Source organism: Paenibacillus baimaensis, assembly GCF_025567575.1.
Window position 1 is genome coordinate 1 of the sequence record NZ_JAOQIO010000065.1, and the last position, 57671, is coordinate 57671.

A 57671-nucleotide genomic window follows, 5' to 3' on the forward strand; every position below is an offset into this window, starting at 1 on the left:
ATAATGCTGCAGCTGGGAAGAACGACGCAGACTGCTTGTCCCTACCTTAGCACCCTGAGGGAGATCATTCAGTTGAAGTGAGCCTTGCGTAATCAAGCAATCTCTCGGGTCCTCTCGCAGCGGGATTGCACCGATCATAAGACCTTCTGGAAGCTCCCAAGGCATATCTTTCATGCTATGAACAGCCAGATCAATTTCACCGTCCATTAGAGCCTGCTCTATCTCCTTCACGAACAAGCCCTTACCGCCCACCTTGGACAGCGTCACATCGAGGATACGATCACCTTTGGTAATAATTTTTTTGATTTCAAATTCACATGGGATGCCGTGCTTTTGACTGATCTCCCGTAGATGCTCAACAACCTGCCCGGTTTGTGTCAGGGCCAACGCGCTCTGTCTTGTTCCCACCACGATCTTACGCATATGTCTCTCCCTCTTTGATGTATTGTTGAATCCAAAGTCCGATTTGCTTCATTCTCGCAATAGTTGGTTCAGCAGATAATCTGTCTATAAGCTCCTGCTTCCAGTATGTATCCGTACCTGAGGAACGGATTAAGGACATAAGCTCCCAATCCAGCATCACTCTAAGCATTTGCAGTCTATCCTCTATATCCTCAACCTGTGATTGAATCAACCAACGAAGCTCCTGCACAAGATCCAGATAAGTTTCATATTCGAACCCGTAGGCTTGCTCCAGCTCTTGTTTGATCTTTCTGGCAATCGTCGGGCTGGCACCTCCAGTGGAGACAGAGATGAGCAGCTTGCCGCGACGGACCATAGCCGGAACGATGAAGCTGCTGCCAGACGTATTATCAGCCACTGTAACCAGCTTGCCCAGTGTTTCTGCTTCCAGACGAACCGCTTCATTAATTTCCGGATTGTCGGTAGCGGCGAATACGAGTATGGATTGTTCAATTTCCCGTGTTCCTGCACAATACAATTCGCGAAGTATCGTCAGAGCTCCCTGCTGCATCCAATCCTCAATCTGTGGACTGCAGTCTGGGCTTATTACGGTTACAGATGCACCTGCTTCTATCAGCGAACCTGCCTTCCGTTCTGCTACGTGGCCTCCACCAACAATCACACAGGGTTTGTTCTTCAAATTAACCAGTACAGGATAATAATCTATATTGTTCATGGTATCACGACCATTGGTGAAACGAAGAATAAAAATTCGCAAACACTACATTGAGTGCCATAATGAAAAAAGCTGCTAAATTCCATAACGCAAGCTTATAGCCCGGTGTCTTCAGCATAACCCTTTGAAATAAATAGAAAACGTAGGCTAGCAAAACAAACCAGGAATTGATGACCTTAGGATCAAAAAATAATGCCGCATTTCCTTCAAGCGCAATCCAAACGAAACCAATGGACAAACCCAACAGCAGCAGAGGGGTTCCGATAATGACAGAAACATACGAATAATGATCTGTTTTGTCAAGACTCGGCAATCTCTGCATCAGCTTTGACCACTTCTTTCTCTTCAACTGCTGGTGCAGCAATAAATACATGCCGGAAAACACTGCTGCCGCTACAAATGCCGTATAGCTTAAGATGGATAAAGAAATATGAATGAATAGCACTTCATCCTTAATATTCCAGGAAGCGAGCGATGGCGATACTTTCGGATTACTAAAAAAATTAAGAGCAAGAACCGCAAACCCCAATACATTCACCATAAACACAAAAAACTCGATTCGGATAAAACGATTTACAACCAACGAAACTGTGACTAACAGCCAGGTCAGCATAAACAGTGTCTCGAACATAGAAAAAGCTTCCGTTGGATCATGATAGACCAAACCGGATATCAAATAGACCGTTTGCAAAACCCATACAAAAGAAAGTAACCCTGTCCCTATCCGTTTTGCACTTCGATTCGGACCAACAAAGTCCGAGAAGTAAAACAGCAGGCTCAGGGCGTAGATATAAATAATAGCATCGTATAACCAACTTTTCGTAACCATTGACCAAGGCACCTCTTCCGATTACGATTTGGACAAGGCCTCAGCAGGCTTTAGGGAAACCTTCGTTAGCAGTTCTTCTTTCCAACGATTCTGTACGTCTTCAAGCTCCAGCTGACGAGCCGCTTGCTCTGCACGTTCCTGCTCTTCCAATTGCTCCTCTAACGCGAATATTTTGGTGAAATAGTCCAGCGCCTCATCACCGTGCCGTTCCGAAGCCATTTCCTTGATACGGTTTACGGGATCTCGCAGCATTTGATTCACGATACTCTTGGTTAATTTACGGATGATCTTCAATTCTCTTTCATCCAAATCAGGAAGCTTCTTCATCAAACTATCCATCGTCTCTTGATGAATAGAGCTTGCTTTGGTCTGTAAAGCTTGAATAACCGGACTGATACCCAACGTCTTGGTCCATTGCTCAAAGGTCTGCAATTCATCTGCAATCATTTGTTCAATCATAACAGCTGTTTCCCGCCGTTCCTGTAAGTGGGTGTTCACAATCGACTGCAAATTATCGATATCATACAAAAAGACGTTAGACAAGCTGCCGATTGCTGGGTCCAGGTCTCTGGGAACTGCGATATCAATCATGAATAACGGACGTGAACGACGCTTTTGAAGGACAGCCGCGACTTGTTCTCGAGTCAATACCAATTCAGCAGCTCCCGTCGAGCTAATGACGATATCAACCTCTTCCAAACAGGCATTCAGCTTGTCCATGGTACAGGCTACACCTTGAAACTTTTCAGCCAGCTCCTGAGCACGTGTTAAGGTCCGATTGGCTACGATAACCTTATCCGCGCCGTTGGCATATAGATGCTTGACCGTTAACTCGCTCATCTTGCCCGCACCAATGATCAATACTTTTTTATGCTCATAGCTGCCAAAAATCCGTTTGCCCAGCTCAACTGCCGCATAGCTGACCGAAACGGGATTATCGCCGATACCTGTTTCTGTATGTGCGCGCTTCGCGAATGTTACCGCCTGCTTAAACAATGTATTGAACATAATCCCGGTCGTTTTGGTTTGTTGAGCCAAAGCAAAGGAATCCTTAACCTGCCCCAGAATTTGAGTCTCACCAATAACCATCGAATCCAAACCACTCGCGACCCTGAATAAATGATCGATCGCTTTGTCATTTTCATAAATATACAAATGACTATTGAATTCGTCTCGCGACACACCAAACCAATTTTCTATAAATCCGCGAATATAATGTCCGCATAAATGCTCACGGTCTACGACAATGTATAGCTCCGTTCGGTTGCAGGTGCCCACTATGACGGATTCCATGACGCTCTTCGTCTCTTTCAGCTGTTTAAGCGCCAAAGGGAGATCTCCTTCGGCAAACGTAAATTTCTCCCGGATCGAAACGGGTGCCGTCCGGTAATTCAAGCCCGCCACAACAATATGCATAGGTGTCACCTGCCTCCCTCCAAATAATCTCTGTTTATTATAGCATATAACATTCTGGTTCTCCGACAAATTTTTTGTATAAACTGTGAAAGCTGCATGAGGTGTAATGTACATTATTTTCAACCATTTCCTTCAGCTTTATACCGCAGTCCGTTAATTAAACAACCTTCATTATTCCTGGAAACGAAAGCTACTGCTGCATTTTTTTGCGAAGCAGCTCGGATATTGCCTGATCAGCCTTGGCCATGATAGCACTTTGCGATGAATTGATATCAAGGCGCGAAGAAAGCAGCTTGCCGTAGGCCTCGAAAAAAATGCTGAATTGCTTGTGCACCTCAACTAATGTTTGTACTTCATCTGATCGCAAGGAACGCTGCCCGCCAACCTGCAGGCGCAGCATGTACTGCATCAGCTCCGGTAACCCGGCTAGAGACGAAAGCGATGGATCACCAAAAGCCAGTACAAGATGATCATGTGTAAAATTAGCCGTATACACCGCCTGTCGCAGCGCATTCAAGCTTTCGGTATCTTTCACTTTATCAACATTTTGTAAGTAGCTGCTTAATAGCTCCATCTGAAACAATGAAACCTGATAAAGCATCTTCCCGGCATCCTGCTTCTCGGATGTCCCTTGCACCATAGCATAGATTTGATACAACGGCCACCCTAGCAAAAAAATCAATAGCACATAGAATACAAGCCTTCTTTTTCTTTTCATGGGGTCCCCCTAAAAGTTTTGTGTAACAAAACTGACTTCGTAAGCATGCTGAGCCTGTCTTGTACAGTGTATGGGGGTTAATGAGCAAAAATAATACCCGCGGATTTCTCCGGGGTACTATTTTTAAGGTTTTTAATTGAAAAACGTACTGCTCTATTTGATTAACTGCATTTGTTTGATTACCGGTGTTTCAACTACGAGCTCACCCATTCCACGAATTAGCTTTTTGGCATGAGTCGTTTCAGGCTTCAAAACGGATACCATATAATCGATAGCCAATTGAGGATCTACCGTCTCACCACAAGTGTAACAATCCAATGCGGCAAAACCTTTCTCAGGATAAGTATGAATGGAGAGATGACTTTCTGACAGCAATACCAATACCGTTGCACCTTGTGGTTCGAATTGTTTGGCCTGTACAGACATCACTGACGCCCCACATGCTTCTGCTGCCTCCACCATTTGCGCTTGTAACCATTCTGCATTATTGAGAAGATCAAAATCAACCCCCCAAGTATCTACAGCAACGTGTCTTCCGAAAGTCGAATATTCCATCTTTCGGTTCCCCCTTCCTAGGAATAAAATGTTTGAAAAATTTCATCCGCTAGGACCTACGTCATTCACTTCTCGAGGGAGTAATCTCTCGCAACAATAATGTCCTGAGTGAATCCTGGTTCCTATTTTGTTTGTTTTCAACGAGATTAAAAGTACCATCTATTGAACGGAAATGCAACACTTTTTTTTCGGGCAAAAAAAATACTTCTGAATCCATGGCGGAATCAGAAGTATTCGTTTACCCAAATATATACTTAAGCCTCGAGTACAAACAATTGATGAGTCAATTTACTTAAACGTTCATCAATCTGTTCACGAACAGCTAATTCACGAATGTCATTTCTCAGATCCAGTAAGTTGTTCACTTGAGATTTAATACGGACAATTTCTTGCTCCACCTCGTCCTTGCGGAATAAGCTTTCCAGCAAGCCTAATGTATCTTTATGCTCATAAATAATCCGCTCAAGCCCATCCTTGCTTTCTACAATTCGGACTACAGAGCCGCGCTCATATTCGTACACCATAATATAAGTTTCATAAATACGATGAACCGTAGCACTGCCTTTAAAATTTGAAACTGCTTTGCGCATCAGATTAACAAGTGTTTTATTGCGGATACGGCAAGAGCCGAGGCATACATAAGTGTCATAATGCAATTCGAACGACAGGACAATTTCTTGACCCGCATCATCCATGAGTACAACTTCCTGATTTCCATTATCGAGAATTTTCACCTGCAGGGTTACTTGCTGATCGACAAACATTTGAATAAACATGGCCATTTCGGCTTCCGTTAATTGTAGGCAGGTTTTGACATATTCAGTCGCTAACCTCATTGCCATAAAAATCCCTCGATTCTTTAATTTCGAGCCCTTTACATACCCTGCTGTAAACAAAAAGCTATAAGTTCATTATTTTATATATAGTATACTACATAAAACATTAATATTCCTGTCATAAATTCATTAAATTCCGTTTTATTTTAGAAAATAACGCCTTTTCCTCGAAGAATTCCAAGCATATATCTGAATCCCTCTGTTTCCCTTACAAAGTTCTGCGGTTCGCTGCAATGTATGCAAAATTAAGCAACCTACCCTGTAGATTACTTAATGAGTTAGACTATGGATTGTGATGAGACACTTTGTTGTTTGCGATTGATCACTTTAAGCGCCTCTCGATGACTTAATGGAGACAACGTATATTGCTGCATAAACGAAATAACAGCTTGCGGATCTGATTTGGACAGCTCTCTTAATGACCAGCCTATAGCCTTACGTATGAAAAATTGATCTGAATCCTTACAGAGCAAAATATATGAAAATAAGCGTTCCTGATCCGTCTGCTGTTTATATGTCAATTGAAATAGAAGGGCTGTACGCTGCAGCCACATATTATCTGATCGTATCCATCTTTCTGTATAAGCTGAAATCAGCTCGGGATAACGCAAAAAAAATGCGCCCACCAAGTGAGAAGCAATCGTATCTACTGTATCCCACCAAGATTTATTGATGATGATTTTTTCTAAAAGATCTACATGTCCAGTGCCTGAGCTTTTCTTGTATTTCTCCAACAACGATAGGGCTGCGTACTGATATTCCCTTTCAGGTAAATCCCACAGCTCCTCAACAGCCTGTATGAGCTGCTCCTCTGTTAAACGCTCAAATTCCTTTAACCATGGCTTCGTAATACTTGTTCTTACAGGGTTCGGAAGCCCAAGAAATGCAAACTGATTGCGCATATACTTTATCATAGGCATAGCGGCATCTGCATCAGCTTGCTCCTTAAACCGCTTGACGATTTCAACGACACATGCTGAATGCATATAACCACCGCATTTCCTTAAAATTAGATTTCTGGTTGAAGTTTAGTTTCCGGTACAGCCTTGGTTTCGACCGTTGGTTTAACTCCCGATTCAAGCTCAGTTTTAGGCTCAGGTGCTGACCAACCAATCTCTTGTTCAATGACCTGCCATAATTCATCCTTACCAACACCAAGCTCAGATGAAAATAAAACCATACGGTCATGCTTTTCCATTTGCAGTGTTTCTCTGATGATCTTTACATGCTTCTGCCAATGGCCCTTAGTTATTTTGTCTGCTTTGGTCGTTACTACAACCAAGGGAACATCATTATGCTTAAGCCAGGCAAACATGGTCTGGTCATCCTTGGATGGCGCATGCCGAATATCAATGATTAATAGCACCAGCTTAAGATGCTCACGGTGCAGCAAATATTGTTCGATAAACTTGCCCCATATCTCACGTTTGGATTTGGAAACTTGTGCATATCCATAACCTGGAAGATCGACAAAATATAAGTCCGCATTCACTTTATAATAATTAAGCTGCTGGGTTTTCCCCGGCTTGGAGCTGGTACGTGCCAAATTTTTGCGCTGGATGAGCCGATTGATCAGTGATGACTTGCCGACATTCGAACGCCCTGCCAGAGCTATCTCGGGCAAGGCGTCGGCAGGATACTGACTCGGACCAACCGCGCTGATAATAAATTCAGCTTGATTGACCTTCATAATAAATTCCACTCTCTCTTTATGGAGCTGTGCTCCTTTACTTAAACGCCTACAGGCCTAACCAAAGCATATTCCAGTACTTCATCGACATGCGCAACCGGAATAAATCTCAGTTCATTTCGCACGCTTTCCGGAATTTCTTCCAAGTCCTTGGCATTATCCTTCGGAATAATGATCGTACGAATACCCGCTCTGTGCGCTGCAAGGCTTTTTTCCTTAAGCCCGCCAATCGGCAGTACACGGCCACGAAGTGTAATCTCACCTGTCATGGCAACTTCTTTGGACACAGGAATGTTCGTAAGCGCTGAAATCAGGGCTGTAGCCATCGTAATCCCAGCAGATGGTCCATCCTTAGGTATAGCGCCTTCCGGGATATGAATGTGTACATCCAGCTTCTCATGAAAATCGGGTGCTATACGAAGCTGTCCGACACGGGAACGTGTATAACTGAACGCAGCCTGCGCAGATTCCTTCATGACATCTCCCAGCTTACCGGTAAGTGTCAACTTCCCGTTGCCTGGCATCACAGTCACCTCGATGACGAGCGTATCGCCACCTACCTCTGTCCATGCAAGCCCTGTAACAGCACCAATCTGATCTGATTCCTCTGCCATACCGTGATGGAATTTGGCCGGGCCGAGAAAATCCTTCACATTGTCTGCATGGATCGTAACTATTTCACCTTGGCCAGACACAAGACGCTTCGCCGACTTACGGCAAATAGCCGCTACCTGCTGCTCCAGATTACGCACTCCTGCTTCTCGGGTATACTCCCTGACAATCTTCATGAGTGCTTGCTCATCGATAATCAGCTGATCTTCCCGCAGTCCATGATCCTTCTGCTGCTTGGGCAGTAAAAAATTGCGAGCAATTTTATATTTCTCAATTTCAGTATAACCGGGAATGTAGAGGACTTCCATACGATCCAACAGCGGCCGCGGAATATTGTGCACCGCATTCGCCGTTGTCACAAACATGACATTGGATAAATCAAACGGAACCTCAATATAGTGATCACTAAAAGTGCTGTTTTGCTCCGGATCCAGCACCTCCAGAAGTGCTGCTGCCGGATCTCCACGGAAATCCATCGCCATTTTATCGATTTCATCCAATAAAAAAACCGGGTTCGTCGTGCCCGCATTTTTCATGCCTTGAATGATTCTTCCCGGCATAGCACCGACATACGTACGCCGATGTCCGCGGATTTCCGCCTCATCACGCACGCCGCCCAGTGAGATTCGGATGAACTGTCGACCCAAGGATCGGGCAATCGAACGGGCGATTGACGTTTTACCGACTCCTGGAGGGCCTACCAGACATAGAATCGGACCCTTCAGCTTCTTGACCAGCTGCTGTACCGCCAAATACTCTAACACGCGCTCCTTCGGCTTTTCCAGTCCGTAATGATCCTCATTCAGTATTTCCTCAGCATGAATAATGTTCAGATCATCCTCGGTGAAATTGGACCAAGGAATGCCAAGCAGCCAATCGATGTAATTACGGATAACACTGCCCTCTGCTGAGGTTGCAGGCAGCTTTTCCAAACGATCAATTTCCTTCTCGATCTTTTCCTTAACTTTGTCGGGCACCTCAGTCTCAGCAAGCTGCGAACGCAGTTCCTCAATCTCGCCTGTCCGTCCCTCTTTATCACCGAGCTCTTTTTGGATAGCCTTCATCTGCTCGCGAAGATAATATTCCTTTTGCGTTTTCTCCATCTGCTTTTTGACGCGTTGGCTGATTTTCCGTTCCAGCTCCAGCACTTCGCGTTCGTTGTTTAAAATACTAAGCAGCTTTTCCAAACGATCCTTTACAGGAACCGTTTCTAGAATATCCTGCTTGTCTTTGATCTTCAAGGATAAATGACTGCAGATGACGTCAGCCAAACGACCAGGCTCATCAATATCGGAAACGGCTGCCAGTGTCTCCGGTGTTACCTTTTTTGACAAATTAATGTAATGCTCGAATTGATGCAGAACTGTTCGCATTAAAGCATCGATCTCGGGATCGCTTGTTTCCTGTTCAGGCAGCTCCCTGACCTGCACCTCATAGTACTCATCATTATTTAAAAATTCGGTAATCTCCGCACGCACTACCCCTTCAACGAGTACACGAATCGTACCGTTAGGAAGCTTTAGCATTTGTCTGACTTTGGCAATCGTACCAATGCGATATATATCTTCGGTGGTAGGTTCTTCAATGTTAATCTCCGACTGCGAGCATAACAGAATCAAGCTGTCGTCCACCATGGACTTCTCAAGCGCTTTTACTGATTTCTCCCTGCCCACATCCAAATGCAGCACCATACTCGGATAAACAAGCAGTCCACGCAAAGGAAGCAATGGCAAACGCCGCACCTTTATTTTATTCGGTCCCATTCTGAAGCACCTCCTGAGAACTTTGCTTTGGGCAAAGTTGACTTCGTAACATTCGCTGACGTTTACATTTTATCAAAATTAAAATCAAAACACCAATCGCCCTCCCACGCTAATTATCATCTCAAAAAAAGAAAAGCCGATGCTGCTATTATTCCAGCGCATCGGCGTGCAGAACCGTAATGGATGCGGCAGGTGCAAAATCTGGTTGTGCTCCATAGGCTTCCGGCAAAAACTTGAATTGTGATCCAAGTGCATAATCCAGGACTTCTTCAATGGATTCCACAGGAATAACCTCTAATCCGTTAAGCCCGCTGAATATTTCCTGCCAATTTTCTTTGGGAATGATGACACGGGTTACACCGGCTTGAAATGCAGCTTCAACCTTCGCCACAACACCACCCACCGGCTTTACTTTACCATGAATGCCAATTTCCCCGGTCAAAGCCAGATGGTTATCGACAGGAGTTTGCAATATCGCCGAGGCGATAGCAACTGCCATGGAAATGCCAGCTGAAGGGCCATCAATGGGAGTTCCGCCCGGGAAGTTGACATGAAGGTCGAACTTGTAAGGATTGATGCCGAGCTTCCTTAAAACCGTCATTACATTTTCCACAGAACCGCGTGCCATACTCTTGCGCCTGATTGTCCGCGAGGATCCTCCCATTTCTTCCTCATCCACAATCCCCGTTATCGTCAAGTTTCCTATCCCACCATGAGTAACCGGAATAGCCGTAACCTCGATCTCCAATACCATCCCCAGATTGGGACCATATACAGCCAGCCCATTCACAAATCCGATCTCCGGTTTGGCTCCGACCTTTTTCTCTGGCCTAGGTGGAATTTGCGAGCTGTTGACTACCCATTCCACATCAGCAGCCGTTACTGCTTTACGAGCATCAGCTAAGGCCATTCCGGCGGCCAACTGAATAATATTGACAGCTTCCCGGCCATTCGTAGCATGTTTCTTTACAACCTCAACCGCGGCAGGATTTACAGGGAAACCGATTTTGATAAACGCTTTTTCAGCAATTTCGCCAATCTCGTTCGGAAGCAGTGGACGGAAAAATATTTCCATACAACGTGAACGAATTGCAGGAGGTAATTCTTGTGGATTCCGTGTTGTCGCACCAACCATTCTAAAATCAGCAGGCAGACCATTTTGAAAAATATCATGGATGTAAGATGGAACATTCGTATCCTCCGAGTTATAATACGCACTTTCGAGAAATACTTTACGATCCTCCAGCACCTTGAGCAGCTTATTCATTTGATGCGGGTGAAGCTCGCCGATCTCGTCTATAAATAAAATACCACCGTGCGCTTTCGTTACAGCACCTGGCTTGGGCTGAGGAATCCCGGCAACGCCCATTGCTCCCGCACCTTGATAAATCGGATCATGTACAGAACCAATCAAAGGGTCCGCTATCCCACGTTCGTCAAACCGTGCCGTCGTCGCGTCCACCTCGGTAAATTGGGCATCTTGGCGAAAAGGGGAGTCTTTGTTGCCTTTGGCTTCCTCCAGAACTACACGTGCAGCAGCTGTTTTCCCTACTCCCGGTGGGCCATAGATGAGCACATGTTGAGGATTGGACCCGCACAAGGCTGCTTTAAGTGCCCTTAAGCCTTCCTTCTGTCCTACAATATCGTTCATCGCAGTTGGTCTTGTTTTTTCGGATAAGGGCTTATTTAATGAGATGGCGCGAAGCTTACGCAATTTTTCCATTTCCTTTTTTGATTCTTTATCGATGGCAGTGCGATTTGTCTGCTGATTGCGCAGCAAATTCCAAAAATACATACCAATCACAACTGCAAAAAACAGCTGGATAATCATCAAAATCACACTAATATTCATTAGGGTCCCTCCTCAGAATTTTTCACAGAAATTTACTTGGGCAGCACAAACTCGTATCTTGACCTCACAAGTATGTACCTTGCATGGTAGTATTCCCCTCTTACAGACACACTAATCCTTACCTGAGAAAGTTTTCAAGCATGTATGATAACAAGGCATAGGAGAACGATAAGGAGTGAAAATGACGGAGGAGGAACCAACTACGTATGCGAATACGAATGATGATCTCAACAATTGTAATTCTGGGTATGACCCTTTCCTGCTCAATCAGCGGTAAGGCAGCATCCAAGCCTTATCCTTATATGATCAATCCTTTTTTAACGAATGTCGACGTGCTGCTGGATGTTGGGCACGGAGGTATAGACAGCGGAACGCTTCACGGAGATGTGTATGAAAAAGATATCAACCTGGAGATGGGGAAAGTTACGTACAGTTTATTGCGGGAAAAAGGGCTTCGTGTTCTGCTCAATCGACTGGATGACTACGCACTCAGTAGTGAAAACCTTTGGTTTCGCAATCGTTCCAGACATTTGAAGGATTTGGCCCAGCGCAGCCATCTTGCGAACGAAATTCATCCCAAAATCGTAATCAGCCTTCATGTCAATTGGGCAACCAATAGTAAAGCACGCGGACCTGTGGTGCTCCATCAAAAAAGTGATGCAAGCAAACAGCTGGCCACCAGCTTGCAGCGATCACTGAATCTTTTGTATGCAACAGAAACAGCACCGGTCTATGGAAAAACCTATTTTTTGCTTAAACACATTCAAGTTCCTGCTGTCATAGTAGAAATGGGCTTCATCTCTAACGCACAGGACCGCGAGCAAATGATGCAGCCGCAGAAGCAGCGCCAGCTTGCTGATGCCATCTGTGCCGGAATATTGGCCTATCTGCAAAAAGAGCCGGCCCACTAAGGGGCCAGCTGTGATATTTTCACAAATTCAGCTATTTGCTTCAAGGCAGGCACCGATTGCTGGATAGCGGCTGCAGTGTATTTACCTGGTGTGCCTACATGACCAATGACAACTGTAGTTTCGTTATCCTTAACGTGTGCCTCAACCTTTCTGGCCTGTTTAAGAATATGCGCACGCGTGTATTGATCATCCATGAAAATGTGGTTTTCCAGCGTTCTGACTCCCAACTCCTTGGCTAAGGACTGCACCACACTTTTGTGCGTTGTTTTGCTATCCAAATAGATCAGATTGTTTTTCTTGCATACTTCCAGAATGATACGCATCACTCTTGGATCTGCAGTCACCTTCGAGCCCATGTGATTATTCATCCCGATTGCAAAGGGCACGTCATTAATCGCCGCCTGTACCCTTGTGCGGATTTCTTCATCGGACAAATCTGTCGTAATTGCTCCAGGCCCCAGCCAGCTTTTTTTGCCACGTACCGGCTCCATCGGCATATGAACCAATACATCGTGACCGAGCTTGTGCGCCCATTCGGCATCACGCCGTGTCGTCGGTAAAAAAGGCATTACCGCTGCAGTAAATGGAATCGTTAAGGCCATCATTTCTTCCGTTCCACGCATGTCGTTACCAAAATCGTCAATAACAATTGCTATTTTCTTGGTAATCGCTGGAGCTTCTTCAGGTGTTGGCTCGGCTTGACTTATACCAGAACCAAGGGATATCAGTACGACTGTGCTGGCAATCAGCCACTTTGCAGCTATGTGCATGGTTAACCTCCTTGTGTATCCGTAGAAAGCGGACTTGTAAGCAAATTGTTTTCCTGCTTTCCTATGTTATTCGTCAATACCGGCCAGCCTATGCAAAAACGCCAAAAAGCAGTGCCCTCATCGTAGAGAGAACACTGCTTTCCTTAAGTTAAGGATTGTAAAGATTTATGAGGTCTGAGTGGAATGATGCTTTCTGCCAGGTATCTCGCCTGTTCTCCCAAAATGCTCCACGATAATATCGATTTCTTTCTTAAGCTCGGCCAACAGCTCGGCTTCCGGAACTTTACGAATCATTTCTCCGTAACGGAACAGCATACCTTCTCCACGGGCTCCGGCTATCCCGATATCAGCTTCTCTGGCTTCTCCTGGACCATTCACAGCGCAGCCAAGGACAGATACCTTGATGGGCACCTTAATCTTGGCAATATAGTCTTCTACCTCATTAGCGATCGAGAACAAATCAATATCCAGCCGTCCGCAGGTCGGGCATGAAACAAGGGTAGCCGCGTTCGTGATCAAACCAAAGGTTTTAAGCAGCTCACGAGCTACTTTAATTTCTTCAACAGGATCTGCGCTGAGGGAAATACGCAAAGTATTGCCCAAACCCATATTCAGCAAGGCGCCAATACCTGCTGCACTTTTCACTGAGCCCGTAAATAAAGTTCCTGCCTCAGTGATACCGAGATGCAGCGGATAACGGAATGCTTCTCCGGCTTTTTGGTAGGCAGCAATGGCCATCGGCACATCGGATGCTTTCAAGGAGACGATGATGTCATGGAAATCAAGCTCTTCGAGAATATTGATATGAAACAGTGCGCTTTCAACCATAGCTTCCGGTGTCGGGTATCCATATTTTTCCAAAAGATGGTTTTCCAAAGAACCTGCGTTTACCCCAATCCGAATCGGGATTCCGCGCTCCTTGCAGGCTTTAACAACCGCTTCTACTTTCTCGCGGCGGCCAATATTGCCCGGGTTGATCCGAACCTTGTCAATACCATTCTCAATCGCCATCAGTGCAAGACGGTGATCAAAATGAATATCAGCGACCAAAGGGATGTGAATTTGTCTCTTGATCTCTTTAATCGCTTCTGCAGCCTCTTTGTTATTAACGGTAACACGCACCAGCTGACATCCGGCTTCTTCCAAACGGTGAATTTCCGCAACCGTTGCTTTGACATCAGCCGTTTTGGTTGTGCACATGCTCTGCATAATGACTTCGTTGCTTCCACCGATTGTCAAATCCCCTACTTTAACGGGAATGGTCTCCGCTCTGTGAAACATAACATATATCTCTCCCATGATACCAAACATCCTCCGCTCCGATTCAAGCCGGATCGGCCAGTAAATGGATTGGAGGCTGCTATGGTTAGTATATACTCAAGCTTAGGCGCTCTCTTCTTTTTTCTTCAACGATGCCTTGCCATCTTTGCTGCCTGCAGTGATTTCGGGAGCGACCTTGGATTGTACAGCTTCCTTGGTTACTACGCAACTTGAGTTTTCAGTATGAGAAGGTGCTTCATACATCACTTCAAGCATGATGCTCTCGATAATGGCTCTTAAGCCGCGGGCACCCGTATTCCGTTTGATCGCTTCACGAGCAATTTCCTCGAGCGCTTCGGGATTGAACTCCAATGTTACGCTGTCCATTTCCAGCAGCTTCTGATACTGCTTAACAAGCGCATTCTTGGGCTCTGTCAGGATACGAACCAGTGCCGGCTCGTCAAGCGGCTCCAATGTTGAGATAACCGGAAGACGTCCAACGAATTCGGGAATCAAACCGAAACGAAGTAAATCCTCTGGCAACACCATGGATAAGTACTCGCCCGGCTTCAAATCAACCTTAACTCCATCAGTACCAAAACCGATCACTTTTTTGCCGAGTCTGCGTTTGATGATTTGTTCCAAACCATCGAAGGCACCACCGCAAATAAACAAGATGTTGGTTGTATCGATCTGAATGAATTCCTGATGTGGATGCTTACGGCCGCCTTGCGGTGGAACCGAAGCTACTGTACCTTCCAGGATTTTCAATAGAGCTTGCTGAACGCCTTCACCGGAAACATCCCGTGTAATGGATGGGTTTTCCGATTTACGTGCTACCTTATCAATTTCATCGATATAGATGATGCCGCGCTCTGCTTTTTCCACATCGTAATCAGCAGCCTGGATCAGCTTTAACAAAATATTTTCAACGTCTTCGCCGACATAACCAGCTTCCGTTAAAGAAGTAGCATCCGCAATAGCAAAAGGCACGTTCAAAATTTTGGCTAATGTTTGAGCAAGCAGCGTTTTACCGCTTCCTGTTGGTCCCAGAAGAACGATATTGCTCTTTTGCAATTCAACCTCTTCTGATTTGCTTTGCTGCGAATTGATCCGCTTGTAGTGATTATAAACCGCTACAGACAACGATTTCTTAGCTTGTTCCTGACCAATGACGTATTGATCCAAAATATTACGAATTTCCTTTGGCTTTGGTACATCCTTCAGATCAAGCTCTTCTTCGTGACCCAATTCTTCCTCAACGATTTCTGTGCAAAGCTCGATACATTCATCGCATATATAAACTCCCGGCCCAGCTACCAGCTTACGTACTTGTTCCTGCGATTTGCCGCAGAATGAGCATTTGAGTTGGCCTTTTTCATCGTTAAATTTAAACATGGGATCACTCCTTATCCATTCAATTCGCTACGAGTGATGACCGCATCAATGAGCCCATAATTCTTGGCTTCTTCTGCACTCATGAAGTTATCACGGTCGGTATCGCGCTCAATTTTTTCATATGGCTGCCCTGTCCGGTCTACATATATCTGATTCAGCTTCTGCTTGGTTTTGATAATCCAATCCGCATGAATCTTAATGTCTGAAGCCTGGCCTCTGACACCGCCCAATGGCTGGTGAATCATGACCTCACTATTAGGCAGTGCAAAACGTTTGCCTGGAGCGCCTGCTGTTAATAACAGAGATCCCATGCTGGCTGCCATGCCTACACAAATAGTTGAAACATCCGGCTTAATAAACTGCATCGTATCATATATACCCAATCCGGCAGTAACAGAACCACCAGGAGAATTGATGTACAAATGAATATCCTTCTCCGCATCACTCGCAGACAAGAATAGCAGCTGAGCAATAACGAGGTTGGCAACATCATCGTCAATGCCGCTACCGATAAAGATGATCCGGTCCTTTAATAGGCGGGAATAAATATCATACGAGCGTTCTCCGCGTCCTTCCTGCTCGACAACCATAGGTATCAGACCCATTGTTCCAACCCCTTTACTTCAAAATGTGGTTCGTTTTTTATTGTATCAGAAAAGAAAACATTACACCAATTCAATACCCTCCCAAACCCTCCCTACAGGGAGGGCCCCAAAGGGCGCCGCCCTCTGGACTCCCTTTATGGGGGAGATACTGTTGTGTTCTCGGGCCGCTTTCGTTCCTACGGAACACGCTTGGATTGTTGTGCGTTGGTGCGTTGAGATTACTGTAGTGTTCTCGGGTCGCTTTGGCCCCTTCGGGACAAGCTTTACTTTGAGTGCAACGTGTTTATGCCACTTTACTTCTTTACTGCTACTTTGCTACTTATTGATTCTTTGCTGCAATTATGTTTGATTGTTTAAGGTGTTCTATGTATTACATTTCTAACATAGGCGTCCCTGCTAAGGGACGCCTATGTTAGACGAACGCGGGTAATTCTACCATATTCGGCCATGACCTTATGTAGTTAACATTTTTAAAAGCAGAAATACATGCAATACCTATAAAGAAAGGCACGCATAGTTATACGTGCCTGACTGCTATAGTTATTTGCTGTTTTCAACAAGGAAAGTAACTGTTTTTCTAACAAGCAAATCATGCTTAAGATCTTCAAGGTTTCCGTTCGCACTCAGAATCGCATGAAGCTCTTCAGGAGTACGTTGGTATGAAGGGGCAAGATTGCTCAATTCAGTTTGGACTTCAGCTTCCGTAACATCCAAACCTTCTGCTTTTGCGATAGCTTCCAGAACCAGGTTGTTGCGAACGCGTTTTTCAGCGTCATCACGCATTTGAACTCTTAGAGCCTCATCGTTTTGACCTGTAAACTGGTAGTACATTTCGATATTCATTCCTTGAGTGCGAAGACGATTTTCGAATTCTTTAACCATTTGCGTGGTTTCGTTGTCGATCATCACAGGAGGAATGTCGATTTGTGCTGACTCAGCCGCTTTTTCAACAACATCAGCTTCTTTTTTGCGCTCGAGTTCGGCTGCTTTACGAACACTCAGGTTGTTTTTAAGATCGGATTTGAACTCTTCCAATGTTTCAAACTCACTGATATCCTTAGCAAACTCGTCATCCAGAACAGGAAGATTTTTGCGTTTGATGTCATGCAATTCGATCTTGAAGATCGCTTCTTTGCCTTGCAAATCTTCGGATTGGTAATTTTCAGGGAAAGTTACAGTAATATCCTTCAAATCACCTTTGTTCAATCCTACAACTTGCTCTTCAAAGCCCGGAATAAAGCTGCCGCTTCCCAGTTCAAGGGAATACTTCTCGGCTTTTCCGCCTTCAAATGCGACTCCATCAACGAATCCTTCGAAATCGATGGAAACTACATCGCCATTCTCAGCTGCACCCTCTTCAAGAGGAACCAGTTCAGCGTGACGCTTTTGCAGTTTGTCCAATTCAGCTGTAATTTCTTCTTCTGTAACTTCAGCTTCGCTAACTTCAAGCTCCAGACCTTTGTATTCGCCCAATTCAACTTCAGGCTTTACAATAACTTTTGCTTTGAATTTGAGGTTTTGGCCTTTAGCAAATTGCTCCACATCAACCTCTGGACGATCAACCGGATGAATCCCGGTTTCTTCAACCGCTTCCACATAAGCCTCGGGAACAACGATATCCAGAGCGTCTTGGTACAAGCTTTCTACGCCGAATTTCGCTTCAAAGATCGAGCGTGGCACTTTCCCTTTACGGAAGCCCGGTACATTTACTTTTTGAACTACTTTTTTGAATGCTTTGTCGAGAGCCGCAGCCACTTGATCTACTTCTACCTCAATATCAAGAACGCCTACGTTCTTCTCTATTTTTTCCCAGCTTGCTTTCATTTTATGCTTTCCCCTCCAAAAATTATCCATTACAAATCGATGTTTCCTTTAAGGTAAACACGAAATGTTGTTCCGGCAATATAACCATTCTATTATAACATATACTTTTCTTTTTTCAAGCAAAGTCCATAAAATCATTTAACAGGCCTTTGTGAAAAAAACTCTGCAGCAAATTGAAGAATGATCCGATAAGACTGTTCCCATTGAAACATCAGATCGTTCGTGATCCCGTAAAGCTCAAACACTTCGTCCTTCGTTCCGCTATTAAACACTTTATCAAGCAATACAAAATGCAGCGCGGCAGCCCAGACATCAACGCCGTCCCGATCTTGTCGAAGAATCTGATTATAGGGAGCCGTTCCATAAATATAAGCAAGAAATTCATTCCAGGTCTCTTGTGCATAATAAAATAAAGCGGGCTGACTGATCTGGCTCATTTCCTGAAAACGTTCCATGATCTCGTTCATGGGGGACGGAAAATCTTCAAAGCTTTTGGGGGTATCCTCCACGTCCACTACAATCTTCTCTCCATGCTTGTCCAGCGTGAGCGGGCCTGTAACTCCACGTAGCTTAAGTGTTTGTAGCCCTTTATATTGAATTAAAGGATGCTGCTCATGAGCCGTCAGCCATTCAGAAATGCTGGTATCGATCGCGGGATGGTCAATGAAGGCCAGTTGATCCAACGCCAAAAGCTGATTTTCTAACGATTGCGGCTGTTGAAGCATAGCGAGCAGTTTCTCAGCGTACCCACTATCCGTCTTCGCTTTAATCGACAAATGCTGCCTGAGCAAATCCGCTTCAGTCAGATCGTCCTCTTCTTCCCCGGTAGCAAAGATTTCTTCCGGAAACATCGTCTGCAGCCACTCCAAGAGCGCCTGCCATTCTTCTTCTATCCTTGTATCCTGATGGTGACAGGTCAATAAAAAGCTCAGCAGCTGAATGGCCTCGCCATAGCGCTCAGTCTCCAGCATTCGGGTAAGCTCGAATTGGTAAAACTCGACGGTTTTAGGAAAAAGAATGACATTCTCGTTCGGCTTCTCGGACAAAAGCCCACCACCTCCTCCTCGGCTTTAATGTTGAGAGCAGTTTAACCGATTGGCCGATGGAATGCAAAATCTGTTGAATGTTTATGAATAAGTATGCCTCATTATGTATGCCATAATTTCATGGCTATGCAGCTTCGTGTCATGTTGTCATTACCCCTTATCGCGTCAATTGAATATCCGACACTAAGAAGCAACAAAAAACAACGGAAGGAATTCCCCCGCTGTCATGGTGTAGCCTTATACAATTTTCATCGCTGCTTGAATCAATTTGGCTTTAATATCGGGATCTCGATCAATAAAAGCATACATTTTGTCTATGGTTTCTTTATTTTGCAAATAATCCTTTTCCGATTGAATCGCTTCATGAGACCATTCCAGCAACAGCTTTTCCGCTGCTCCCAAATCATTCAATGCGGTATGAAGGCTTGTCTCTTCAATGAGCTCTTCAATTTTCTCTTGATTAACTACACCAAGGACTTTGACAACTGCCAGCTTATTTTGAAACGCCTCATTCGCTTTCTCAAAGCGTTCTTTGGCTTCTTTATATTCGCTTTGTGCCTTGGAGAATTTTGTTTTCCTCATAAGTAACCACCTCATCATTCTTGATCGAATCAGTTCGCCCGTTGAGCATGTGCATGTCGGAGCATAAACTGAAAAACCTGTGTAATTGTACTATCCGTCATACGGTTAGAGTGGGATAATTTCACTCGTTCTATTCATGCGGAACGAAACCAATAATAAAGCACTAACGCATAGTTTAAACGGTATTTTGTTTTTTGTCTATCTTTTCCTCTTGCAAGGACAGACATTTTCTGATTTTATACCGCATAACCTTTATCATCTGCTGTCGCTGCCGAATGGCTGGTCATTCGCCAACACAAACACTCTAAGAGAGGATGAAGGCTATGTGCGGAATAACAGGATGGATTGACTGGCAAAAAGATTTAACGCAGTATCCGTCCGTTTTGGAGCAAATGACGTATACACTGCTAAATCGGGGACCCGATGCTTCCGGCACCTGGATCACCCAGCATTGTGCGCTCGGGCACAGACGTCTTAGCGTTATGGACCCAGCCAATGGGGCTCAACCGATGGTGCGCCATTATGGAGAAAACGTGTTTACTATTGTGTACAATGGAGAATTATATAATGCTCCAGAGTTAAAAAAAGAGCTTGAGCTGCGCGGACATGTTTTTCATACGACTTGCGATACGGAAGTGCTGCTTGTTTCGTATATCGAATGGGGCCGCTCCTGCGTGGATCGATTGAATGGAATTTATGCTTTTGGCGTATGGAATTCGCAAGACCAATCGTTATTTCTCGTCCGCGATCGGCTGGGAGTTAAGCCGTTATTTTATTCTTACACGGATGGTCGACTGCTGTTCGGCTCCGAGCCCAAATCGATATTGGCCCATCCCGATTTTCCTGCGCAAATCAGCGGAGAGGGTCTTGCCGAGATCTTCGCTGTGGGTCCAGCACGCACTCCTGGCCACGGTATATACAGCAATATGTCGGAGCTAAAACCAGGTCATTGGCTGAATATGGATCGTAATGGCTTGAGCATACGCCCCTACTGGAAGCTGGAAAGCAAGCCTCATGAGGATGATATCGATACGACTGCACAGCGGATTCATGAATTGCTGCAAGACACCGTACAACGCCAAATGGCCTCTGATGTCCCCATCTGCACATTATTGTCCGGAGGTCTCGATTCAAGCGCTCTAAGCGCATTTGCAGCTAACTATAACAGAGATAATAACTTAGGGCAGCTCCATACGTTCTCGATTGATTATGTGGATAATGCCAAATATTTTAAATCGAATGCATTCCAACCCAACTCTGATGCACCATGGATTAAACGAATGACGGAGTTTCTCGGCAGTGAGCATCATTATCTTGAATTCGATACGCCTGAGTTGGTGGAATCGCTAAAAACCGCCGTTTTTGCTCGTGATTTACCCGGTATGGCCGACGTAGACGGCTCTTTATATTTGTTTTGCCGTGAGATTAAAAAGGCAGCTACCGTGGCCATCTCTGGAGAAGCGGCCGATGAAATCTTTGGGGGCTATCCATGGTTTCATAAGGAAGAAACGCTGAAAGCCAACACGTTTCCATGGTCCCTCGCTACTAAGGATCGGGTCAATCTGCTCTCGCCTGATTTTCTGGAATGGGTTAAGCCTGAACAGTATGTACAGGAGCGTTACCGTCAGGCACTTTCCGAGGTACCGCGGCTATCCGGAGAAAATCATGATCAGAACCGGATGCGCGAAATGTCTTATTTGAATATCACCCGCTTTATGCCGACTTTACTCGATCGTAAGGACCGAATGAGTATGGCTGTAGGGCTGGAGGTACGGGTACCCTTTTGCGACCATCGACTTGTCGAATACGTATGGAATATTCCATGGGAAATGAAATCGGCCGGCGATCGGGAAAAAGGGATTCTGCGCAGAGCGCTTCGCGGCGTCTTGCCGGAGGACGTCTTAACACGTAAAAAAAGCCCTTACCCCAAGACGCACAATCCGAGCTATCTGGAGGCTGTGCGTACTTGGGTACTCGACATTCTGAATGACTCTAACTCTCCGCTGCTCACGTTTATCGATGTCGATAAAATTCGCGCTCTGGCCGAAGGGGATGCCGATCAGTTCAATTTGCCGTGGTTCGGGCAGCTAATGACAGGACCGCAGCTGTTTGCCTATTTGGCACAAGCAGATACATGGTTAAGGCACTATAAGGTATCCATTCGGTAGGTAAAGCGGCTAAGTGAGTGTTTCGTACTAGAGCAGGGACAAAGAAAAATAGGGCAGCAGCCGGTGTTGAATCGGTCTGCTGCCCATTCATTTGATTGGAATCAAATTCATGTAAATTCGGGTTCACTGCTCAAGACTTCGCTTCAATCGCATGACGCAAGGATTGAAGCGCATGGCCGCGGTGGCTGATTCTGTTCTTTTGCTCGCTGGTAAGCTCCGCCATCGTTTGATCGTACTCCGGTATGTAGAACAGCGGATCATAGCCGAAGCCATGATTCCCTCGGGGAGCACTTATGATTTGACCCTCACATTCACCTTGCGCCTGCGCGATGATGTGTCCGGTCGCATCAACAAGGCATAACGCGCATACAAATCGTGCACGACTTAAAATATGGGGGTTATTAACAGGGATCAAAGACGGTTCGGATAATGCCAGCAAAGATTGCAGCAGCTTGTTGTTATTTTGTTCATCCGTTGCTCCCTCACCGGCATAACGAGCCGAGTATACACCTGGGTCGCCATTCAACGCATCCACGCACAATCCGGAATCATCAGCAACTACCGGAACTCCCAAGGACAAGGCTATCGTACGAGCTTTAATATAAGCATTATCAGCAAATGTCGCGCCGTCCTCAACAATCTCGGGTAAGCCGCTAAAATCGCGCAGGCTCTTGATGGCGATATGCTCGTCTGCAAACATGGCTGCCAGCTCTTTCACCTTGCCCTCATTGCTGGTGGCGACTACGATCTCAGTTCCGAGCTGCCGTCGCATGGGAAATCCTCCTGATCCGGGCTGAAATCTCCGGTCCTAGCGCCTCTTCCTGGGCAAGAATCATTTCTTGAATTCCAGACTCTGCAAGTGCCAGCAGCTCATTAAGCTCGTCCCTGGAAAATGGTGATTCCTCGCCGGTTCCCTGAACCTCTACAAACTTACCTTCTCCGGTCATGACAACGTTCATATCCACCTTGGCTTTGGAATCCTCTTCATAGTTCAGATCCAGACAAGACTTCTCATTCACAACTCCAACACTGATAGCCCCCAGAAAATCTCTGATCGGATAGGTTTTGAGATTACGATCCTTGGCGAGCTTGTCGATTGCAAAAGCCATCGCGATAAACGCGCCTGTTATTGAGGTAGTACGCGTACCTCCATCCGCCTGAATCACATCACAATCCAGTGTAATCGAACGCTCTCCAAGCACCTCCAGGCTGACCACAGACCGAAGTGCACGTCCGATCAGACGTTGAATTTCCATCGTGCGTCCGCCAAGCTTGCCTTTAGCCGATTCCCTTTGGTTACGAACCTGGGTTGCTCTTGGGAGCATCGAATATTCCGCCGTGATCCAGCCTTTCCCTTGCCCTTTCATGAAGGGAGGGACTCTTTCCTCAATCGTTGCCGTACAAATGACCTTGGTCTCCCCTACCTCGATAAATACCGATCCTTCGGCATGCTTATTATAATGCGTAGTAATCGCAGTAACTCTTGTCTGGTTATTCTGTCTGCCGTCGTTTCTCATTGTGAACTTGGTTCCTCCTTAAAATACCCTAATTAACCTTACCCATTGTACCAGAGTCCAACAGGCAGTTCCAACAAAATAAGGGAGCCTGAGCTCCCTTATGCTTTGCTTCCTTATAATTTGGATGGGTTGACCTCCGAGGGTCTGCTGACGGGCTTGCTGTAGCTTTGATTATCAGTGGTGCTGACTTTAGCATCTCCATTAACTGTGATTTGAACCTTGGTTGCGACTCCTGCATTTTCCGTTAACGACAATACAACTGCCCTCATCGCATTGCCAGGGGCTTTTTTGTCAGGTCCCAGTACCTTATCGGAAAAATCTACGGTGATCAAATCACCAGCTTTTTGAATATGTTTGAGCTCTGAGCCAGGCGTCATGACAGCAGTGAGTCCTTTCTTCTGATCGGGTCCTACAATGAGTTGCTCAATGACAGACTGAGCTACATTATCTGTACGTTTAATCATTCGTGTAACAGGAACGTAATAGCTGTACAGATCTTTATTTTGCCCCAGAAAATATAGGGTTACCGGTGTAGACTGCCCATACTCCACGCCATCTTGCTTCTCCAGATTAATGCCAAATGCTCTCGTAAGCGGTTCATCGAGCGGTGTTCCGCCCTGTGGCATTTCCTTCAATGCTTTCCCTTCCACTCGCAGCTGTACCTTTTCCACCGAAGGAAACCCGGTTAGTGTCCATACGATGGCTTCTAATATTTTTCTTTCGTCCTGTAGATTATAATCTGTGAAGGCTTTGGACAAATCGACAACCGCCAATTTCTGATCCTTCACAATATTGATACCTTTGACTGTTGTACCCTTAGGCAAAATTCCTATAAAACCGGAAGGCATGTTTTTGGAGGCTGCACTTCCCTCAACCATCGATTCCAATGCGGTTTTGGCCACCTCAACCGATTTTTCAACCTGCAGGGCAATGGGAGCAATAAAACCTTTCTCATCCTTGGCATAGACGGTAATAGCCGCAAGATTCTGGGCAGTTTTGCCGCTGACCGGTTGGGTTATCGTGGGTGCTGCAGCAGGTTCGACACCCGTCGGTGGAGGGTCAATCGGCTGCGATTGTTCCTTCGTACCCAGCAGGGAACAGCCCGATGTCAGCAGTACAATTACGCCCGTCACAGCTGCCAATCGAATCCATGGATATTGTTTCATGATAGTTCCTCCTACGAATATAATTGTTTGTCCAATTCTCTTATTCCCACTATACGAAGGACAGCCTTCTTTTATGACAACCTGTTTTGTGAAATATAAGACCTAACCAAGTATTGTATTGATTTTATGTATTGATTATTTTTATAATAGGTTATGATTATAATGATCTATTTGTACAAATCATTCGTAGTTCCAAAGTAATAAGAGTATGAGTCTCTCCCATAATAACGAGGTGATGACGATGCAGCCGAGCCCTTCTGGACATGACGTGTTTTTCCGTCAGCTATTTGATCAAAGCACAGACCTGATACAAGGCATTACACTTGACTATAATCTCGCCTATATTTCTCCATCCTGCTCAACCTTGCTTAAGCGCTCTCCGGAGGACCTGCTTGGACAGCCCTGCTACAGTCATATATATGAAGACGATCTCATACGATTTCAACAAGCAGTTGAGCAGTTGATTCACGAGCAGATCCCTTTTCATCTCCAATATCGATATGTGCAGGCGAACGGCTCCTTGATTTGGCTGGAAAGCAAAGGTTCACTCATTCAAATCGAACATAACCTGACAGGTGTCGGATTTATCACACGAGATATTAGCGAACACAAGAGCATTGAAGAAAACCTTACCCAGATGGCTTATTATGATTCCTTAACCACACTGCCTAATCGCAGACTGTTTCAGGATCGTTATTACCAGTCTTTGTTGGCTGCCAAAAGGTATCAACGAAAAATGGCCCTGCTCTATTTGGATTTGGATGATTTCAAGCTGATCAATGATCATTATGGTCATGCGGTTGGTGATGATTTGCTCAAGATGGTAGCAGCCCGTTTATCTCACTGTGTTCGCGATCCCGATACAGTTTGCCGTTTGGGTGGTGACGAATTCGTTATTTTGCTGCAGCAGTTTGAACAAAAAGAGGATATCGTGAAGGTCTCCGAAAGAGTGCTGGATGCCATTAGCAGCCGTTTTGTCATCCAACATCATGATATTTTCATCACCTGTAGTATGGGAGCCGCCTACTATCCACATGATGGTAGCGATGGCAATGAACTGCTCGATATCGCGGATGCCGCCATGTATCAAGCCAAAAGAAGCGGTAAAAACGATATAAAGCTATAAATGATGTTCAATACGCGCACAAGAATAGGAGAGATCACCATGACCGTACCCGTTCCCTATAACTTAAATTCAGCCAGTGTGGCCAATGCGGCCAAAAGCTGGTTGATCCAAAGAGGCGTACAAGTCACAGATATGGCAGAGTTAACTTATTTTCTGCAAAAGGACTACTATCCGACCCTGACAATGGAACAATGTATCGAAAGCGTTAATGCCGTCATCGAAAAACGTGAGGTGCAAAATGCGATCCTGACTGGCATTCAATTAGATATGCTTGCCGAGGAAGGCAAGCTCTTGCCTCCTTTGCAGGAGATGATCGAGAACGATGAAGGACTTTATGGATGCGATGAAATTCTTGCCCTTTCCATTGTGAATGTATATGGAAGCATTGGCTTAACAAATTTCGGATATATCGATAAGCTCAAGCCCGGCATCCTAAAGATGCTTAATGATAAACACGGAGAACACAAGCATACCTTTCTCGATGATATCGTAGGTGCTATTGCCTCCGCGGCGAGCAGTCGAATTGCACACCGTAAGCAGGCAGAAAAGGAAATCGATCAACAGGCTGGCAATTAATTTATTCCCCGGATTTAAACATAAGGTACTGGACTTCGTTGTCACTTTCGTTACCGTAACTCAAAAAACACAGGATGCGCCTCCCGATTGGGAGATGCTTCCTGTGTTTGTTTGGGTTGAGCTATTGAACATATGTTAGCTGGTTATGTGCTTCTATTATTGCTGTTGCTGATAATAGCCGCCGTTATCTAATGCTTGCCTAACGCTTTGACAACAAAGCTATAGGCTTCCTCACTCCAGCGCTGCTTACAATCAGCTAGCAGCTCCCGCTTCGCTTCTTCAGCGGAAATCCGTACCGTATTCAGTCCATGCTGGGCGATCCAAACCTCGGACAATACGTAGCAGGTGCTGTTCCAGCCATTTTTGTTGCCCTGCTCGTTCAAACGATCAGAGATTCCCGCAATGACCACCTCTGTTGAGCTCTGAAGCTCAATTAACGTTTTATCGAATTCAGCTTTATCTTCTTTACTCGCCAAACCGACTGCTTTACGCAATGTTTTCACATCAATGCCGGGATTATCACGTATCACCTCGTAGAGTCGTACCGTATGTCGCGACGCCAGTCCATCCTGGTAACGCTCTTCCACGTCCATCGATGACTCCAGTGCACGACACCAAAGTGGAAACAGTCGGGAATCGATCAGCATCGGCTTTTTTTTGAAAAAACGACCGTAGGCCGCAATCCCTTCACCAGCAAAACGATCTCTCCACAGCCACGGATCACTGGCCTCTCCGGTATGCCAGGCAGCTTTCTCTGTTATCGATTCCAAAGAAGGATGCTCCGGAATAAAGCTGGATAACGGCACAATCCCCATTTCCTTTACAACGGATACCGCTTCTTCAAAGGTATGAATCTTTGTCATTAGCTCTGTCACCTCATTATCAGTCCTTATCAGCGAATCGCCTGAAAATGAACGATACCTTCCTGGTCTGAACGCTTCAAATCTCCTGTATCCAGTAAATAAATCAGATGCGCCAACGTTTCAGATAATGCGAAACGCAATTGATGAAGTGTAAGTCTCTCGCCAAAGGTTTCCCGGCAAACTTCGTACGTAGTCCGCGGCTCAGCTATTAAGGCTTGTCGCATCGTTGCAAGTCTTGCTTCGTGATGATCGATCAGCTCCAGTGTCCTGCGGGAAAACGTCTGAAACGGCTCACGATGCCCAGGATAGGCCCAGTCAACGTCATAACTGCTCATATGATGAAGACTCTGCAAAAAACTCCCAAGCGGGTTCTCATCGATCCCTCCAGGCAAATAGCTGATATTCGGAGATATTTGCGGAATCACATGGTCCCCGCACAGCATCTCCTTCGTTTCCTCACGGTAGAAGCACACATGACCTGCAGCATGACCTGGTGTATGTATCGTCTCATAGTCATGGTCTCCGATCCGTATCATCTCTCCTATTGGGATCAGAGTAACCTGCGGCTGCGGTGATACCATAGCAACGAATTCATCCATATGTGCTTTCATAGGCTGCAGAAGCTCGGCAGGCAGCCCATGTGCCTGGAACAAAGTCAGCAGCGAATTCGTCATTGGCTGCCCTTCTCCCCACAACAGTCGTACCTGCTCATAACCGATAGACGACATGCGAACAGGCGCAGCAGAACGCTCCTGAAACCAGCCAGCCAGCCCATAATGGTCCGGATGGTGATGAGTCAGCACAATTTGCTCGATATCGCGATACACGATCCCAAGCCCCTGCAGCACCTGCTCCCAGCATTGCTCAGAGGCTTCAGTATGAAGGCCGGGATCGATCAGCGTAAATCCGTCCTTACCGCGTATAAGATAGCTGTTCACCCACCGAAGCGGGAATGGCAGCGGAACTTTGATTTGGTGTATCGCTTCATTATGTAACGTTATGAGCCCCATGCGTTCCTATCCTTTCCGCCGCCCCACAAATATCATGCGTTTCGATTCAGTCTTATCGTAAGGAGAAGCATCATAAGCACCATACACATGCAGGACCTCAAGCCCAACACGATCCAGCATGGTTAGGAAGGCTTCCTGATGATACAGCTTAACCTGCTCAAGATAGGAGCGATCCTCGGCTCCCGGCTCACTCACCACGATGGTTTTACGAACAAAGCCGTCCTCGATCTTTCGAGTTTCTTCAATAGTGCTGCTTCCTTCTTTTCGTTTTGAAAAAGGGACAAGGTTCCGTTCCACAAATTCCGGGTTCAAAAAGTCGATAATAAACTGGCCTTGACCAGACGGCTTCAGTAAACGATAAATCTCATGCAGCACCTTTTCGTTCTCGGCATCCTCTTCAAAATAGCCGAACGAAGTAAATAAATTAACGACGGCATCGAATTGCTGGTTGATCTGCACATCGCGCATATCCCCTTGAATCCATTGAACTTTCTGCTGTGTATCCAATCGAACAGCTTCCTTCAGCAGGACGCCAGACAAATCAATTCCCGTTACCTTATAACCAAAATCAGTCAGAGCCATCGAATGTCTGCCCATTCCACAGCATAAATCAAGCACTTCAGCGCCTTGATCAAGCTTAAGCCATTCAATCATTCCTTTGACCTCGTTATAGGCACCCTGCATATCCCGGTGTTTATAAACGAGCAAATAGTCATCTCCAAAGCTTTTTTTATACCAATCTGACATGTATATTCTCCTTTGCTGCAAGCTCTCTATGGGAGGTATTCCTCATAATCCTGCTTGACCTTATTCAATCTTACCAAATTTTTATTAGCGAGTCACAACATACTGAAAAAAAGTAAGCTGCAAAGCAAAAATTCGTTCTGTGTATACTTTATTTTAAAATGAAATAAAGAATGCTATACTAACGATGGAAATGTCAGAAAAGCTGTATGTAAATTACTTGGTTGTGGATTCCAATTTGTTGTATACTATAAGCCTATAAATAAGCTTGGGATACTTGGGATTGGATGGGATGATGATGCAGCTTCATGCAATTGAAGAGCGAATTAACGGTCGTAAACATAAGGAAATTTATGATTGGATACGACGACAGGATACGATTTCCAAAATAGATTTATTAGAGCACAGTCAAATGACCGGAAGCACATTAACCCGGACATTGGAGGAGCTGACCGATCAAGGCTGGCTGCTCGAAGCAGGCTTTGGGGAATCCACCGGGGGCCGAAGACCCATCCTCTATCAAACCAATCCAACAGCAGGCTATGTGTTTGGTCTTGATATTTCAAGAATGATTTCCAAATTAGTTCTGTGTGACCTTCATATGAACAAGCTGGATAGCAGCAGCTGGACGATGGATGATACTATGACACCTGAGCTTCTGCTTGATCAAATCGCAAAGACTGCTTCCGCTATGCTGCTTAAACATGGTATTGCTGCAGCCTCTGTACTGGGTATGGGGATTGGGGCTGTTGGTCCGTTGGACCGATTCTCGGGGGTCATTCTCGAAACGCTGTATTTTCCAGCTGAAGGCTGGCAGGATGTGCAGATCAGCAGCTATTTGCAGGCGCAGCTTGGATTTCCTGTCAGGCTGGATAATGGAGCCAACATGGCTATTATCGGGGAATCGTGGTCAGACCGTAATCGGGATTATCGGCATCTGCTGTATGTCCATCTGGGTGTCGGTATTCGATCAGCCATGATGTCTAACGGTAAAGTTGTATACGGCGCTGTTGATATGGAGGGCTCTATCGGCCAAATGATTATTCAGACCGATGGTCCCAGACTGGGTAAGCGTGGGAACTATGGGGCTCTGGAAACCTTTGCTTCCATACATGCCTTGGAGCAGCAAGCACAATCACGTTTAAAGCAAGGTCGGGAAAGCTCATTACGTAGGCTTGAATCAGATCCGGAGGCCATCAGCTTTACTCATTTAGCACAAGCCTTGCAGGAACAGGACCCGTTAACTGTGGAAATATTCACGCAATCAGCGACTTACTTTGGGATTGGCTTGTCCAATCTGCTCAATATTTTGCATCCCGAAAAGGTCATTCTGGGTGGATCGCTGGTCAGCAGTCATCCAAGCTTTTTTCATACGGCAACCCGGGTCGCTATCCAAAATACATATCATTATCCAACGTATCAGGTCGTTTTTAGCCAAGGCCATCTGGGTGAGGAAGCTATCGTTACAGGGGCGGCCATATCTGTGATCAACCAATTGACTGACATCTGATGCAGTAATTGACTACCAAGGAGGACATATCCTATGAATGAACCTAAGAAGCCATCCTGCTGCTCAACCAGCCGATCGGATGGAGAAACAAACTCAGCCTCAAATTCACCTGACCCGCACATCAGCTCGGCAGCCTCCTCCACACAGTCCCAACCGGACAATTCTGAAGCCAGGCATAACAGCCCTGTCGGATTTGAATCCATGGTGTACTTGCCAGGAGGCGAGTTTATGATGGGTACAGACGATCGGGAAGGCTTCCCTGACGATGGAGAGGGCCCTGTACGCGCTGTTACTATTCAGCCCTTCTACATCGATCCCTATGCAGTTACAAACGCTGAGTTCGGCGAATTTATTCGCTCTACCGGCTACAGGACTGAAGCGGAGCAGTTTGGTTGGTCTTTCGTATTTCATTTGTTCGTATCTCCTGAAACCGCTGCTAAAGTGAAGCATGTCGTACAGCGGACACCTTGGTGGTGGAATGTGGAAGGCGCCGATTGGGCGCACCCCGAGGGTCCCGATTCTACTGTTGAAGATCGGCTGGATCATCCAGCGATACATATTTCGTGGAACGATGCGGTCGCCTACTGCCGCTGGGCTGGCAAGCGACTGCCTACCGAAGCGGAGTGGGAGTATGCGGCCCGTGGAGGATTGGTCCAAAAACGTTATCCATGGGGCGATCTGCTGAAGCCTGGAAGTGAGCATCTGTGCAATATTTGGCAGGGTAAATTCCCGGACAAAAATAACTGCAGCGACGGTTATGCCGGCACAGCACCTGTACATGCTTTTCCTCCTAATGGTTACGGACTCTACAATGTATCCGGCAACGTCTGGGAATGGTGCGGTGATTGGTTCAGTCCTACATGGCACCTGACTGGCACGAGGGTGAATCCTAAAGGGCCACAGCAGGGAACAAATCGCGTCATGAGAGGCGGCTCGTATTTATGCCACAAATCGTATTGTAACCGTTACCGCGTAGCTGCACGCAGTTCCAATACTCCTGATAGCTCAAGCGGCAATATGGGCTTCCGATGTGCTGCCGATGAACAATCCGTTTACTCTAAGTGAAAAAGGGTAATCTATAGGGTAGGAGGGATTCGTGCCGTATGGAACTTTTTCTGATTGTTTTGCTGCTTCTTGCTTTAATTGGCGTATCGATGATTCTCAATCGTTTTGTGCCATTCATCCCTGTTCCGTTAATTCAGGTAGCTCTGGGTTCTCTTGTAGCTGTCATTCCATGGGGTGTTCATTTTACCTTGAATCCCGAACTGTTTTTTGTATTATTCGTTGCCCCACTGCTGTTTAATGATGGAAAGCGAGTCCCGCGTGAGGAACTATGGAACCTGCGAGCCCCCATTTTATTGCTGTCCCTCGGACTCGTATTTGCAACCGTGTTTGTTGGCGGCTACGTGATTCACTGGCTGCTTCCGGCAATCCCGTTATCGGCAGCATTTGCCTTGGCAGCGATCTTATCACCGACAGATGCGGTGGCGGTAGGGGCTTTATCAGGCAAAATCCGGATGCCTCAAAAAATAACCCATCTTCTTGAAGGCGAAGCCTTAATGAATGATGCTTCCGGACTGGTAGCTTTCAAGTTCGCTGTAGCCGCTACGGTCAGCGGTATATTCTCACTACCTGAAGCGACAGCAAGCTTCTTCCTGATCTCCATTGGCGGACTGCTATGCGGCTGTCTCCTGTCTCTACTCATTATTCGCATACGCGTATTTCTTCGTCACCTCGGTATGGAAGATACTACCATACATATGCTGATCCAAATTTTGACCCCATTCCTGATCTATTTGGCAGCCGAGGAATTAGGCTTGTCCGGCATACTTGCCGCTGTAGCGGGCGGAATCATTCATGCGATTGAACGGGATCGTTCCGAATCCTCTCTGATGGAATTAAAAATTGTATCGGTCAGTACCTGGAGCATGATCCTATTTATTTTGAATGGATTGGTTTTTCTCATCCTTGGTCTGCAAATTCCGAACGTGGCCGAAATTGTCATCAAGGACTTAACCATCAGCAATGTTCAGATGCTTATCTATATTCTTTTAATATCTCTTACGCTAGTCGTACTTCGGTTTGTTTGGGTGTATGGCTTTTGGCGAGCGGAATCGTCTTTTAGCAAAAAAGAGCACATCGGGAAGCCGCAGCTCCGTCCTGCTTTGCTCATAGCCATATCCGGTGTTAGGGGAACGATCACCTTGGCAGGAGCTTTCTCGATTCCCTTGTTTCTGGACGACGGAACCGCTTTTCCTGAACGCAATGTGATTATTTTCCTGGCAGCAGGCGTTATCCTTATCTCGCTTATAACGGCCAGCGTCATGCTGCCCTTGCTTTCAGACAAACCGGATAAAAGTAAGGAACGCGATAAGCAGCGTTTGGAGCAGGATGCCAAGATCCAATTATTAGAAGAAAGCATACATATCGTCAAAGAAGAAATTAACGAGGAAAATAAAGATGCAGCTTTGTCGCTCATCTCGGATTACAACAAGCATATCCAGCAAATTCGCAGCGATGGACTGGCAAGCCAAATCCAATTCCGTAAAATGGAGCGTGAAATTCGGTTGATCGCCTTGAATGCCGAGCGACACGAAGTCAAGCGTTTGGTTGATGAAGGTACGCTTAACCAAGAGGCTGCTTATACAATAAGCCTGCTATTGAACCGTTCGGAAATGCTTGTAACCCGTCGATTGCAATATGTTCTCAGACTGTTTCTAGTTATGGTGAAGCGATTGATCTGGAAGTTATTTGGTGGAGGCAGAAAACCGTCACAAGCCCTTCCCATCGAACAGTTTGAAATACTAAAAGCTGCCAAGCTGTTAACTTCGAAAGCCGCCATCACTGCAATCCAAAATCACATAAATACCGTTAACAAAGATGCAGCGCAAGAGGTTATTTCGAACTACAGACAAGGTATGCAAAAATTAAATAGTATTTTCAAACCCGCACCTTCCTATGAAGATTTTAAAAAGCATAAAAAAGAACTGCAATTCAAGGCGATTCAGTTGAATCGGAATCATATTCAGAGCATGTTTCAAAACGGTGAAATCAACCGTGGCCTTGCTACTCAACTGCGACAGTTCGTCAGCTTCCTGGAGGTTTCTATATTGGTTGATGAAGAGATTGGGTGAAGTTGATTGCGTTGAATACGTGCTGCTACGCGGCCACTGCGCTCATGCTTCATCGCAATCTAGAGAAGGATAAAAAAGCAAGAAGCCTGTTACATGAACTTGTAACAGGCTTCTTGCTCATACACTCGAAATCATTTATTTAGAACGAACTAAGCTGTAGAAGCCTCGTCATCCTTAACATCACCGTGCAGCTCCTGAAACAGCTGGACGAACTTGGCGTGCTTGCGCAGCGATTTTTCATGAATCAGGTTCAGCTTGCCATTGTCCAACTGACCAAAGCGCTCGATAAGCTCTTCATTCTCCTGCGACCAATCGAAGCCGTCAAATACGCGCAGACATGTGGTCCAGTTCTTCACATACTTGCCTTCCTGGAACAAATATCCGTTTGCGTACAATGCGATACTTTCCTGCATAGCACGACTGGACGAGCTGTATTGCGGCAGTCCTGGTTGCTCCGGCATTAGCGGAAGCAGTGTGGTAAAGAACTGGTGCAAAATCTCGATATAGGTAGACGGATCTTGACGAATTTTACGGGCCAACTCGTATGAAGGCTGCATTTTACCTGTCAGTAGCATCGTTGCCGTGGAATACAACCAGCTGAAGGAAGTGAAATTTTTATTATAGGAGGTCAAATTCGCACGGCGCTCCACGCCAGCACCCTTCAGGAACACATTATGATCGACGACCTGCTGAATAACCAGATTCAATGGATCGATACTGTCAAACGAATGACCCAATTCCTTACTTACAAGCTGTACCTTCGAGTTAATGTCTCCGAACAGCTGCTTCTCTTCTTCTTCACTCAAACCAATATAGATTTGTACGGCGAGCTCGCTCTCCAGCAATTCCAGACGACGACGTTCTAACTGCTCGACAAGACCCTGCTGCTGCTCCAAATCCAAAGTAATTTCTTCGTTGTCCGGATTACGGCGCTGTTTGATACGAAGTGCAGTAATCTTTCTTTCATGACTGCGCACTTCTTTGATCATTTGTTCATTCACATATCCAAGGGCAAGAATCCGATGCTGTCCGTCCAAAATGCTCAGTTTGGAACCAGGACGCAGGTATAGCCCATTATCCGCCTTAGCCAGCGAGCTAACTTCACGCAACGACAAGGTGACAGGACCAAAAAACACACGGTCCAAATCTCTTTCCTGCAAATAATTAGCTATCTTTCTCCGCTGTCCCCCACTCAGCTTCCGCTGCACCATGGGATCAATCGATGTGTAGTTCAGTATATCTTGAACCTGTATTGCAACCGTCGCGAGTCCAAAGTTCTCACAGAACGGGAAAATCGTCATATTCAAGCACAATCCATCCATTACATTGCATCCTCCTTAGCTTTATCCAACAGCTCATCCTCGCGGATCAGAAACAAGTGATGCTCCTGATAAAAGTCTTTAATGTATTGGTAAGCCTTCATAATACGTGAACGTCTTGGCAATCGGTCCTTCTCATCACCCACAAAAATAGCGTTCCAATCAATATGAGGCAATATTTTCATCGCATACTCCAGCGCATAACGGTTAAAGCTTCCCGTCTTGGTTGCTTCACCATGGAACACCATAGCCATCGCGATTTGCATATTTTCCGTCCAACACAGCTCACCTTTTTCAGGCTCTGGCAAATAGCGAAGCAACGCATCAAAATAAAATGAAGCCAGCTTCTGCAAATCCTCAATGTCCTTCGGTTGGAAATAATATCCGTTGTTACGTGCTGACGATTTCAAACGACCTTCAAATAAACCTACCAAAATTTCAACAAGCAAATGATAAGAGAACAAGAACTCTGGTCCTTTGCCCCGTTCAGTAAACATATCAACTGAAATCCGTTTCATAGCAGGGTCCTGCTCGGCAATTTGAGTAGCCAGAACGTGATAGAATCTACGCTGCTCTCTCAATACAGCCAGATTACCGCCGATTTTACGTGGAAGCTTGTTAATATCAGAGAAAAGCTGACGCTCCTGACGCGCATTAATATCAAGATAAATCATTGTTGACATCGGGAACGAATACAGCTTGCTCAGCTTCTCGGAAATTTCCTCCATACGGTCATATTCGCGGCGATCCTTTGCACGAGTCATGTTGCTTTGCAGTGTTTCCATTAAACGACGGAAAGCGGCCAAACGATGCTGCCCATCTACCACATACAGCTTTTCAATTGCTTGTAAGCGGTAAACCTTATTCTCGGCATCATATTCTCCAGCACCTCTAGCAGAAAGAATAATACCCGGAAAGTAAATTCCTTGCTTGTGCTCAAGGAAGAGCATGATATAGTCAATTAGCTTTGACAAGTTTTGGGGAACCAACGAACGTTGAACCTCCAAATCTACTTCGTATATGGAAAACAGCTTGCTCATCGGTAATGTCGTAGTTAGCGTAGTCTGACCAAATGTCCTCGATGCTGCACCGGGTATCTCGATATACGAGGACGTCTTTTGCCCTGCCAAAAGCTCTGACAGAGATGAAATCGTATCCATTCTTTTTCCTCCTTATAGTCAACCATTATCTTTGTAAGTATTTTACTATAAAACACTGATATAAGTACATTATACACTGAAAAATCACCAAACATTCAACTTTTGATAGAAAATTCCCGCATTCAGGCCTGTTTTTATTATGATTTTAACCAAATTGACTATTTTGGACGTTTATTCACATCATTGAGATGTCAAATTAATGAAAAACCCTGTAAATTAATGCAAAATGGAAAGAACGGCTTCAAGAGACTGCGGCTCAATTCGCTGGATAAGATCACCATATTCCGCTAACCTTTGCTCAATTGTGTGCAGCGTGAAGTCTTCGATTCGGCAATTGTTTTGCAGCTCTTCCCATCTAAGGGGTGTGGATACTGTAGCACATGTACGAGCCCTGGGTGTATAAGGAGCTGACATCGTTTTACCCTGCCAGTGCTGCAGGTAATCAACATAAATTAAATTCCCGCGATTTTTCTTCAATCGCTCTATCGTGAACAAGTCAGGATACTTCTTAGTTAAATAATTACCCAAAAAGTGTCCGACCAACCGCAGTTGTTCAAAGGTATACTGTCCGTGCTGAATCGGGATTACGATTTGGATGCCGGTTGCCCCTGAGGTTTTGGGTATGGATTCAATGCCCATCGTACTCAGGGCCTCACCAACCAAAAGCGCCGCGTGCATGATGCGAGGCTCGACCTCCACAGAAGGATCGAGATCCACGATCCATTCCGCTGGCAGATCATCGGTAGTATAGTGAAAGGATGAATGAAATTCGAGACAAGCCAAATTGCCGAGCCAAATGAGGGTCGGCAAAGAGTCCAGATTCACATAGGTAATGCCCTGCAGGGTCGCTGTGTGAACGAAGGAAGGAGTCGGTTTGGGGACCGCTTTTTGGTAAAAGGATTTACCCTCAATACCGTTCGGAAAGCGGATGGTTGTCAGGTAACGGTTCTTACAATAGTGAAGCAAATAGGGAGCCAGAATGGTCAGCTTTTGCAAATACTCCAGCTTGGTGATTCCAGCCTTTGGCCACAATACTTTTTCTGGATTGGTGACCGTAATTTCGTGCCCTTCTATAAGCACAGTACCTTTTATGGACACTCCCACTTGGGTTCCCCTCTTCCACATATACTGCTGAAAATCATGATAGCACTTTAACTTTCTTTTTCGGCTTTTTATCTGTTTTTCCCTCGTCCTCAGAAGGCGTCTTGACCGCTTCCAGACTGGCTTGCAGGGCGGACATCAGATCGATGACATTGGTACGCTGCTGCTCCGGCGCTATCTTCACCTCTTCACCAGCGATTTTGTGCTGGATCGCATCCAACAAGGCGGCACGGTAATCATCTTTATACTTTTCAGGCTCAAAAGGTGATGTCAGCTGTTCAATCAGCATCTTGGCCATCGTCAACTCTTTATCATTCACTTGAATTTGTTCAGGCAAATTAGGAATCTGCGCGATTGAGCGAATCTCATCGGGATAGTAAATAGTTTCCATAACTAAACAACGGTCAATAACGCGTATGCAGGATAAGCTGCTTTTGGAGCGGATGGATACCTTTGCGATCGCGATTTTCCCTGTTTGTCGAAGCGATTCCAGCAGCAAATTGTACGCGTTAGCTCCAGTATCACCAGGGGATAAATAATAGGTTTTTTGAAAATAGATCGGGTCGATTTCATCAAGCGCGACAAAATCCAGAATTTTGATTTCCTTATTCACTTCGCCATTCAGACTGTCCAGTTCATCTTTTTCAAACAACACAAACCGTCCCGATTCGTACTCATAACCACGGGCAATTTCTTCCCATTCCACCTCTATATCGCATGTCGGACATTTACGTACGTAAGAAAGAGGTGTCGAGCATGTCTTGTGAATATAACGCATGGAAATCGATTTATCCTCCGTAGCGGTAAACATCTTCACAGGCACATTAACGAGTCCAAAGCTGATCGATCCTTTCCATAATGTCTGCATGGTTGTCCCTCCTTAGTCTAATTGCCTTTAGTATGCGTTCCTTTCACTTTAACTATGAACACCGGGACTGAAAACTGGATTCATGAAACGACTTCACATCGGAGATAATGGTAACGTAAGGCATTTCAATACAGTCGGAGGATTATGATGATCATGACACCCGTTGTTCCGTTTGAACCCATATCGACCGATAAGATTCCTCAGGGAGATTCATGGATTGCACAAATCAAATGGGACGGGGTTCGTATGCTTACCTACTCGAATGGATTGGAGGTAAAGCTCTACAATCGCAAACTTAACGATCGCACCCCACAATATCCCGAGCTGTTGACGATTTCATCCTACTGCGATGCACAATCAGTCATTCTGGATGGGGAAATCATTGCATTTGATCATAACAAACCGTCGTTTCACGAAATCATGAAAAGAGATCAAACACGTAAAGCAAACCGCATCGAATACATTCAAAAACAGGTACCCGTCGTCTATATGATATTTGATATCCTTTTTTTAAATGGCGAATGGGTTACACACAAAGCTTTACAGGAACGGCAGCAAATTTTATCGAACCTTATTGTACAAAATGACCTCATTCAGCTGGTGCAAAATCATTCTGATCCACAGCAATTGTTTGAGGTTGTCAAAGCTCATGATCTGGAAGGAATTGTATGTAAAGACCTTAAGAGCACCTATACCCTGGATGGCAAGGACCAAAGATGGCAGAAGAAGAAAAACTATAAAGATGTGATTGCTGTCGTGGGGGGTGTAACCTTGCGCTCTGGAGTCGTGAACTCATTGCTGCTAGGATTGTACAATGAGCAAAAGCTTGTCTATATCGGGCATGCAGGGGCTGGCAGGTTATCCAACAACGAATGGCTTCAATTTACGGATTTGATACAATCGCTTATCCAAACGGAGCGCCCTTTTATCAATAAGCCTGAACGGAGTCATGAGGCGATTTGGGTTCAACCTGTTATTACTGTAAAAATTCAATTTATGGATTGGACCCCTCATTTCATTTTAAGACAACCGAGCATCCAATCCTTCGTTACAGTACCACCTGAAGAATGTACGTTTGAATCGGAATGAGGAGATTAACATGATCTATGTTGGCTGTCATGTCAGTATACGGGGAGGTTATTTGCAAGCGGCCAAAATGGCGTCACAAATCGGAGCGTCCTCCTTTCAATATTTCCCCAAAAACCCAAGAAATCTTGCCACCAAGTCGTTCAATCTACAAGATGCCGAGGCTTGTGCAAGGTTCTGTGAAGAGAAAGGCGTGCTTTCTATTGGTCATGCTCCTTATCCATTAAATCTGGCTGTTGAAGAGGATATGAGCGAAGTGATGCTGAAGGCGATTCTTAACGGGCTGGACATTACCAATAGCTGCGGTTCGATAGGCTTAGTCGTGCATTTTGGAAAATACCGCGGAGCAGACCCTTTGCAAGGCTATAAAAATATCATATCTTTGCTCAATAGAACACTGCGTCACTGGCATGGAAAAGCATGCATATTGTTGGAGAACCAAGCTGGAGAAGGTTCGCGAATGGGCACAATGCTGGAGGAGCTGGTACAGATCAGGAGTCTGTCAGATTATCCGGATAAAATTGGCTTTTGCCTGGATACCTGTCATGCATTTGCGAGCGGTTTATGGACTGGGAATAACTGGAATGACATAGTGCGGAAAGGAACGGAGCTTGGATATTTTGATCATTTAAAGGCTGTTCACTTAAATGATTCGATGTATGCTTCGGGTTTAAGGCGTGATCGACACAGCAATATCGGTATGGGGCACATCGGTGAAGCACCGATCAAACAGCTCTTGCTTGCTTCTGTCCTGCAAGGTCTGCCAGTCGTCCTGGAAACGCCGACTCAAAACGGCTCTCATCAATTGGAAATTTCTTATGTTCATTCACTTCTGAATTAAAGCAATCGAAAAAGCCCTCAGATTGGAGAGGGCATACATGGAATTGATGAGACGTGGCATCGCTCTAAATCATTACGTGATCGCATTTGTCTGGCGGGGATTTCCATAATATCCGGTATGTCCGTTATGACCATGATGTCCATGATGTGTTGTGCCTGCCATGAGTCCATGGAAATGCTTTGCTCTTTCCAAATGGTGGGCTTTTAATTGGTCGTGGTAATGATGCATCTTCATATGCCAATCATACATTTGCTTGTGATAGGCAGCGTGATCATGCGTATACATAGGCATTTGATCATGAGTAAAAGACATCTAGATAACCACTCCTCAAAATTATTGTTGTTTAGTTTACCCAACCAGTCTATGGGGATTCATCCAAAAGCAGCACGGCCATTGCCTACGAAGGAATAATTCAATCCGTGACAGTTGTCCATCACAATAATTTTAAAAAATAATGGCTATCCCTCAGCCATTGTTATGGTTCGGGGATAGCCTCGTAATCACTGTTAGCTGCCACTAACCTTATTTACCTGATGCTTCCAAACGAGTTTGCGCGAAACGCCAATTGATAGAATCATAGGAAGGCATTTCCCCATCTGGCCCTGTCAGTTTTCCGTTGAATTCACCGTCCGAGTTTTGAGTAACAGTCGCTTTCCACCATCCGCATTCGCCTTTCTCGTAATTGAAGGTTTCACCGTCGTCATCGTACAGCAGACCTTCACCAGGCTCGCTGCCAAAATGTACGAGCTCCAGTGCAACCCGAGTTCCTGCGTGTGGAACATGTGGCAACGCGGGCATCATCGGAATGACCGATCCGCTTCTGACAAATACCGGAATTTGCTCCAAGCTTGCATGGATCCGGATAACCCGTCCACCCGTATAACGTTCACCCGTCTCCAGTCCGTACCAGATTCCAGACGGGAGAAGAACATCCCTCTCCCATTCTCCCTCAACGAGTGGAGCTACCAGCAGGGCATCTCCAACCATAAACTGGTCATCCCATTCTCTAGCTTTTTTCTTGCCATAAGCACCGTCAGTCGTATTCAGGATAGATGGCTCGTTGTCGGGTCCGCCAGCTTCTGCTTGAGCAATCTCAGCAGCAGATATGACAAATGGCATCGCTCGGAATGGGGGTATCCCCTGCTCACGGTAAAGGGCAAAATTGGAATACAGATAAGGCAGCAGTCTCATTCGCAGCTTGATATAATGGCGAATAATCCCCTCTACTTCCGGGTAAGACCAAGGCTTCGTGCCGTCGCCCCAGGCATTAAGCATCGCAAGAGATGAGAAGCATACGGTTTGCATCCGTCTAACCCAGTCCTCCGCATTACGGGCTCTACGCACCTCCGGTGTCCACAGCAGCCCACTGAAAGAGGAATTACAAACCGCACGAATAAACTGCTTATGGTCATACAGGTCCGAATAGAGCACATAAGGCATCGTTGCAGCTGCCCCATTGGAAGCTCTGACAAGTCCATACGTTCTCTGATTACGGCTATGGTACAGATCGTAAGTCATTTTTTGAAACATCAGGCCATATATTTGCCTCATCTGTTCACCATCTATACCAGAAGGAAACTTGGCGTGTCCAGGGAACATCCAGGAATTGTTCGTCAGTTCGCTGCCATCACATTCATCCAGCTTATAACCGGATACACCGATCTGAACATGCTGCTCATCGTGTTGAGTTTTATACAGCTGCTGTGCTTCAGGCAAGGAGTAGTCCGGTGCAAGTCCACCCCAAACCGTATGACTGCCTGAAAGCGGCTGCAGCTTCGAATGGAGCTCGGTTTCCGGCGAAACAAAAGGGTGCTCCCACAGGTTCACGTGAAAACCGTTATGTTTAAGCTGTTGGACAAATCGCTCCGGCTCGGGAAACCTTGATTTCTCCCATTCATAAGTAACCGGATAGCTATGGCTATGCCAACCAGGTTCAAGCCCTATCACATCGCAGGGAATATCGTGCTCACGAAACTGTCGGGCCTCCTCCAATACCTCTTCTTCGTTAAACAACGTTGGGACACGGTGCCAGAAGCCAAGACCCCACTTGGGCGGAAGCACACCACCACCGCAGTATAAGTTGTATCGGGATACAACGTCTGAGAGAGTCGGACCGCCAAACACATACACGTCAGCACCTTCAACTGGAATTTGAATCTCCACCCGTGAAGCAATCGGTGTAGCTTTCCAGCCCTTGTCCGTGTTGCGGTTGCGGATCTCTGAACGGTCTGTATCCTCCTGCTTCAAGGTAGAACCGCAATGGATCGTTACGATCCGTGATGTATCCACCCACACACCGTAGCCCAGATCACTCACATAAAAAGGCACGGGAGCATGCGTTTCGCCTGTATCCTGCTTGGGATCACTGTTAACGCGCAAATAACGTGTTCTTCCCCGCAGATTCATTCTTAATAATTGAAGCCCCGCACCATACAGCTTCTCAGTTTGGTTAAGTGGAAAAGACAGAATATGTCCGCTTCTTGCTTCCTCAAGCTGAATGCTTTCCCAGGCAAATGGCGGTTGAGCCGCCGGCTTCTGGCTCAATGCATCCGTTCTAGGTGAAACTCCCATCCAGGTAAGTGGTGTGATCGCTTGCGGATCTCCAATCGTGAGGCGCCATACGCCTGGTGCCGCTTCTTCCCATGCTTGCATTTTCATGTGAATCCCCTCTTTTCTCAATAGTATGTGCTTTTATAGTGTTGGAACCTTAATGGCAGTCGTCGTGCCGGTCTCACTGGCCAGCTTCGCGTAGTGAACAAGAGCCTGGGTTTTCAAATAATCGATTCCGCTCGTTTCTGCTTCACGTCCCTGCTGCAGCGATGCGATAAATTCGGCCAATGTATCGGTTTCATCAATACCGCTCAGGTCATCAACGATTGTGCTCTTACCGTCCTTGATAATCCTGATTTCCTTGTTGGTTAATTCCAGGGCACCTTCGGTTCCCTCAATCCGCCAATTGCCCCACCATGAGGTTTCCGTACCTCTTGCAGCTATTGAGGCGTTATAAGTCGCTATCAAGCCACCCTCGAGTTCGAGTAAGGCATAGGTATTGAGGACAGCACCTTCCTCTTTCCAGCCGCCTATCGGATTGTACAGCCTGGCTTGCACCGAGACCCCTTCTCTTCCGCTAAAATAACGAAGCATATCAAAGTGGTGAACACCGATATCATCCAGAACACTGACCGTATATTTGCGCTCAACATGATGAAACCGATGGAACTGCACATCCAGGGTGGAAAGGTTTCCGATGGCACCATCATCAAGAAGCTGCTTCATTTTGCGAATAAAAGGGAGTCTGCGGTAATTTTCTGCGATCATGAACGGAATGTGTTCCTTCGCCGCACGAGATACGATTTCAATCGATTCTTCATAATCAAAAGAAATGGGTTTCTCGCACAAAACAGCAAGCTTTCGGTCAAAGGCTGCGTTATTCACTCGCGTGTGGATCATCGGCGAAGTCACATTAACCAGAAAATCCACCTGTTCGTTAAGAAGAGCTTCCTCCAAAGAAGTGTAAAAAGGAAACGAGTCATCGTTCATCTTCTCTTTCATCGTTGGATCAACCTCAACGACCGCAGCCAATAATCCTTGATCTCTAAGCCGCTTGTACCAACTGAAACCTGCAGCTCCCAAACCAACCAATATCGCTCTCATCGTTTCGTAATACCTCCTATGTCTAATACCGAAACCGGAAGCTTTTGAATGTATGCCTCCGTTATCCTTTATTGCTGATTTTTGTGATGATTCGGACCAGCGTGGCACCATACGGTTACAATCGGATCGTCCTCACTTGAAATCAGATGGTGATCTTCACCAGGCTCTACAATCACAATATCACCCGTAGTGACAGGAATGAGGTTCCCATTGATCTCCATCATTCCGCTTCCTTGCATAATAACAAAGGCTTCAGAGTCCCCGTGTACATGATAATCCCTACCATCCGGACCGTCATGAGTATGGCTTCGTTCTCCCCTCGCTGAGAAAGCAAGACCCCCTGAAGACAAATACGCTCCCGGCATAACATCCTGCAAAATGTGGCCGCTCCCGATATCCCGTAAATCGCTTATACGCAGCTTTTTCATTTGTTATTCCTCCCATATGTATTAAATCTTGATCTTTTTCCAAGCGCCTCGTTGAAACCTCCAGTAAATGAGCATGGAGCGTACAAATTGATCAATAGCTATCGCTATATATAAACCGATGATTCCCCATCCAAAGCCGTAAACCAATAAGTAACTAAGTACAACCCTCACGCCCCATACTCCTATTAAAGTAGAGATCAGAGGAAACCGCGTATCGCCCGCTCCTCTAAGCGCACCACCCAGAATGAATTGGGATATTTGTGAGATTTGGATAAGACCTACGATTCGCAGTGCCCAGGTACCCTCAAGGATTATCGCTTGATCGCCGGTATACAAACTCAGAATATTCGGAGCCAACAATACAAATGAAGCCCCCATCACTCCACCCACCCACATGCCGTATCTTCGAATTTGCCATACATACATTTCGGCAAGCTCGATATTTCGCACACCCAGGGTCTGGCCAACTAGCGTAGAGGCAGCTATTGCAAAAGCAAATCCAGGCATAAACGACATCCCGATTATACTTGTCACAAGCTGGTTGGCAGCCAGTGAAATCGTTCCCAAACCTGCACAAATCTTAACGACTGTCATGATCCCAAGACGCATGATTAATTGCTCGATACTAGACGGGATACCGATCTTCAGCATACGAGCCATGACGCTTTTATGAACCTGCTTGACATCCTCCCATCTAATGCGCACCGCAAATCTTCCGCTAAACATGACCACTACCAAGCAGATCAGGGTTAAGGCCTGAGCAAATAGAGTAGCGAACGCCGCTCCAGTTACCCCCATTTCCGGAAATCCAAGCTGGCCATAAATAAGTACGAATGCCAGAGCAATGGACAATACGCCCGAAAACACATTAATCTTCATCGGGGTTTGCGTATCCCCCGCCCCGCGTAAAATGGCAGAAAGCGTTGAGGAAATGGAAGAAAAGCCTATAGAAAGAAAAATTATCCTTGCATAAGGCAATCCGTATTGAATCACTTCTTCGTTAGCTCCCATGACACGCAGCAGCACATCCGAATAAAGAAACGTAAGTGAAACCACGATTACAGACAATATCGAGCCGAACAGCAGGGATTGTCCCGCCGCGCGGTTGGCTTCCTCCATATTTCCCGCTCCTGAGGAACGGGCCACTATTATGGTTGTGCCTGTATTTAAGGCCGCAAACAGAACCATCATCAACATATACGGTTGGCTTGTCAGACCCACTGTCGCCACGGCAGCAGCTCCCAAACGTCCTACCAGAATCATTAGCAGCATTTGTGTGACATTGAGCAGCAGCATCTCCGCCAAGGAAGGCCCTGCCAGCCTGAAAATCATTTGACGAATGGCTTTCTTATTGTGCGGATCTATCAGCACAGAGTCATTTAGAGGCTTCAGTGATGGTTCAGCGCCGCTTTCAAGCTTCTTTCCCGAAATCATGTCTGGCACCCCTTACATACAAAGCTAGCCTCGTATGCCTATTATAAAGAATAGTTTCACGATCCGGGATGGCAAAACTTTAACGGGGTTGTGTTTTTTTATCATCTCTCTATGAATCTATGATATGAAGTATTTCATACTAGTATATCATCTGGTGGCATGTTACTATATATGCAAAATCCGCTGTAATCTTCCATCCACTATAGAAGGAGTCGATAGAGGTGCACAAACAATCTAATGCTCTATCATCTGAGGTATTGGCTTATCTAGATCGAATTGGGTACAACGGCCCGATGGATACAAGTCTGACTATGCTATCCCAGCTACAGGAGTGTCATCTTCATACGGTGCCTTATGAAAATTTGGATATAGTGAACCATCTCCCGCTTTCACTTGCGATTCCTGATCTGTATGACAAGATCGTAGTTCGCCATCGCGGCGGCTACTGTTTTGAGCTTAACGCACTGTTTGGATGGCTATTACGCGAGCTTGGCTATTCCGTGACCGATTACTTTGCCCGTTTCTGGCGTGATGAACCGAATGAGCCGCCCAAACGCAGACACCATGTCCTTCAGGTAGATGTTGCGGAAAGTCGCTATCTATGCGATGTAGGAGTAGGTGGAGCCGTTCCCTGCCGACCGATCCAAATGACAGAAAATTTGGAGCATCAGCAAGGTGATGAGTATTATCAGCTGCAACGTGATGCGTATTATGGCTGGGAGCTGTGCGAACAAAAAGGCGATCAATGGAGACGTATCTATACGTTCACTGAAGAACCCCAGCTGCCCAAGGATTACCTGATGGCATCTTACTGGTGCGAGAATGCCCCTGATTCTCCCTTCACCAAGGAAGCAAAAGCCGCCATGCGTACAGCAGCTGGCCGTCATACACTAGCAGGATCAGAATTTCGCAGTTTTTCTGAAAACGGTGTTCAAATATACATACCACAAACACAAGAAGAGTATGCCAAGGCATTGCAAACCTATTTTGGAATTGTAATCACATAGCAAGGTTGGAGGACTTCTGGTGTGCTTGGGATGGTCAAAATCCAAAAAATCCCCCTCCAGCAGCAACTGTAGCTTCTCTTAGAATAGCTTTAGATTTTGGTGCCATACTATAATGTTGTCACTCAAAAATGTGGAGGCTATTACATGAACATTCAAAGAGCACAAGAAATCATCGCTTCGCCCACCATGGTTAACGTGACCTATCAGGGGGATCAGATCTATATTCAAAACGTTGATGAACAGACGGAAATGGCTAGAATCTATACGCTTGACGAGCCTGAGAAGGAATGTACGGTCCCTCTGCACAATTTAATTGAACAATAGTAACATACAAAAAAAGTCGTCTCCGCTGCGGGGGCGACTTTTTTAGAACCGAATGTATAAACCAGTAGTCCTTCTGAATACAGTTTGCAAACAAGAACTTGATAACAAAATAACAAGAACTTTATCAAAGCGCGACGATATTGAAGCACATGCTGCAATTCGTGCAATTTATAGATTAACGAACAGCTAATCGCGAGGGGTTTGCTCCCAAACAATATGAACCTTCAATTCCACTAAATAACGTGGTTTTGAAGGTTCATTTGTATGCTTTACGAGATGTTCTTACCCAGGCATATCCTTGTGGACAGCCCCATTTTTAGCCACGGTATTCGCTGCCGGACTGTCGATGGCGCCCTTCGATGACGACTGATACAAGAAGAGGGCATCCGATCCGGGGTACAGCTTCGCATGCGCCCCTGGTTCCCTCTGCTTTCACATTCCCTGTCTGCCATTTCAATATACAGCGATTCTTAGCTGGCTGGGCTGGCTACCGCCGATGCGTCCCTCATCGGGCTCACCGTTTGCTTTACTGCCCAGCCTGCGCAGGCCTTGCGAATTTGATTTCGATAATAGCGTTCCAGTTGCTGTTGGAATTGCCCTTCGCGTTATAGCGAATATAGCGGGCCTTCGTATTCGTTGGGAAGCTGAACGTTTCGTAGACGAAGGCAGCTTGGCCGCTGCCCTCACCATTCTGAATGACGGGCGTCCAATTCTCGCCATCCTCGGATACATCGATACCAAAATACGCTTTTCGCTCGTTGCCCTTATTGAACATAATCTCCATGTCGGCTACGGTCTTGACTGACCCGAGATCGTAAATGACCCAGTGATTCGTGCCTTCCACCGACCATAACGTCTCCACGTTGCCATCGTAGCTTTTATCAGGCGTAGTATCCTCGAAATAGCCGCTGCTTGTGCTTACTGTAATCGGAATATAATCCTTGGCGGGCGCCGGAGGCGTCCCCGGCTGCACGTAAATGACGTTCGCGAACGTATCCCTGGAGATCGCTGCAAAATACGTATCCGACAGCACCGTCGCCGGAACGAGCAGTGTCTCACCATACACCGACGCAGCGACGGTCATCGCGACGGGCGCATTGTCCCAGTACGCTGTCGAAGCGCCGTTAGCAATGCTCAGCGTGTGCCCGTCTTTTTCCGCTGTCATCGTATCGGTCTGGTCGTCCCAGGCCCAATCCACACCAAGCTTGCTCAGAACAGGCTGAGCAGGAAGCAGCAGCTCCCCGTTCTGAAGCTTTGCCCCGGTCTCCGAATAGACGAACCGATTGTTTACGCGGATGTACATCTCGTCGTTCACAGTCGGCTCAACCGGGATAACCGGACGGACGGCGTTGGCATTTTTGTAGGTCAGCGTGTAAGCGCCCGCCTCCCCACGGAACACGGCAATGCCTCCGGCTTCCGTCACGATCGCTTCGCCACTGTTAATCCCGTTCCGCTGGATCGACCAGGTGCCTGCGGCCAGATCAGCCACGGTCATTTCGTACGAGCCACTGCCGCTAAAGGAGAAAGCCACATCGGCGGAGGTTCGGCCCTTCGCTTTGCCGAAGACGACAACGCGGTCCGCGACGACGGCCCCTGCGACGTTCGCCGTCTCAATCAGGGATACCGGCAGCGACGCCGTGTCCGGGCTGGCGTCGCCCACCTGAAGTACGTTCAGGAAATAATCCTCAGCTTTGGCCGTTTGTGGGGAAAGCTCCATTCGCCAGCCGCCCCCTTCGTTGTTGCCGCCGGCAACCGTCAGCGCGTCGTAGTTGACGCCGTCCACCATAAACTCCTGGCCCGGGCCGCCGATCTTCTGAATTTGGGCGTCGCTCGCCTGAGGCAGCATCGTATCGACCGTCAGCTTGCCGTTGTAATCGTACCGCTCGTTTTTGAACACTGTCCGGTTGCCGTTAATTTCAGGCTCCTCCAGACCGTGCAGCAGCCACGTTTTCTTAAAATTCGGGTTCACGGACACGACGCGGTCGAACACCACCATCGCCGCCGGATGTGCGTCGTCCTGCAAATTCAGGAACATGAAGCTTCGTTCGTAATCGGATATTTTATTCGAGTACGCCTGGGTCAAATCGCCCTTCAGGTAAGAATAGTTCGGCTTTATCGGGTCCTCACCGTATTCATGCCCCATAATCCCGGCCGTTCGGTAACCGTTCGCCGTGTTTTGCAGCTCCTCCAGCGTCTTCGGTTCCTTGCCGTTGTTCGGAATGCGCTGCCCGCCGTCATTGGCGCGGTTGTTGCCCGAACGAACGAACGTTTCGTTCGGATCGTAGACGAGCATGGTGTTGTGCGCAATCGAACGCTTATTGTAATCCAGGTCGTGCGGGCTTCCGTATCCCGTGCTGCCATTATTGGTCTGGCTGGACACCGTCTTCAGCGCAGCCTGATAGTAGCCGGAATCGGTCGCGAGCGCGCCTTTATAATAAATTTGGAAGGACCCCGCATCCAGATGCTGATGGTTGGCAAACCACCATTCGTTCACCTCCATTTCCGCTACGACCGCGGGTGCGTCCACGCCATCCTGCCAGCCGGTGCGGGCGATCATGCCGCCCTTCGGTGATGGATAATACATCGTCAGAGGCAGCTCGCTGACCGGGCGTCCACCCAAATCTGGATCGTTAAAAACAAGAAATTCAACCGGATTAAGCGACTGATTGCTTGTCGGAGACGGCAGCTTTAAATATGGCAGCTCGCGCATCCCTTCCCCTTTCAAATACGGATCGCCGAAGTAATTGCCGGTCAGCAGCATCGAGCGATAGAACGAAGCGTCGTACACGCCGACCGCGTTGTTGTTACGGCTGCCGTCTCCATCGCGCAGCAATTGGCCATCGGGACGTCTGGCGTAGAGCGGCCAGTACAGCGCATATTGCTGATCGGGACCAAAAACCTCGGGATGCCCGGCGCGGTCGTAAAGCCAGGTCGCCAATATTTCCCACTGAAAGCGGTACTGCATATAATGCTCGCCCTGATTGTGCATGTGCGCCGGGTACATAAATAATTTCGGCTCAATATATTCCGCAAAAAAGCGTCCGACCGTATTCTGAAAAATATCGGGTCGCTCATCATACATCGCGATGCCCGCAGCCGCGAGATCGCGCATGAGTTGGCCTTCCACCCCATGACCAACGACGGCCCCCTGATTGATCGGCGGCCAGCCGATCTCCATGAGCGACGCCGCAGACGTCACGAAATTGGCGAACAGCGACTGATCTTCGCGCGTCAGCAGCGGATAGCACCAGTCGTACACCTCCGCGGCGACAAATACGGTCTGCCCCTGTCCGTTATAATCGCCTGAGGTGAACTTGACCGTCGTCATAAAATTGCGCATCGCGGCGATCGCGCTCAGACCCACCTGCGAATCGCCGCGCATCGCGTATTCGAACGCGCGGCTTTCGATGACGCTGAGCGTCGCGGCGCTAAAGTTGGTGCTTGCCGAGGTGGCGGGCAGGCTGCCGTCCACGGTCGAAAGCAAATTCGTCTGGTGCTTGACCAGCGCGTTCACATTTTGCGGCTTGACGCTGTTCGCGAGTATGCCTGGAATATCCGCGCTTCTGAAATAAATCCGCGGATGCCCCGCCGGCGGCGCAAATTGCGTTGGCATCGGGTAAGCTGGCTCTACGTACTCGTCGCCGCCGGGGTTATAAAGCACATCCGCGGTGACGTAGAGCGCGTCCATCTTCAAAGCGCCCTCGCGGTGGTACAACTTCAGCGCATTCGTGCCTGCACCGAGCGCCGTCGTTTTGACTCGCACCCAGATAAAGCCGCCGTCCTCGCGGACCGGGAAGCTGGTGCCGTAGAGCGCGCTGTTCAGCGCCTCGTCGTTGAAGCCGATATAGAACGAATCGGCGGAGTCCCTCTCCGCATTACCCCGGAGCCAAACGTAGTACGTACCCGCAGCGCTCATCTTGAACGGCAGCACGATTTCCGGCATTTTGCTATCGGGATCGGTCAGATTGCCGCTCGACACCGTATCCGAAATATATTTGCCGCCGGAAGCATATACACTTTCTTTCACCGTGAAGTTTCCTTGAAACGGCGTATCCTCCAGCTCGATTTTCGTATCCAGCGCGTACGTTGGCGGCGGCGCGGTGGAACCGGGGTCGTACAGCACGTTGGACGTCACATAAATTGCGTCCATTTTGAGCCCCTTCTCGCGGTGGTACAGCTTCATCGTATTCGTGCCCACGCTGAGTGCCACCGTTTTGACCCGAACCCAGATAAAGCTGCCGTCCTCGCGAATCGGAACACCCGTACCGTACGGGCTGCTGTTTAACGTTTCGTTGTTGAAGCCGATATAGAACGTGTCCGATCCGCTGCCCGCGGCGGTGGCCCGAAGCCACACGTAATAGACACCAGCCGTGCTGATCGTGAAGGGCAGCACAATCTCCGGCGTTTTGCCGTCGGGATCGGTCAAATTACCGCTCGACAGCGTGTCCGATATATATTTGCCGCCGGAAGCGTATACACTCTCTTTCACCGTGAAGTTTCCTTGAAACGGCGTATCCTCCAGCTCGATTTTCGTATCCAGCGCGTACGTTGGCGGCGGCGCGGTGGAACCGGGGTCGTACAGCACGTTGGACGTCACATAAATTGCGTCCATTTTGAGCCCCTTCTCGCGGTGGTACAGCTTTAGCGTATTCGCACCCACACTGAGTGCAGCCGTTTTGACCCGAACCCAGACAAAGCTGCCGTCCTCGCGAATTGGGAAGCCGGTACCGTACGGGCTGCTGTTTAACGCTTCGTTGTTGAAGCCGATATGGAACGTGTCCGAGCCGCTGCCCGCGGCATTGGCCCGAAGCCACACGTAATAGACGCCTGCGGTGCTGATCGTAAAGGGCAGCGAAATCTCCGGTGTCTTGCCGTCGGGATCGGTCAAGTTTCCGCTCGACACCGTATCCGAAATATATTTGCCACCGGAAGCGTATACATTTTCCTTCACAGTAAAATTGGACGCAAACGCCGTATTTTCCAGCTCGATCGTCGTATTCAATGCGTAGTTTCCTTCGTCAGCGTGCGCTGACGGTGTCGGCAGGAAAGCGAAAATACCGCATTGAACGAGCAGGCAGCAGCAAAGCAGCGCCGCTAGCATGCGTCTTGCACGCTTGTTCATCAGCAAATCCTCCTTTAAATCGTTTATTTTCCTTCACGGCTGCAGAGCGGGCTGGAGGCTGGGCTCTACCCCTGCCTCCGGTATTCGCTGCGCCGCTTGCGAATGCAGTCCGCAATCTCCACGGATTGCAGCGCGGACACCACCTCCCCTTCGGGCTTTCTTCCGGTCGCCAGCGCCAGCAGGAACGATTCGTTCTCCTGATAGAAGCCGTTGCTCACCGACATGTCATCGGCCGGGCCAAGCGCGTCGCCGCGAATTTCCTGCTCCTCCCTACCGCCTGTAAACCGCCTGATCCGGCCCGGCCAATCGACAGAGTGCCAGACCGGCAGCTCGGCAAAATAGGTCTTGTTCAGCAGGCTGACCGACGCCCGCTCCATAATAAGGCCCTCCGCCGGACAAAAGCTGAGCCGCGCCGACGCGCCCGAAACCATGCGGGCGTGCAAAAACACATTCGCTACGCCGGGTCCGAGCTCGGGTAGCTCCTGATAAGCAAACACAACATGCTCATAGTCCGAGCCGGCGATAAACTGCACGGCATCGATGCCGTGAATGGCCGTTTCTGCAAAATCCTCGTCCCGCCGATTGTGACGATACATATCGTACCGGATCGAGCGGATGTCCTCCGGCCGGTGCGCTTGCTCCAGCAGCTGCTTCAGTTCCATCATCACCGGCATATACCTGCGATTGAACGCCACCCGGTTCGCGGCCCCGCTGCGCTCCGCCGCTCGGACAATCGCCTCCGTCTCCTCGCGGTTCAGACCGGGCGGCTTCTCCACCAGCAGCGGGTACCCCTGCTCCAGAATGGCAACGGCCAGTCGGGCGGTCAGATGGCCGGGCACGAGGAGGCAGACGACATCCGGCCTCTCTGCCTCCAGCATGGCCGCCAGGTCGGTATAATGCCTGCCGAAGCCGAACTTGGCGGCAAAGTCGGCCGCCTTGCCCTCCTCCTTGTCGCAGCAGGCGGCGAGCCGCAGGCCGGGATAGGCCTGGGCCAGCCTGCGGTAAGCGGGGCCGTGGACGGACTCCGCGATGTGGCCACAGCCGACGAGGCAAATCGATAATTGCATACTCTTCTCCTCCGATTAGCGATGCCTGAATTATTTGCTTTCCGCCTTATACCGCGCATAAGCACTGTTATACGCGTCGAGCACCTTTTGCAGGTTCATCTTGTTCATTTCCTCCAGATGCTTATCCCACGTAGCATCGACGTCCTGAGCGCCCATCAGTCCTTTCTGCTCATATTCGTCGAGGAACGGTGTTAGGTTGACCATCGCGTTGTCGATCGTCTTTTTCTCCTCGGCGGTAAAGGTGAGCACGGGGAACGGCTTCGCCAGCCAGTTGCTTTTTTCGTACATCGTAAAGCCGTTCTTGCCGATGTCGTTCATCGAATTCAGCTCGCCCGCCAGCGAGCCACGGCGGCCGATTTCGTAGCCTGCCCCAATGCTCCGCAGAAAGTTCGGAAATCCACCGGAGTGGGACAAGGCCACAGGCTTCGGAACGGGCTCGTTGTTCACCAGCTCGTAATGCGTGCCCTCCAGACCGAAGTTCATCAGCCGTTCTCCTGTCGGGCTAAAGAAAAAGTCCATATACCGGATAACGGTGACAGGGTCCTTCGCCTGCGCGGAAATGCCCCACGCGTACGAATGGATCGGCTCGCGGGTATGATTGAATTTCACCTTGCCCGTGACGTCCGCGGGCGGCGCCATCGCCACAAAATTGATCGCCGGCACCTGAGCCTTCACCGCATCGTTCACCGCCGCTGTGGAGCCAAACCAGTCAATCGTCGCGCCGCCCAAATTGTTACCGAGCAAAAATTGGCGCGCCTGAGAGCCGCGGGTGAAAATTTCCGGATCGATAATGCCGTCCTTATACCATTGGGACAGTTCCTTCAGCGCAGCCCTGTATTCCGGCTCGGCCTTGCCGTGATGCACCTTGTCGTCCTTGCCGACGTACCATTCGTGGTTCGCACCCCATAGCTGGAGCAGCGGCCTGATGCCTTTATCCCGGTAGAAATAAGGAACCTCGTCCTGCTTCCCGTTGCCGTTCGGGTCCTGCTGGCGGAACGCGTACAGTGCCTTCTTGTATTCGTCCAGCGTCGTCGGCGCTTTCAGTCCGAGCTTATTGAGCCAATCCTGCCGGATAAAGAAGCCCATCGAAGGCAGCGCTTTGCCCGGCTCTCCGCCCAGCGTGCCGGTGAGCGTATACAGCTTGCCGTCCGGTCCCGCGCCCGCGCGGCGGGCCTCCGGGTAATCGGCTAAAAATTTCTGGATGTTGGGCGCCTGCTTTGCGATCAAATCGTCAAGCGGGATCAACGCCCCTTGGCTGATGATCGGGTTGATCGTATCACGCTGCCCATGGATCAGATCCGGCAAATCTCCGGAAGAAAGCATAGTATTAAACGCCTGCTTCTCTTCGGTAATCGATTCGTTGGCGACGTTCTTCATCGCCACATTCGTGATTTTGGCCGTTTCCCTCCAGGCGGGCATGTCGCCTTTGGGCGCACCGTTCCCGCCGAAGGCGTAGAACAGCGTCACCGTGATGGGCTTGTCGGTAATTTTGAGCTGATCCTTGCCATTGTAGCCCGATCCCGCGCTTGATTCCTGTGTCGACGTAGCCGTCCCCTTCTCCCCGTCGCTTTGACAGCCGGCGAGCAACGCCGGAACTATGGTCATGAGCAGCGTCAGCGCCGCATATTTTTTTCTCATCTGTAACCAGACCTCCCAAAATGTGTTGAATGTAACAGCTATCAACCCTTAATCGCGCCCACCATAATGCCTTTGACAAAAAATCGCTGAATGAACGGATACAGCACGAGCATTGGTAGCACCGCAATGACGATCGTCGCATAGACGATGGTCTGCTCGGTCATAACGTTGGCGCTGAAATCGATCGCCTCGTTCACGTTGTAGGACACCTCGACGATGAGCTTTTTGAGCAGCACCTGCAGCGGGACCAGACTCTGGTCCTTCAGCAGCAGCATTGACCAGAAGTAGGCGTTCCAGCGGGCGACAAAGTAATACATCGTAATGGTCGCCAGTGCCGAGACGGACAGCGGCAAATAGATGCGGGTCAGAATGACCCAATCGCTTGCTCCGTCCATCTTCGCGGATTCCTCCATGGAATCCGGCACATTTTCAAAAAACGTGCGCAATAAAATGACATTGAATGTGTCGACGGCAAAGCAGAGCAGGATACCGAGACGCGAGTCCAGCAAATGCAAGTTTTGAAAATTTTGGTACACGGGGATCATGCCCGCGCTGAACCACATCGTCGCCAGCACAAAAAACGTAATGACCTTCCTACCCTTCATCCGCCGCTTGGACAACGGATAAGCGCCAAGAATCGTCAGCACCATGCTGACCAGCGTGCCAAATACAGCGTAAAAAATCGTGTTGCCGTAGGCGGTCCAGATGTTCTCCATCTCGATCACCTTATAGAACGAGGCCAACTCGAAGCCAACGGGCAGCAGCGTCACCGCTCCGGTCGCCACCGCCATCGGATCGGAGAACGCGGAGATGATGACGTAATATAGCGGATACAGAGTTACAAACACAAGCAGCAGCATAAGCAGCATATTGAACGCGCCGAATATTTTTTCGCCAGTTGTTCGACTCACCTTTTTGTTCCTCCCGGTAGCGAAGCGTTACATAATGGATACGTCGCTTATTTTTTTGGACAGCCTGTTGGCGCTCAGGACGAGAACCAGTGAGACGAAACCGTTAAACAATCCGACGGCTGTCGACATCGAATAATCCGAATTTTGAATGCCTACCCGGTAGACGAAGGTGCCGATCACGTCGGCGGTTTCATAAGTAATCGGCTGGTACAGCAAAATAATCATCTCATAGCCGATCTGCATGAAATGTCCGATTTGCAGGAGCAGCATAATCCCGATCGTTGGCAGCAGCCCTGGCAGTGTCACATGCTTGATTTGCTTCCAACGCCCAGCCCCGTCGATAGTCGCAGCTTCGTAAAGCGACGAATCGATGGACATCAGAGAGGAAAAATATATAATGGAAGCAAAACCGGCATTGGCCCAAATACCTTGAAGCACGTAAATCGGCTTAAAAAATTCCGGCTTTGTCAAGAAGTATGCGCTTTCAAAACCGAGCTTTTGCAGTAAGATGTTCACAATCCCGATCGATGGCGACAAAAAGTTGACCACCAGTCCGGCAATGACGACCGTGGAAATGAAGTGTGGCATGTACGAGATCGTCTGCACTGCCGTACGGAACATTTTGCTGCGAACCTCGTTGAACAAAATCGCCAGCACAATCGGAATCGGAAACCCAAAGGCCATGTTCATCAGGCTGATCGTCAGCGTGTTGCGGATAATTCGCCAGAAATAAGGGCCGGTAAAAAACTCCTGGAATTTCTCAAACCCGACCCACGGGCTCCTCGCATACCCGAGAAACGGCTTATAGTCCATAAAGGCCATACGCAAGCCGCCGAAGGGCAGGTAATAAAATATAATATAATAGATGACAAACGGAGCCAGCATCAGATACAGCAGCCTGTCTCTGTGCAGGCACACCAGCCATTCCGCCGCACGGCTCTGCGGACCTGCTTGCGGAAGCGAACGGGATTTGGCGGCCAGCTTCAACATTGTTCCTCCTTTCGAGCCTGAAGCGCGTGCTGTCGTATCGGCAGGGCAGTTGAAGTAGAATCGGGCTCCCAATGGAAGCAACGGGGGACATTCGATCCTCCTATTATCGCGCCATGCTTCTCCATGCCTATCCCGGAAGTCACGCTTCTTCTCGCTTGTTATGTCGTTCACCGGCGAACTTCACACTTGAACTGTAGCACTTGGGTAGCGGACTGAAAACCCTTTCTTTGTTGGATAGGCCGAAAAACTTCCGATCGGCGGCCGAATTTGTTACAATTTTATAAATTGGAACATTTTAGGGTGATGGGAGTTCATTTTTTGGATGTTTAGATGTAGTATTTAGAAGCATAGAGATATAAGCGCTAAGCTGCTTGTGCAAACGCTTACCTGTCAGACAGGCAAAGCCGAAGCGGAAGGAAAGGTTTCTTGCCGAAGGCGATGAAGGGGGGACCGGTATGCGCTATTACCGGAAAATGTTTTTCGCTTTTGCCAGTGTCGCGCTGGTCTTTACGTTATTGCTGGAGGCGATTTTCGTCAGCCTGTACTGGATTCCGTCGAGGAAGCAGTTCTCCGTGAATTTGGAACAGACGGCCCGACAGGCAAGCGAATATACCGATTTGCGCCTGCGCTCGCTTCAGGAGACCGGAGTCATGATGAATTTGTCGGACTACACGAGAGCGTATTTGATAGGCAGCTTAAACGGCTATGAACGGCTGCGGTTTGCCCGGTTTGTCAGTCTTCTCTCAGGCACCGTCCCCACGCTGAAGCAGGGAACAGCCGTTACTCGTTACGACGACGATTATGTCATCATGAACAATAGCACCGGAAATCTGGACTTCTTCCGCGCCAGCTTCCATATTCCCGAAGAGCTCCTGACCCGCACTATCGAGCAATTCAATGAAAATAAAAGCGACACGCTCCAAATTTTGAATGTCCAGGATGACGTGGGAGAACGCCTGTATGTGCTCGCCTTCTGCCAATGGGTAGGGCTTCCGCAGCCGCTGTACATATTCAACTCTTACACAACGCAGCAGCTGTTTCATATGAATGCGCTCTCAGATGGCACATTAGCCGTTTATTACAATAACCGTCTCGCTGCCGC

General features: G+C 47.6%; 50 protein-coding genes (1 of these 50 running past the window's edge). 12 read left to right on the plus strand and 38 right to left on the minus strand.

The window, feature by feature from the left end:
* The 11 genes from hemC to lonB form a co-directional block, all read right to left on the minus strand.
* A partial coding sequence (hemC, locus tag OB236_RS16030) for a hydroxymethylbilane synthase (protein WP_262684897.1) occupies window positions 1-423 on the minus strand: 423 nt, incomplete at its 3' end.
* Window positions 416-1138 carry a precorrin-2 dehydrogenase/sirohydrochlorin ferrochelatase family protein gene (locus OB236_RS16035; RefSeq protein ID WP_076231487.1) on the minus strand — a complete coding sequence of 241 codons (723 nt, stop codon included), beginning with the start codon at window positions 1136-1138 and terminating at the stop codon, window positions 416-418. The genes hemC and OB236_RS16035, both read right to left, overlap by 8 nt.
* Window positions 1139-1142: 4 nt before the next feature.
* Window positions 1143-1967: a cytochrome C assembly family protein gene (locus tag OB236_RS16040; protein ID WP_076231484.1), complete on the minus strand. Its 825-nt coding sequence runs from the start codon at window positions 1965-1967 to the stop codon at window positions 1143-1145.
* A 21-nt stretch (window positions 1968-1988) separates the two neighbouring features.
* Window positions 1989-3383, minus strand: coding sequence for a glutamyl-tRNA reductase (gene hemA / locus OB236_RS16045; protein ID WP_076231482.1), 1395 nt, complete (start codon window positions 3381-3383; stop codon window positions 1989-1991).
* A gap of 190 nt (window positions 3384-3573) precedes the next feature.
* Complete coding sequence (locus OB236_RS16050; RefSeq protein ID WP_262684898.1) at window positions 3574-4101, minus strand: S-adenosylmethionine decarboxylase; 528 nt, start codon at window positions 4099-4101, stop codon at window positions 3574-3576.
* A gap of 153 nt (window positions 4102-4254) precedes the next feature.
* A complete protein-coding gene (gene speD / locus OB236_RS16055) occupies window positions 4255-4656 on the minus strand; it encodes an adenosylmethionine decarboxylase (RefSeq protein ID WP_076231477.1) in 402 nt (133 codons plus the stop codon).
* A gap of 254 nt (window positions 4657-4910) precedes the next feature.
* The gene (locus tag OB236_RS16060; protein ID WP_076231474.1) at window positions 4911-5498 is read right to left on the minus strand and encodes a non-ribosomal peptide synthetase module; all 588 of its coding nucleotides are present in this window, start codon (window positions 5496-5498) and stop codon (window positions 4911-4913) included.
* Between the two features lie 272 nt (window positions 5499-5770).
* Entirely contained in the window at window positions 5771-6478 is a 708-nt protein-coding gene (locus OB236_RS16065) for a DNA alkylation repair protein (protein ID WP_262684899.1), read from the minus strand.
* A gap of 23 nt (window positions 6479-6501) precedes the next feature.
* Window positions 6502-7182 carry a ribosome biogenesis GTP-binding protein YihA/YsxC gene (gene yihA, locus OB236_RS16070; protein WP_076231469.1) on the minus strand — a complete coding sequence of 227 codons (681 nt, stop codon included), beginning with the start codon at window positions 7180-7182 and terminating at the stop codon, window positions 6502-6504.
* Between the two features lie 41 nt (window positions 7183-7223).
* On the minus strand, window positions 7224-9557 hold the full coding sequence (gene lon, locus OB236_RS16075) for an endopeptidase La (RefSeq protein ID WP_262684900.1): 2334 nt from the start codon (window positions 9555-9557) through the stop codon (window positions 7224-7226).
* A 148-nt stretch (window positions 9558-9705) separates the two neighbouring features.
* Window positions 9706-11409 (minus strand): ATP-dependent protease LonB, encoded by a 1704-nt coding sequence (gene lonB / locus OB236_RS16080; RefSeq protein WP_076231464.1) that lies wholly within the window; start codon window positions 11407-11409, stop codon window positions 9706-9708.
* Window positions 11410-11615: 206 nt separating this feature from the next.
* Between lonB and OB236_RS16085 the strand changes: the two genes are divergently transcribed.
* Complete coding sequence (locus OB236_RS16085) at window positions 11616-12320, plus strand: N-acetylmuramoyl-L-alanine amidase family protein (RefSeq protein ID WP_076231461.1); 705 nt, start codon at window positions 11616-11618, stop codon at window positions 12318-12320.
* On the opposite strand, the gene OB236_RS16090 is transcribed toward OB236_RS16085, so the two are convergent.
* From OB236_RS16090 to OB236_RS16120, 7 genes are all read right to left on the minus strand, one after another.
* Window positions 12317-13090, minus strand: coding sequence for a divergent polysaccharide deacetylase family protein (locus tag OB236_RS16090; RefSeq protein ID WP_262684901.1), 774 nt, complete (start codon window positions 13088-13090; stop codon window positions 12317-12319). The two genes, OB236_RS16085 and OB236_RS16090, sit on opposite strands and share 4 nt — an antisense overlap.
* A gap of 165 nt (window positions 13091-13255) precedes the next feature.
* Window positions 13256-14371, minus strand: coding sequence for a flavodoxin-dependent (E)-4-hydroxy-3-methylbut-2-enyl-diphosphate synthase (gene ispG, locus OB236_RS16095; RefSeq protein WP_262684902.1), 1116 nt, complete (start codon window positions 14369-14371; stop codon window positions 13256-13258).
* Window positions 14372-14473: 102 nt separating this feature from the next.
* On the minus strand, window positions 14474-15748 hold the full coding sequence (clpX, locus tag OB236_RS16100; RefSeq protein WP_076231456.1) for an ATP-dependent protease ATP-binding subunit ClpX: 1275 nt from the start codon (window positions 15746-15748) through the stop codon (window positions 14474-14476).
* A gap of 11 nt (window positions 15749-15759) precedes the next feature.
* Window positions 15760-16353, minus strand: a complete 594-nt coding sequence (clpP, locus tag OB236_RS16105) for an ATP-dependent Clp endopeptidase proteolytic subunit ClpP (RefSeq protein WP_076231454.1) — start codon at window positions 16351-16353, stop codon at window positions 15760-15762.
* Between the two features lie 540 nt (window positions 16354-16893).
* Entirely contained in the window at window positions 16894-18177 is a 1284-nt protein-coding gene (gene tig / locus OB236_RS16110) for a trigger factor (RefSeq protein ID WP_262684903.1), read from the minus strand.
* 134 nt (window positions 18178-18311) lie between these two features.
* Entirely contained in the window at window positions 18312-19223 is a 912-nt protein-coding gene (locus tag OB236_RS16115) for a hypothetical protein (protein WP_262684904.1), read from the minus strand.
* 237 nt (window positions 19224-19460) lie between these two features.
* Complete coding sequence (locus OB236_RS16120; RefSeq protein WP_076231446.1) at window positions 19461-19805, minus strand: hypothetical protein; 345 nt, start codon at window positions 19803-19805, stop codon at window positions 19461-19463.
* Between the two features lie 323 nt (window positions 19806-20128).
* Here OB236_RS16120 and asnB point away from each other — a divergent pair, with 323 nt between their 5' ends.
* Entirely contained in the window at window positions 20129-21973 is a 1845-nt protein-coding gene (asnB, locus tag OB236_RS16125; protein ID WP_262684905.1) for an asparagine synthase (glutamine-hydrolyzing), read from the plus strand.
* A gap of 130 nt (window positions 21974-22103) precedes the next feature.
* On the opposite strand, the gene OB236_RS16130 is transcribed toward asnB, so the two are convergent.
* From OB236_RS16130 to OB236_RS16140, 3 genes are all read right to left on the minus strand, one after another.
* Entirely contained in the window at window positions 22104-22745 is a 642-nt protein-coding gene (locus OB236_RS16130) for an XTP/dITP diphosphatase (RefSeq protein ID WP_262684906.1), read from the minus strand.
* On the minus strand, window positions 22723-23490 hold the full coding sequence (gene rph, locus OB236_RS16135) for a ribonuclease PH (RefSeq protein ID WP_262684907.1): 768 nt from the start codon (window positions 23488-23490) through the stop codon (window positions 22723-22725). The genes OB236_RS16130 and rph overlap by 23 nt, the downstream gene beginning before the upstream one ends.
* Before the next feature lie 113 nt (window positions 23491-23603).
* Window positions 23604-24656, minus strand: coding sequence for a GerMN domain-containing protein (locus OB236_RS16140; RefSeq protein ID WP_262684908.1), 1053 nt, complete (start codon window positions 24654-24656; stop codon window positions 23604-23606).
* A 241-nt stretch (window positions 24657-24897) separates the two neighbouring features.
* Between OB236_RS16140 and OB236_RS16145 the strand changes: the two genes are divergently transcribed.
* Both OB236_RS16145 and OB236_RS16150 read left to right on the plus strand, forming a co-directional pair.
* Window positions 24898-25782: a sensor domain-containing protein gene (locus OB236_RS16145; protein WP_076231433.1), complete on the plus strand. Its 885-nt coding sequence runs from the start codon at window positions 24898-24900 to the stop codon at window positions 25780-25782.
* A gap of 39 nt (window positions 25783-25821) precedes the next feature.
* A complete protein-coding gene (locus OB236_RS16150; RefSeq protein WP_076231430.1) occupies window positions 25822-26358 on the plus strand; it encodes a phosphatidylglycerophosphatase A family protein in 537 nt (178 codons plus the stop codon).
* A 188-nt stretch (window positions 26359-26546) separates the two neighbouring features.
* On the opposite strand, the gene OB236_RS16155 is transcribed toward OB236_RS16150, so the two are convergent.
* Genes OB236_RS16155 through OB236_RS16165 form a run of 3 tightly spaced genes read right to left on the minus strand, consistent with a single transcriptional unit; the run spans window position 26547 to window position 28978 of the window.
* A complete protein-coding gene (locus OB236_RS16155; protein ID WP_262684909.1) occupies window positions 26547-27221 on the minus strand; it encodes an AlkZ-related protein in 675 nt (224 codons plus the stop codon).
* Window positions 27222-27250: 29 nt separating this feature from the next.
* A complete protein-coding gene (locus OB236_RS16160) occupies window positions 27251-28231 on the minus strand; it encodes an MBL fold metallo-hydrolase (protein WP_262684910.1) in 981 nt (326 codons plus the stop codon).
* A 6-nt stretch (window positions 28232-28237) separates the two neighbouring features.
* Window positions 28238-28978: a class I SAM-dependent methyltransferase gene (locus tag OB236_RS16165; RefSeq protein ID WP_076231422.1), complete on the minus strand. Its 741-nt coding sequence runs from the start codon at window positions 28976-28978 to the stop codon at window positions 28238-28240.
* A gap of 295 nt (window positions 28979-29273) precedes the next feature.
* Here OB236_RS16165 and OB236_RS16170 point away from each other — a divergent pair, with 295 nt between their 5' ends.
* The 3 genes from OB236_RS16170 to OB236_RS16180 are packed head-to-tail and all read left to right on the plus strand — an operon-like array spanning window position 29274 to window position 33619.
* The gene (locus OB236_RS16170; RefSeq protein ID WP_076231420.1) at window positions 29274-30485 is read left to right on the plus strand and encodes an ROK family protein; all 1212 of its coding nucleotides are present in this window, start codon (window positions 29274-29276) and stop codon (window positions 30483-30485) included.
* A 33-nt stretch (window positions 30486-30518) separates the two neighbouring features.
* The gene (locus OB236_RS16175) at window positions 30519-31550 is read left to right on the plus strand and encodes a formylglycine-generating enzyme family protein (protein ID WP_262684911.1); all 1032 of its coding nucleotides are present in this window, start codon (window positions 30519-30521) and stop codon (window positions 31548-31550) included.
* A 38-nt stretch (window positions 31551-31588) separates the two neighbouring features.
* Window positions 31589-33619, plus strand: a complete 2031-nt coding sequence (locus OB236_RS16180) for a Na+/H+ antiporter (protein ID WP_262684912.1) — start codon at window positions 31589-31591, stop codon at window positions 33617-33619.
* Between the two features lie 149 nt (window positions 33620-33768).
* Here the strand turns inward: OB236_RS16180 and OB236_RS16185 are convergent, their stop codons facing one another.
* The 4 genes from OB236_RS16185 to ku form a co-directional block, all read right to left on the minus strand.
* Window positions 33769-34941 (minus strand): DNA sulfur modification protein DndB, encoded by a 1173-nt coding sequence (locus OB236_RS16185; RefSeq protein ID WP_240414423.1) that lies wholly within the window; start codon window positions 34939-34941, stop codon window positions 33769-33771.
* On the minus strand, window positions 34941-36098 hold the full coding sequence (locus OB236_RS16190) for a DGQHR domain-containing protein (protein ID WP_076231412.1): 1158 nt from the start codon (window positions 36096-36098) through the stop codon (window positions 34941-34943). The genes OB236_RS16185 and OB236_RS16190 overlap by 1 nt, the downstream gene beginning before the upstream one ends.
* A gap of 216 nt (window positions 36099-36314) precedes the next feature.
* Window positions 36315-37223: a non-homologous end-joining DNA ligase gene (gene ligD, locus OB236_RS16195; protein ID WP_408638482.1), complete on the minus strand. Its 909-nt coding sequence runs from the start codon at window positions 37221-37223 to the stop codon at window positions 36315-36317.
* 13 nt (window positions 37224-37236) lie between these two features.
* A complete protein-coding gene (gene ku / locus OB236_RS16200) occupies window positions 37237-38067 on the minus strand; it encodes a non-homologous end joining protein Ku (protein ID WP_262684915.1) in 831 nt (276 codons plus the stop codon).
* A 147-nt stretch (window positions 38068-38214) separates the two neighbouring features.
* Between ku and OB236_RS16205 the strand changes: the two genes are divergently transcribed.
* Window positions 38215-39156: an ATP-dependent DNA ligase gene (locus OB236_RS16205; protein WP_262684916.1), complete on the plus strand. Its 942-nt coding sequence runs from the start codon at window positions 38215-38217 to the stop codon at window positions 39154-39156.
* Between the two features lie 13 nt (window positions 39157-39169).
* A complete protein-coding gene (locus OB236_RS16210) occupies window positions 39170-39994 on the plus strand; it encodes a deoxyribonuclease IV (RefSeq protein ID WP_262684992.1) in 825 nt (274 codons plus the stop codon).
* A 72-nt stretch (window positions 39995-40066) separates the two neighbouring features.
* Here the strand turns inward: OB236_RS16210 and OB236_RS16215 are convergent, their stop codons facing one another.
* From OB236_RS16215 to OB236_RS16235, 5 genes are all read right to left on the minus strand, one after another.
* Window positions 40067-40306 carry a hypothetical protein gene (locus OB236_RS16215; RefSeq protein ID WP_262684917.1) on the minus strand — a complete coding sequence of 80 codons (240 nt, stop codon included), beginning with the start codon at window positions 40304-40306 and terminating at the stop codon, window positions 40067-40069.
* A 210-nt stretch (window positions 40307-40516) separates the two neighbouring features.
* Window positions 40517-42652, minus strand: a complete 2136-nt coding sequence (locus OB236_RS16220; RefSeq protein ID WP_262684918.1) for a TIM-barrel domain-containing protein — start codon at window positions 42650-42652, stop codon at window positions 40517-40519.
* Window positions 42653-42685: 33 nt separating this feature from the next.
* Window positions 42686-43648, minus strand: coding sequence for a Gfo/Idh/MocA family protein (locus tag OB236_RS16225; RefSeq protein WP_262684919.1), 963 nt, complete (start codon window positions 43646-43648; stop codon window positions 42686-42688).
* 68 nt (window positions 43649-43716) lie between these two features.
* On the minus strand, window positions 43717-44076 hold the full coding sequence (locus OB236_RS16230; RefSeq protein ID WP_262684920.1) for a cupin domain-containing protein: 360 nt from the start codon (window positions 44074-44076) through the stop codon (window positions 43717-43719).
* A gap of 21 nt (window positions 44077-44097) precedes the next feature.
* Entirely contained in the window at window positions 44098-45510 is a 1413-nt protein-coding gene (locus OB236_RS16235) for an MATE family efflux transporter (protein ID WP_262684921.1), read from the minus strand.
* Window positions 45511-45731: 221 nt separating this feature from the next.
* On the opposite strand from OB236_RS16235, the gene OB236_RS16240 reads away from it, so the two are divergent.
* Together OB236_RS16240 and OB236_RS16245 are read left to right on the plus strand one after the other, a co-directional pair.
* A complete protein-coding gene (locus OB236_RS16240) occupies window positions 45732-46517 on the plus strand; it encodes an arylamine N-acetyltransferase family protein (protein WP_408638483.1) in 786 nt (261 codons plus the stop codon).
* A gap of 144 nt (window positions 46518-46661) precedes the next feature.
* Complete coding sequence (locus tag OB236_RS16245; RefSeq protein ID WP_240414432.1) at window positions 46662-46841, plus strand: H-type small acid-soluble spore protein; 180 nt, start codon at window positions 46662-46664, stop codon at window positions 46839-46841.
* Window positions 46842-47367: 526 nt separating this feature from the next.
* Here the strand turns inward: OB236_RS16245 and hepB are convergent.
* The 5 genes from hepB to OB236_RS16270 form a co-directional block, all read right to left on the minus strand.
* On the minus strand, window positions 47368-51963 hold the full coding sequence (hepB, locus tag OB236_RS16250) for a heparin/heparin-sulfate lyase HepB (RefSeq protein WP_262684922.1): 4596 nt from the start codon (window positions 51961-51963) through the stop codon (window positions 47368-47370).
* Between the two features lie 65 nt (window positions 51964-52028).
* Window positions 52029-53030, minus strand: a complete 1002-nt coding sequence (locus OB236_RS16255) for a Gfo/Idh/MocA family protein (RefSeq protein WP_262684923.1) — start codon at window positions 53028-53030, stop codon at window positions 52029-52031.
* Between the two features lie 30 nt (window positions 53031-53060).
* Entirely contained in the window at window positions 53061-54668 is a 1608-nt protein-coding gene (locus tag OB236_RS16260; RefSeq protein WP_262684924.1) for an extracellular solute-binding protein, read from the minus strand.
* 41 nt (window positions 54669-54709) lie between these two features.
* Window positions 54710-55579 carry a carbohydrate ABC transporter permease gene (locus OB236_RS16265; protein ID WP_262684925.1) on the minus strand — a complete coding sequence of 290 codons (870 nt, stop codon included), beginning with the start codon at window positions 55577-55579 and terminating at the stop codon, window positions 54710-54712.
* Between the two features lie 27 nt (window positions 55580-55606).
* The gene (locus tag OB236_RS16270) at window positions 55607-56569 is read right to left on the minus strand and encodes an ABC transporter permease (protein WP_262684926.1); all 963 of its coding nucleotides are present in this window, start codon (window positions 56567-56569) and stop codon (window positions 55607-55609) included.
* A 455-nt stretch (window positions 56570-57024) separates the two neighbouring features.
* Here OB236_RS16270 and OB236_RS16275 point away from each other — a divergent pair, with 455 nt between their 5' ends.
* Window positions 57025-57671, plus strand: the 5' end (the start) of a protein-coding gene (locus OB236_RS16275) for a helix-turn-helix domain-containing protein (RefSeq protein ID WP_262684927.1). It continues 1549 nt past the right edge of the window; only the first 647 of its 2196 coding nucleotides appear in the window; it begins with the start codon at window positions 57025-57027; the stop codon falls past the right edge of the window.

Bases quoted from the DNA above. Each gene is read 5' to 3' on its own strand.
- OB236_RS16035 (WP_076231487.1), bottom strand. From the start codon at position 1,138: ATGAACAATATAGATTATTATCCTGTACTGGTTAATTTGAAGAACAAA.
- OB236_RS16040 (WP_076231484.1), bottom strand. From the start codon at position 1,967: ATGGTTACGAAAAGTTGGTTATACGATGCTATTATTTATATCTACGCC.
- hemA (WP_076231482.1), bottom strand. From the start codon at position 3,383: ATGCATATTGTTGTGGCGGGCTTGAATTACCGGACGGCACCCGTTTCG.
- OB236_RS16050 (WP_262684898.1), bottom strand. From the start codon at position 4,101: ATGAAAAGAAAAAGAAGGCTTGTATTCTATGTGCTATTGATTTTTTTG.
- speD (WP_076231477.1), bottom strand. From the start codon at position 4,656: ATGGAATATTCGACTTTCGGAAGACACGTTGCTGTAGATACTTGGGGG.
- OB236_RS16060 (WP_076231474.1), bottom strand. From the start codon at position 5,498: ATGGCAATGAGGTTAGCGACTGAATATGTCAAAACCTGCCTACAATTA.
- OB236_RS16065 (WP_262684899.1), bottom strand. From the start codon at position 6,478: ATGCATTCAGCATGTGTCGTTGAAATCGTCAAGCGGTTTAAGGAGCAA.
- yihA (WP_076231469.1), bottom strand. From the start codon at position 7,182: ATGAAGGTCAATCAAGCTGAATTTATTATCAGCGCGGTTGGTCCGAGT.
- lon (WP_262684900.1), bottom strand. From the start codon at position 9,557: ATGGGACCGAATAAAATAAAGGTGCGGCGTTTGCCATTGCTTCCTTTG.
- lonB (WP_076231464.1), bottom strand. From the start codon at position 11,409: ATGAATATTAGTGTGATTTTGATGATTATCCAGCTGTTTTTTGCAGTT.
- OB236_RS16085 (WP_076231461.1), top strand. From the start codon at position 11,616: ATGCGAATACGAATGATGATCTCAACAATTGTAATTCTGGGTATGACC.
- OB236_RS16090 (WP_262684901.1), bottom strand. From the start codon at position 13,090: ATGCACATAGCTGCAAAGTGGCTGATTGCCAGCACAGTCGTACTGATA.
- ispG (WP_262684902.1), bottom strand. From the start codon at position 14,371: ATGTTTCACAGAGCGGAGACCATTCCCGTTAAAGTAGGGGATTTGACA.
- clpX (WP_076231456.1), bottom strand. From the start codon at position 15,748: ATGTTTAAATTTAACGATGAAAAAGGCCAACTCAAATGCTCATTCTGC.
- clpP (WP_076231454.1), bottom strand. From the start codon at position 16,353: ATGGGTCTGATACCTATGGTTGTCGAGCAGGAAGGACGCGGAGAACGC.
- tig (WP_262684903.1), bottom strand. From the start codon at position 18,177: ATGAAAGCAAGCTGGGAAAAAATAGAGAAGAACGTAGGCGTTCTTGAT.
- OB236_RS16120 (WP_076231446.1), bottom strand. From the start codon at position 19,805: ATGAGGAAAACAAAATTCTCCAAGGCACAAAGCGAATATAAAGAAGCC.
- asnB (WP_262684905.1), top strand. From the start codon at position 20,129: ATGTGCGGAATAACAGGATGGATTGACTGGCAAAAAGATTTAACGCAG.
- OB236_RS16130 (WP_262684906.1), bottom strand. From the start codon at position 22,745: ATGCGACGGCAGCTCGGAACTGAGATCGTAGTCGCCACCAGCAATGAG.
- rph (WP_262684907.1), bottom strand. From the start codon at position 23,490: ATGAGAAACGACGGCAGACAGAATAACCAGACAAGAGTTACTGCGATT.
- OB236_RS16140 (WP_262684908.1), bottom strand. From the start codon at position 24,656: ATGAAACAATATCCATGGATTCGATTGGCAGCTGTGACGGGCGTAATT.
- OB236_RS16145 (WP_076231433.1), top strand. From the start codon at position 24,898: ATGCAGCCGAGCCCTTCTGGACATGACGTGTTTTTCCGTCAGCTATTT.
- OB236_RS16150 (WP_076231430.1), top strand. From the start codon at position 25,822: ATGACCGTACCCGTTCCCTATAACTTAAATTCAGCCAGTGTGGCCAAT.
- OB236_RS16155 (WP_262684909.1), bottom strand. From the start codon at position 27,221: ATGACAAAGATTCATACCTTTGAAGAAGCGGTATCCGTTGTAAAGGAA.
- OB236_RS16160 (WP_262684910.1), bottom strand. From the start codon at position 28,231: ATGGGGCTCATAACGTTACATAATGAAGCGATACACCAAATCAAAGTT.
- OB236_RS16165 (WP_076231422.1), bottom strand. From the start codon at position 28,978: ATGTCAGATTGGTATAAAAAAAGCTTTGGAGATGACTATTTGCTCGTT.
- OB236_RS16170 (WP_076231420.1), top strand. From the start codon at position 29,274: ATGCAGCTTCATGCAATTGAAGAGCGAATTAACGGTCGTAAACATAAG.
- OB236_RS16175 (WP_262684911.1), top strand. From the start codon at position 30,519: ATGAATGAACCTAAGAAGCCATCCTGCTGCTCAACCAGCCGATCGGAT.
- OB236_RS16180 (WP_262684912.1), top strand. From the start codon at position 31,589: ATGGAACTTTTTCTGATTGTTTTGCTGCTTCTTGCTTTAATTGGCGTA.
- OB236_RS16185 (WP_240414423.1), bottom strand. From the start codon at position 34,941: ATGGATGGATTGTGCTTGAATATGACGATTTTCCCGTTCTGTGAGAAC.
- OB236_RS16190 (WP_076231412.1), bottom strand. From the start codon at position 36,098: ATGGATACGATTTCATCTCTGTCAGAGCTTTTGGCAGGGCAAAAGACG.
- ligD (WP_408638482.1), bottom strand. From the start codon at position 37,223: ATGTGGAAGAGGGGAACCCAAGTGGGAGTGTCCATAAAAGGTACTGTG.
- ku (WP_262684915.1), bottom strand. From the start codon at position 38,067: ATGCAGACATTATGGAAAGGATCGATCAGCTTTGGACTCGTTAATGTG.
- OB236_RS16205 (WP_262684916.1), top strand. From the start codon at position 38,215: ATGATCATGACACCCGTTGTTCCGTTTGAACCCATATCGACCGATAAG.
- OB236_RS16215 (WP_262684917.1), bottom strand. From the start codon at position 40,306: ATGTCTTTTACTCATGATCAAATGCCTATGTATACGCATGATCACGCT.
- OB236_RS16220 (WP_262684918.1), bottom strand. From the start codon at position 42,652: ATGAAAATGCAAGCATGGGAAGAAGCGGCACCAGGCGTATGGCGCCTC.
- OB236_RS16225 (WP_262684919.1), bottom strand. From the start codon at position 43,648: ATGAGAGCGATATTGGTTGGTTTGGGAGCTGCAGGTTTCAGTTGGTAC.
- OB236_RS16230 (WP_262684920.1), bottom strand. From the start codon at position 44,076: ATGAAAAAGCTGCGTATAAGCGATTTACGGGATATCGGGAGCGGCCAC.
- OB236_RS16235 (WP_262684921.1), bottom strand. From the start codon at position 45,510: ATGATTTCGGGAAAGAAGCTTGAAAGCGGCGCTGAACCATCACTGAAG.
- OB236_RS16245 (WP_240414432.1), top strand. From the start codon at position 46,662: ATGAACATTCAAAGAGCACAAGAAATCATCGCTTCGCCCACCATGGTT.
- hepB (WP_262684922.1), bottom strand. From the start codon at position 51,963: ATGAACAAGCGTGCAAGACGCATGCTAGCGGCGCTGCTTTGCTGCTGC.
- OB236_RS16255 (WP_262684923.1), bottom strand. From the start codon at position 53,030: ATGCAATTATCGATTTGCCTCGTCGGCTGTGGCCACATCGCGGAGTCC.
- OB236_RS16260 (WP_262684924.1), bottom strand. From the start codon at position 54,668: ATGAGAAAAAAATATGCGGCGCTGACGCTGCTCATGACCATAGTTCCG.
- OB236_RS16270 (WP_262684926.1), bottom strand. From the start codon at position 56,569: ATGTTGAAGCTGGCCGCCAAATCCCGTTCGCTTCCGCAAGCAGGTCCG.